At 71.3% G+C, this 54,932-nt stretch carries 55 protein-coding genes (1 of these 55 running past the window's edge); 23 read left to right on the top strand and 32 right to left on the bottom strand.

The window, feature by feature from the left end; genetic code table 11:
* A protein-coding gene (locus ACIG5F_RS43690) for an oxidoreductase (protein WP_396526135.1) crosses the window boundary here: on the top strand, positions 1 to 467 show its 3' portion. 376 nt of this gene lie to the left of the window's left edge; the window shows 467 of its 843 coding nt (coding positions 377–843); its start codon lies off the left edge, out of view; it ends in the stop codon at positions 465 to 467.
* On the opposite strand, the gene ACIG5F_RS43685 is transcribed toward ACIG5F_RS43690, so the two are convergent.
* From ACIG5F_RS43685 to ACIG5F_RS43670, 4 genes are all read right to left on the bottom strand, one after another.
* Entirely contained in the window at positions 461 to 1,936 is a 1,476-nt protein-coding gene (locus tag ACIG5F_RS43685; protein ID WP_396526134.1) for an APC family permease, read from the bottom strand. The genes ACIG5F_RS43690 and ACIG5F_RS43685 overlap by 7 nt on opposite strands.
* Before the next feature lie 17 nt (positions 1,937 to 1,953).
* Positions 1,954 to 3,330, bottom strand: coding sequence for an aspartate aminotransferase family protein (locus ACIG5F_RS43680; protein WP_396526158.1), 1,377 nt, complete (start codon positions 3,328 to 3,330; stop codon positions 1,954 to 1,956).
* Positions 3,331 to 3,417: 87 nt separating this feature from the next.
* On the bottom strand, positions 3,418 to 3,879 hold the full coding sequence (locus ACIG5F_RS43675) for an Lrp/AsnC family transcriptional regulator (protein WP_396526133.1): 462 nt from the start codon (positions 3,877 to 3,879) through the stop codon (positions 3,418 to 3,420).
* A gap of 7 nt (positions 3,880 to 3,886) precedes the next feature.
* Positions 3,887 to 5,317, bottom strand: a complete 1,431-nt coding sequence (locus ACIG5F_RS43670) for an APC family permease (protein ID WP_396526132.1) — start codon at positions 5,315 to 5,317, stop codon at positions 3,887 to 3,889.
* A 198-nt stretch (positions 5,318 to 5,515) separates the two neighbouring features.
* Here ACIG5F_RS43670 and ACIG5F_RS43665 point away from each other — a divergent pair, with 198 nt between their 5' ends.
* Positions 5,516 to 6,928 carry an aminobutyraldehyde dehydrogenase gene (locus ACIG5F_RS43665; protein ID WP_396526157.1) on the top strand — a complete coding sequence of 471 codons (1,413 nt, stop codon included), beginning with the start codon at positions 5,516 to 5,518 and terminating at the stop codon, positions 6,926 to 6,928.
* Here ACIG5F_RS43665 and ACIG5F_RS43660 read toward each other — a convergent pair.
* Positions 6,912 to 7,391 carry a MarR family winged helix-turn-helix transcriptional regulator gene (locus ACIG5F_RS43660; protein ID WP_396526131.1) on the bottom strand — a complete coding sequence of 160 codons (480 nt, stop codon included), beginning with the start codon at positions 7,389 to 7,391 and terminating at the stop codon, positions 6,912 to 6,914. The genes ACIG5F_RS43665 and ACIG5F_RS43660 overlap by 17 nt on opposite strands.
* 79 nt (positions 7,392 to 7,470) lie before the next feature.
* Here ACIG5F_RS43660 and ACIG5F_RS43655 point away from each other — a divergent pair, with 79 nt between their 5' ends.
* Positions 7,471 to 8,421, top strand: coding sequence for a 4,5-dihydroxyphthalate decarboxylase (locus tag ACIG5F_RS43655; protein ID WP_396526130.1), 951 nt, complete (start codon positions 7,471 to 7,473; stop codon positions 8,419 to 8,421).
* A 3-nt stretch (positions 8,422 to 8,424) separates the two neighbouring features.
* On the opposite strand, the gene ACIG5F_RS43650 is transcribed toward ACIG5F_RS43655, so the two are convergent.
* A complete protein-coding gene (locus ACIG5F_RS43650) occupies positions 8,425 to 9,126 on the bottom strand; it encodes a BTAD domain-containing putative transcriptional regulator (protein ID WP_396526129.1) in 702 nt (233 codons plus the stop codon).
* A gap of 575 nt (positions 9,127 to 9,701) precedes the next feature.
* Between ACIG5F_RS43650 and ACIG5F_RS43645 the strand changes: the two genes are divergently transcribed.
* Genes ACIG5F_RS43645 through ACIG5F_RS43635 form a run of 3 tightly spaced genes read left to right on the top strand, consistent with a single transcriptional unit; the run spans position 9,702 to position 12,535 of the window.
* Entirely contained in the window at positions 9,702 to 10,274 is a 573-nt protein-coding gene (locus ACIG5F_RS43645) for a response regulator transcription factor (RefSeq protein ID WP_396526128.1), read from the top strand.
* A 49-nt stretch (positions 10,275 to 10,323) separates the two neighbouring features.
* On the top strand, positions 10,324 to 10,935 hold the full coding sequence (locus ACIG5F_RS43640; protein ID WP_396526127.1) for a TetR/AcrR family transcriptional regulator: 612 nt from the start codon (positions 10,324 to 10,326) through the stop codon (positions 10,933 to 10,935).
* Positions 10,919 to 12,535, top strand: a complete 1,617-nt coding sequence (locus ACIG5F_RS43635; RefSeq protein WP_396526126.1) for an acyl-CoA dehydrogenase family protein — start codon at positions 10,919 to 10,921, stop codon at positions 12,533 to 12,535. The genes ACIG5F_RS43640 and ACIG5F_RS43635 overlap by 17 nt, the downstream gene beginning before the upstream one ends.
* Here ACIG5F_RS43635 and ACIG5F_RS43630 read toward each other — a convergent pair.
* The 4 genes from ACIG5F_RS43630 to ACIG5F_RS43615 all read right to left on the bottom strand — a co-directional run bounded on the left by ACIG5F_RS43630 (position 12,507) and on the right by ACIG5F_RS43615 (position 15,646).
* On the bottom strand, positions 12,507 to 13,691 hold the full coding sequence (locus tag ACIG5F_RS43630; protein ID WP_396526125.1) for an MAB_1171c family putative transporter: 1,185 nt from the start codon (positions 13,689 to 13,691) through the stop codon (positions 12,507 to 12,509). The two genes, ACIG5F_RS43635 and ACIG5F_RS43630, sit on opposite strands and share 29 nt — an antisense overlap.
* Positions 13,684 to 14,199, bottom strand: coding sequence for a hypothetical protein (locus ACIG5F_RS43625; RefSeq protein WP_396526124.1), 516 nt, complete (start codon positions 14,197 to 14,199; stop codon positions 13,684 to 13,686). The genes ACIG5F_RS43630 and ACIG5F_RS43625 overlap by 8 nt, the downstream gene beginning before the upstream one ends.
* Positions 14,200 to 14,211: 12 nt before the next feature.
* Complete coding sequence (locus tag ACIG5F_RS43620; RefSeq protein ID WP_396526123.1) at positions 14,212 to 14,643, bottom strand: XRE family transcriptional regulator; 432 nt, start codon at positions 14,641 to 14,643, stop codon at positions 14,212 to 14,214.
* 382 nt (positions 14,644 to 15,025) lie between these two features.
* Positions 15,026 to 15,646 carry a GntR family transcriptional regulator gene (locus ACIG5F_RS43615; protein WP_396526122.1) on the bottom strand — a complete coding sequence of 207 codons (621 nt, stop codon included), beginning with the start codon at positions 15,644 to 15,646 and terminating at the stop codon, positions 15,026 to 15,028.
* A gap of 41 nt (positions 15,647 to 15,687) precedes the next feature.
* Here ACIG5F_RS43615 and ACIG5F_RS43610 point away from each other — a divergent pair, with 41 nt between their 5' ends.
* Entirely contained in the window at positions 15,688 to 16,485 is a 798-nt protein-coding gene (locus ACIG5F_RS43610) for a carbon-nitrogen hydrolase family protein (protein ID WP_396526121.1), read from the top strand.
* On the opposite strand, the gene ACIG5F_RS43605 is transcribed toward ACIG5F_RS43610, so the two are convergent.
* The 4 genes from ACIG5F_RS43605 to gltB form a co-directional block, all read right to left on the bottom strand.
* Positions 16,478 to 16,873 carry a pyridoxamine 5'-phosphate oxidase family protein gene (locus ACIG5F_RS43605; RefSeq protein ID WP_396526120.1) on the bottom strand — a complete coding sequence of 132 codons (396 nt, stop codon included), beginning with the start codon at positions 16,871 to 16,873 and terminating at the stop codon, positions 16,478 to 16,480. The two genes, ACIG5F_RS43610 and ACIG5F_RS43605, sit on opposite strands and share 8 nt — an antisense overlap.
* Before the next feature lie 29 nt (positions 16,874 to 16,902).
* On the bottom strand, positions 16,903 to 17,097 hold the full coding sequence (locus tag ACIG5F_RS43600; RefSeq protein WP_396526119.1) for a hypothetical protein: 195 nt from the start codon (positions 17,095 to 17,097) through the stop codon (positions 16,903 to 16,905).
* A 248-nt stretch (positions 17,098 to 17,345) separates the two neighbouring features.
* A complete protein-coding gene (locus ACIG5F_RS43595) occupies positions 17,346 to 18,785 on the bottom strand; it encodes a glutamate synthase subunit beta (RefSeq protein WP_396526118.1) in 1,440 nt (479 codons plus the stop codon).
* Positions 18,778 to 23,277 (bottom strand): glutamate synthase large subunit, encoded by a 4,500-nt coding sequence (gene gltB / locus ACIG5F_RS43590; protein WP_396526117.1) that lies wholly within the window; start codon positions 23,275 to 23,277, stop codon positions 18,778 to 18,780. The genes ACIG5F_RS43595 and gltB overlap by 8 nt, the downstream gene beginning before the upstream one ends.
* A 321-nt stretch (positions 23,278 to 23,598) precedes the next feature.
* Between gltB and ACIG5F_RS43585 the strand changes: the two genes are divergently transcribed.
* Both ACIG5F_RS43585 and ACIG5F_RS43580 read left to right on the top strand, forming a co-directional pair.
* Positions 23,599 to 24,825, top strand: a complete 1,227-nt coding sequence (locus tag ACIG5F_RS43585) for a serine hydrolase domain-containing protein (protein WP_396526156.1) — start codon at positions 23,599 to 23,601, stop codon at positions 24,823 to 24,825.
* A gap of 172 nt (positions 24,826 to 24,997) precedes the next feature.
* On the top strand, positions 24,998 to 26,032 hold the full coding sequence (locus ACIG5F_RS43580) for an alcohol dehydrogenase catalytic domain-containing protein (protein WP_396526116.1): 1,035 nt from the start codon (positions 24,998 to 25,000) through the stop codon (positions 26,030 to 26,032).
* Here the strand turns inward: ACIG5F_RS43580 and ACIG5F_RS43575 are convergent.
* From ACIG5F_RS43575 to ACIG5F_RS43555, 5 genes are all read right to left on the bottom strand, one after another.
* Positions 26,022 to 26,891 (bottom strand): acyl-CoA desaturase, encoded by an 870-nt coding sequence (locus ACIG5F_RS43575; protein WP_396526155.1) that lies wholly within the window; start codon positions 26,889 to 26,891, stop codon positions 26,022 to 26,024. The genes ACIG5F_RS43580 and ACIG5F_RS43575 overlap by 11 nt on opposite strands.
* 104 nt (positions 26,892 to 26,995) lie before the next feature.
* Entirely contained in the window at positions 26,996 to 27,436 is a 441-nt protein-coding gene (locus ACIG5F_RS43570) for a MarR family winged helix-turn-helix transcriptional regulator (RefSeq protein ID WP_396526115.1), read from the bottom strand.
* A 10-nt stretch (positions 27,437 to 27,446) separates the two neighbouring features.
* Positions 27,447 to 27,815 carry a nuclear transport factor 2 family protein gene (locus tag ACIG5F_RS43565; protein ID WP_396526114.1) on the bottom strand — a complete coding sequence of 123 codons (369 nt, stop codon included), beginning with the start codon at positions 27,813 to 27,815 and terminating at the stop codon, positions 27,447 to 27,449.
* The gene (locus tag ACIG5F_RS43560; RefSeq protein ID WP_396526113.1) at positions 27,812 to 28,651 is read right to left on the bottom strand and encodes an NAD(P)H-binding protein; all 840 of its coding nucleotides are present in this window, start codon (positions 28,649 to 28,651) and stop codon (positions 27,812 to 27,814) included. Before ACIG5F_RS43560 ends, ACIG5F_RS43565 begins: the two co-directional genes overlap by 4 nt.
* 196 nt (positions 28,652 to 28,847) lie before the next feature.
* Complete coding sequence (locus tag ACIG5F_RS43555) at positions 28,848 to 29,612, bottom strand: crotonase/enoyl-CoA hydratase family protein (protein ID WP_396526112.1); 765 nt, start codon at positions 29,610 to 29,612, stop codon at positions 28,848 to 28,850.
* Positions 29,613 to 29,720: 108 nt separating this feature from the next.
* On the opposite strand from ACIG5F_RS43555, the gene ACIG5F_RS43550 reads away from it, so the two are divergent.
* The gene (locus tag ACIG5F_RS43550; RefSeq protein ID WP_396526154.1) at positions 29,721 to 30,587 is read left to right on the top strand and encodes a MurR/RpiR family transcriptional regulator; all 867 of its coding nucleotides are present in this window, start codon (positions 29,721 to 29,723) and stop codon (positions 30,585 to 30,587) included.
* A gap of 122 nt (positions 30,588 to 30,709) precedes the next feature.
* Entirely contained in the window at positions 30,710 to 31,015 is a 306-nt protein-coding gene (locus tag ACIG5F_RS43545; RefSeq protein ID WP_396526111.1) for a hypothetical protein, read from the top strand.
* Positions 31,016 to 31,231: 216 nt separating this feature from the next.
* Here the strand turns inward: ACIG5F_RS43545 and ACIG5F_RS43540 are convergent, their stop codons facing one another.
* Positions 31,232 to 31,636, bottom strand: a complete 405-nt coding sequence (locus ACIG5F_RS43540; protein ID WP_396526110.1) for a VOC family protein — start codon at positions 31,634 to 31,636, stop codon at positions 31,232 to 31,234.
* An 84-nt stretch (positions 31,637 to 31,720) separates the two neighbouring features.
* Here ACIG5F_RS43540 and ACIG5F_RS43535 point away from each other — a divergent pair, with 84 nt between their 5' ends.
* Positions 31,721 to 32,677, top strand: coding sequence for a helix-turn-helix transcriptional regulator (locus ACIG5F_RS43535; protein WP_396526109.1), 957 nt, complete (start codon positions 31,721 to 31,723; stop codon positions 32,675 to 32,677).
* Here the strand turns inward: ACIG5F_RS43535 and ACIG5F_RS43530 are convergent, their stop codons facing one another.
* The 3 genes from ACIG5F_RS43530 to ACIG5F_RS43520 form a co-directional block, all read right to left on the bottom strand.
* On the bottom strand, positions 32,678 to 35,593 hold the full coding sequence (locus ACIG5F_RS43530) for an ATP-binding protein (RefSeq protein WP_396526108.1): 2,916 nt from the start codon (positions 35,591 to 35,593) through the stop codon (positions 32,678 to 32,680).
* Between the two features lie 140 nt (positions 35,594 to 35,733).
* Positions 35,734 to 35,940, bottom strand: coding sequence for a hypothetical protein (locus ACIG5F_RS43525; protein ID WP_396526107.1), 207 nt, complete (start codon positions 35,938 to 35,940; stop codon positions 35,734 to 35,736).
* 33 nt (positions 35,941 to 35,973) lie between these two features.
* On the bottom strand, positions 35,974 to 39,003 hold the full coding sequence (locus tag ACIG5F_RS43520; RefSeq protein ID WP_396526106.1) for a type 2 lanthipeptide synthetase LanM family protein: 3,030 nt from the start codon (positions 39,001 to 39,003) through the stop codon (positions 35,974 to 35,976).
* Positions 39,004 to 39,152: 149 nt separating this feature from the next.
* Here ACIG5F_RS43520 and ACIG5F_RS43515 point away from each other — a divergent pair, with 149 nt between their 5' ends.
* Complete coding sequence (locus ACIG5F_RS43515; protein WP_396526105.1) at positions 39,153 to 39,518, top strand: hypothetical protein; 366 nt, start codon at positions 39,153 to 39,155, stop codon at positions 39,516 to 39,518.
* On the opposite strand, the gene ACIG5F_RS43510 is transcribed toward ACIG5F_RS43515, so the two are convergent.
* The gene (locus ACIG5F_RS43510; RefSeq protein WP_396526104.1) at positions 39,515 to 40,393 is read right to left on the bottom strand and encodes a hypothetical protein; all 879 of its coding nucleotides are present in this window, start codon (positions 40,391 to 40,393) and stop codon (positions 39,515 to 39,517) included. The genes ACIG5F_RS43515 and ACIG5F_RS43510 overlap by 4 nt on opposite strands.
* A 136-nt stretch (positions 40,394 to 40,529) precedes the next feature.
* On the opposite strand from ACIG5F_RS43510, the gene ACIG5F_RS43505 reads away from it, so the two are divergent.
* The 3 genes from ACIG5F_RS43505 to ACIG5F_RS43495 all read left to right on the top strand — a co-directional run bounded on the left by ACIG5F_RS43505 (position 40,530) and on the right by ACIG5F_RS43495 (position 42,481).
* A complete protein-coding gene (locus tag ACIG5F_RS43505) occupies positions 40,530 to 41,015 on the top strand; it encodes a hypothetical protein (protein ID WP_396526103.1) in 486 nt (161 codons plus the stop codon).
* Positions 41,016 to 41,132: 117 nt separating this feature from the next.
* Positions 41,133 to 42,263, top strand: coding sequence for an anion permease (locus ACIG5F_RS43500; protein ID WP_396526102.1), 1,131 nt, complete (start codon positions 41,133 to 41,135; stop codon positions 42,261 to 42,263).
* 14 nt (positions 42,264 to 42,277) lie between these two features.
* The gene (locus ACIG5F_RS43495; RefSeq protein WP_396526101.1) at positions 42,278 to 42,481 is read left to right on the top strand and encodes a hypothetical protein; all 204 of its coding nucleotides are present in this window, start codon (positions 42,278 to 42,280) and stop codon (positions 42,479 to 42,481) included.
* A 44-nt stretch (positions 42,482 to 42,525) separates the two neighbouring features.
* On the opposite strand, the gene ACIG5F_RS43490 is transcribed toward ACIG5F_RS43495, so the two are convergent.
* Complete coding sequence (locus ACIG5F_RS43490) at positions 42,526 to 44,016, bottom strand: glycoside hydrolase family 76 protein (RefSeq protein ID WP_396526100.1); 1,491 nt, start codon at positions 44,014 to 44,016, stop codon at positions 42,526 to 42,528.
* A gap of 111 nt (positions 44,017 to 44,127) precedes the next feature.
* Here ACIG5F_RS43490 and ACIG5F_RS43485 point away from each other — a divergent pair, with 111 nt between their 5' ends.
* The gene (locus ACIG5F_RS43485; RefSeq protein WP_396526099.1) at positions 44,128 to 44,622 is read left to right on the top strand and encodes a histidine phosphatase family protein; all 495 of its coding nucleotides are present in this window, start codon (positions 44,128 to 44,130) and stop codon (positions 44,620 to 44,622) included.
* Positions 44,622 to 45,113: a GNAT family N-acetyltransferase gene (locus ACIG5F_RS43480; RefSeq protein WP_396526098.1), complete on the top strand. Its 492-nt coding sequence runs from the start codon at positions 44,622 to 44,624 to the stop codon at positions 45,111 to 45,113. Before ACIG5F_RS43485 ends, ACIG5F_RS43480 begins: the two co-directional genes overlap by 1 nt.
* Here the strand turns inward: ACIG5F_RS43480 and ACIG5F_RS43475 are convergent.
* On the bottom strand, positions 45,064 to 46,230 hold the full coding sequence (locus tag ACIG5F_RS43475) for an alpha/beta hydrolase fold domain-containing protein (RefSeq protein ID WP_396526097.1): 1,167 nt from the start codon (positions 46,228 to 46,230) through the stop codon (positions 45,064 to 45,066). The genes ACIG5F_RS43480 and ACIG5F_RS43475 overlap by 50 nt on opposite strands.
* A gap of 90 nt (positions 46,231 to 46,320) precedes the next feature.
* Between ACIG5F_RS43475 and ACIG5F_RS43470 the strand changes: the two genes are divergently transcribed.
* Entirely contained in the window at positions 46,321 to 46,767 is a 447-nt protein-coding gene (locus ACIG5F_RS43470; protein ID WP_396526096.1) for a molybdopterin-binding protein, read from the top strand.
* Here the strand turns inward: ACIG5F_RS43470 and ACIG5F_RS43465 are convergent.
* On the bottom strand, positions 46,761 to 47,711 hold the full coding sequence (locus tag ACIG5F_RS43465) for an NADP-dependent oxidoreductase (RefSeq protein WP_396526095.1): 951 nt from the start codon (positions 47,709 to 47,711) through the stop codon (positions 46,761 to 46,763). The two genes, ACIG5F_RS43470 and ACIG5F_RS43465, sit on opposite strands and share 7 nt — an antisense overlap.
* Positions 47,712 to 47,785: 74 nt before the next feature.
* Between ACIG5F_RS43465 and ACIG5F_RS43460 the strand changes: the two genes are divergently transcribed.
* Positions 47,786 to 48,526, top strand: coding sequence for a sulfite exporter TauE/SafE family protein (locus tag ACIG5F_RS43460; RefSeq protein ID WP_396526094.1), 741 nt, complete (start codon positions 47,786 to 47,788; stop codon positions 48,524 to 48,526).
* 117 nt (positions 48,527 to 48,643) lie between these two features.
* On the opposite strand, the gene ACIG5F_RS43455 is transcribed toward ACIG5F_RS43460, so the two are convergent.
* Entirely contained in the window at positions 48,644 to 50,029 is a 1,386-nt protein-coding gene (locus tag ACIG5F_RS43455; protein ID WP_396526093.1) for a hypothetical protein, read from the bottom strand.
* A gap of 129 nt (positions 50,030 to 50,158) precedes the next feature.
* On the opposite strand from ACIG5F_RS43455, the gene ACIG5F_RS43450 reads away from it, so the two are divergent.
* Positions 50,159 to 50,815 carry an HAD family hydrolase gene (locus ACIG5F_RS43450; RefSeq protein ID WP_396526092.1) on the top strand — a complete coding sequence of 219 codons (657 nt, stop codon included), beginning with the start codon at positions 50,159 to 50,161 and terminating at the stop codon, positions 50,813 to 50,815.
* A gap of 55 nt (positions 50,816 to 50,870) precedes the next feature.
* Positions 50,871 to 51,596: a hypothetical protein gene (locus ACIG5F_RS43445; protein WP_396526091.1), complete on the top strand. Its 726-nt coding sequence runs from the start codon at positions 50,871 to 50,873 to the stop codon at positions 51,594 to 51,596.
* A gap of 62 nt (positions 51,597 to 51,658) precedes the next feature.
* On the opposite strand, the gene ACIG5F_RS43440 is transcribed toward ACIG5F_RS43445, so the two are convergent.
* From ACIG5F_RS43440 to ACIG5F_RS43430, 3 genes are all read right to left on the bottom strand, one after another.
* Positions 51,659 to 51,943: a zf-TFIIB domain-containing protein gene (locus tag ACIG5F_RS43440; RefSeq protein WP_396526090.1), complete on the bottom strand. Its 285-nt coding sequence runs from the start codon at positions 51,941 to 51,943 to the stop codon at positions 51,659 to 51,661.
* Positions 51,940 to 52,713: a phosphotransferase family protein gene (locus ACIG5F_RS43435; RefSeq protein ID WP_396526089.1), complete on the bottom strand. Its 774-nt coding sequence runs from the start codon at positions 52,711 to 52,713 to the stop codon at positions 51,940 to 51,942. Before ACIG5F_RS43435 ends, ACIG5F_RS43440 begins: the two co-directional genes overlap by 4 nt.
* A gap of 70 nt (positions 52,714 to 52,783) precedes the next feature.
* The gene (locus ACIG5F_RS43430) at positions 52,784 to 53,554 is read right to left on the bottom strand and encodes an enoyl-CoA hydratase/isomerase family protein (protein WP_396526153.1); all 771 of its coding nucleotides are present in this window, start codon (positions 53,552 to 53,554) and stop codon (positions 52,784 to 52,786) included.
* Positions 53,555 to 53,624: 70 nt separating this feature from the next.
* Between ACIG5F_RS43430 and ACIG5F_RS43425 the strand changes: the two genes are divergently transcribed.
* Positions 53,625 to 53,984, top strand: a complete 360-nt coding sequence (locus ACIG5F_RS43425; protein WP_396526088.1) for a hypothetical protein — start codon at positions 53,625 to 53,627, stop codon at positions 53,982 to 53,984.
* 186 nt (positions 53,985 to 54,170) lie between these two features.
* Here ACIG5F_RS43425 and ACIG5F_RS43420 read toward each other — a convergent pair.
* Positions 54,171 to 54,932, bottom strand: a 762-nt coding sequence (locus ACIG5F_RS43420; RefSeq protein WP_396526087.1) for a transposase, incomplete at its 5' end; no start/stop codon positions are given.

The following is a 54,932-nucleotide window of genomic DNA, read 5'->3' as shown; positions in this document are numbered from 1 at the left end:
ACATGCGGGCCCGCCGGCAGGGGCGCATCGTGCAGATGTCCTCGGTCGGCGGCGTGGTCGGCAATCCCGGCCACGCCATCTACGCCACGTCCAAGTTCGCGCTGGAGGGCATGTCCGAGGCCCTGGCCGGCGAGGTCGCGCCGCTGGGCATCCGCGTCCTGATCGTCGAGCCGGGGCCGTTCCGCACCGAGTTCGCCGGCCGGTCCATGGCCTTCGCCGAGCCCATCGACGACTACCGGGACACGCCCGCCGGCACGCTGCGCACCCGTTTCCGGGAGCAGGACGGCCGCCAGCCCAACGATCCGGCCCAGGCCGCGGCGATCATCGTCGACCTCGCCAACGACGACAGCGCGCCGCTGCGCATCCCGCTCGGCCCCGAGGCCGTCGGCCGGATCCGGGAGAAACTCCAGCGCCAGCTGGACGATCTGGCGCGGTGGGAGTCCGTCGCGGTCGACACCCGCTACTGAGCGACCGCGGCCGGCTCCTCCTCGGTGCGTTCCTGGGCGTCGTCGAGCACGATGCGGCCGAGCACGGCGTAGGTGTCGGGGCGGAAACGCTTGAGCGCCAAGGCGCCGAGGATGCCGATGACGAACAGGCCGGCGACGATCCAGGGAATGGCGTGGAAGAACGGGGTGGAGGCGGCCGCGCCGGCGGCGGCGCCGAGGTTGTCCACGAGCAGCCAGACCACGGCGATCATGCCGATGCCGCCGAGCAGGGGAGCGGTGAAGGTCTTGAACCAGTGCCGGGATTCCTTGTGGTTGCGGGCGAAGTAGCCGATCACCGCGAACGAGCACAGGGTCTGCACGATCAGGATGGCCATGGTGCCGAGAATGGCCATCAGGGTGTAGAGGCTCAGGTACGGGTCCTGCCCGGCCAGGCTGAACAGCGCCACGATCACCACGGCGATGGCGGTCTGGGTGAAGGAGGCGACGAACGGCGAGCCGTGCCGGGGGTGGGTGCGGCCCAGCCGTTTCCAGATCAGGCCCTCGCGCCCGATGGCGTACATGTACCGGGCGGCGCACTGGTGGAAGGCCATGCCGCAGGCGAAGGAGCCGGTGATCAGCAGCCACTGGAACAGCAGCACGGCCCAGTGTCCGACGAAGGTCTCGGTGGGGCCGAAGAAGAATCCCAGCGGATCGGACGCGGCGACCTGGACCGAGCGGGCCAGGCCGTTGCCGGCGATGGCCATCCAGGACACGAAGATGTAGAAGATCCCGACGCCGACCACCGAGATCAGGGTGGCCCGCGGAATGGTCTTCTTCGGCTCCCGCGACTCCTCGCCGTACATCGCGGTCGACTCGAAGCCCACCCACGACCAGAAGGCGAAGAACAGCCCCAGGCCGGCGGCGGGGCCGCCGAAGGCGTTGAGCGGATTGACGGGAGACAGGGGGATCCCGTCGGGGCCGCCGCCCCGCACCAGCACCGCCACGGCCATCAGGAACAGCATGCTGACCTCGGCCACCAGCATCACGCCGAGCAGCCGCGAGGTCAGGTGGATGTCGAAGTACGACAGGATCGCGGTGGCGGCCAACATGATCGCGGCGAACAGCTGCCACGGCAGGTGCACGCCGAACTGGGCCAGCACGGTGGTCTGGGCGAAGTAGGCGAAGATGCCGACGATGGAGGCCTCGAACACGATGTAGGCCAACACCGCCAGCAGTCCGCTGGCCAGCCCGACCACCCGGCCGAGGCCCTGCGACACGAAGCCGTAGAACGCGCCGGTGGCGGTGATGTGCTTGGTCATCGCCACGTAGCCGACGGAGAACACCGTCAGCACCACCGTGGCGAACAGGTAGCCGGCCGGGGCGCCGGTTCCGTTGCCGAAACCGACGGCGACCGGGACGTTGCCGGTCATCGCGGTGATCGGGGCGGCCGTGGCGATCGCCATGAACACCACCCCGACCACACCCACCGAGTTGGCGCGCAGGCGATCCATCAGTGCGGGCAGCCCCTTCAGAGGAGTTGGTAGGCCTTCTCGAGGGATACTCGCAGGATCTGCTCCATCTCGTCGAAGTGCGACTGGTCACAGACCAGCGGCGGCGACAGCTGCACGACCGGCTCGGCCCGGTCGTCGGCCCGGCAGTACAGGCCGTTGTCGAACAGCGCGGTGGACAGGTAGCCGCGCAGCACCCGCTCCGACTCGTCGGGGGTGAAGGTGAGCTTGGTGTCCTTGTCCTTGACCAGTTCGATGCCGTAGAAGAAGCCGGCCCCGCGCACGTCGCCGACGATCGGCAGGTCCCGCAGCTTGTCCAAAGTGGACCGGAACGCCGCCTCGTTGTCCTGCACGTGCTGGTAGATGCCCTCGTTCTCGATGATGTCCAGGTTGGCCATCGCCACCGCGCAGGACACCGGGTGCCCGCCGTAGGTGGAGCCGTGCATGAAGATGTTGTGGCCCTGCAGGAACGGCTCCATCAGCCGGTCGCTGGCCAGCACCGCGCCCAGCGGGGCGTAGCCGGAGGTCAGGCCCTTGGCCACGGTGATCATGTCGGGCTGGTAGCCGTAGCGGCGGGCCCCGAAGTCGTGGCCCAGCCGGCCGAACGCGCAGATCACCTCGTCGGACACGAGTAACACGTCGTAGGTGTCGCAGATCTCCCGGACCCGCTGCCAGTAGCCGGGCGGCGGCGGGAAGCAGCCGCCGGTGTTCTGCAGCGGCTCCAGGAACACCGCGGCCACGGTGTCCGCGCCCTCCATCAGGATGGCCTGCTCGATCTGGTCGGCCGCCCACCGGCCGAAGGCGACCAGGTCGTCGCCGTGCTCGGGGGCGCGGTAGAAGTTGGTGTTGGGCACCTTGATCGCGCTGGGCACCAGCGGCTCGAAGTCGGCCTTGGCCCCGGGGATGCCGGTGATCGACAGCGCCCCCTGCGAGGTGCCGTGGTAGGCCATCGACCGGCTGATCACCTTGTGCTTGGTGGGCTTGCCGGTGAGCTTGAAGTACTGCTTGGCCAGCTTCCAGGCCGTCTCAACGGACTCGCCGCCGCTGACCGTGAAGAACACGCGGTTGAGGTCGCCGGGCGCGGCGGCGGCCAGCCGCTCGCCCAGCCGCACGGCGGCCGGGTGGGCGGCCGACCAGAGCGGGAAGTAGGCCAGCTTGCGGGTCTGCTCGGCGGCGGCCTGGGCCAGCTCCTCGCGGCCGTGGCCGACCTGCACGGCGAACAGGCCGGCCAGGCCGTCGAGGTAGCGCTTGCCGTTGGTGTCGTAGACGTAGACGCCCTCGCCGCGCTCGATGACCGGGATGTCGGTCTCGGTGTAGGCGGAGTGGCGGGCGAAGTGCAGCCACAGGTGGTCCCGGGCCGAGGCGGGGAGGTCGGCGCTCCCAGGGCTGGCGGTCATGGCGTCCTCACCGATTTCGTCGTCCAAGCGTCTCTTGACTACGTTTATCGCACATCGGTGAGGTCAATACAAGGGATTCCGCAGGGCTTAGCGGGTGCCCCACTGGTAGGACTGCTTGTGTAGCCGCAGGTAGGGCATGGTTTCCACGTCCCGCACGCCCTCGACGGTGCGGATCCGGTTGGACATCAGGTCCAGCAGGTCGGCGTCGTCCTCGCAGACGGCCTCGCACAGGATGTCGAAGCGGCCGGCGCAGACCACCACGTAGTCGATCTCCGGCATGGCCGAGAGCGCCTCGGCCACCGGCTCGATCGGGCCGCTCACCTTCAGCCCGAGCATGGCCTGCCGGAACAGCCCCACCTGCATGGGATCGGTGACCGCGACGATCTGCATCACGCCGGTCTGCACCAGCTTGGCCACCCGCTGCCGGACCGCCGCCTCGGACAGGCCCACGGCCTTGCCGATCGCCGCGTACGGCCGCCGGCCGTCCTCCTGGAGCTGTTCGATGATCAGTTTCGACGCCTCGTCGAGAGGCTCCGTGTTCCTGCGCACCGGCGCATCATCGCAGGTCTCCGCCCGTCGGCACGGCAGCGGTGACCGTGTCCGCCACGGCGTCGACGCGCCGGAAGTAGGCCGAACCCTTGCGCCAGGCGACAATCATCGGCGCCACGCCCACCGCGAGCAGGCCCAACCCGATCCCGTTGACCACCGCGTCGTTGGAGCCGATGGCCTCCACGAACATCCACAGCAGGAACGCGGCCCCCAGTCCCGGCCACAGCCCGATCAGCACGAAGTTGCGCACGCTGGTGAACAGCTCGGCCCGGTGCGACACGACCACCGCGAGGCCGGCCAGGCCGTAGTAGAAGGCGATCTGCAACCCGATCGCGCTGATCGCGGCGGACAGGATCTCGCCAACCGAGCCGAGGAAGTTGGCCGCCACGAACATGATCACCGACACCACCGCGACCGTGATGGTGGCCAGGGTCGGCGTGCGCCAGCGGCGGTGGGTGCGGCCGAACGCGCGCGGCAGCGTGCCGTCCCGGCCCATCGCGAACATCGTGCGCGTGACCTGGATCAGCGTGGTCTCCAGGGTGGCGATGGTGGACAGCACCACCGCGATGGACAGGATCTTGCCGCCGGGGCCGGGCCAGATGGCCTGGCCGAGCAGGTCCAGCAGGTTGCCGCTGCTGCCGCCGATGGTGTCGGCCGACAGCAGCAGGTTGACCAGCACGGTGAAGCACAGGAACAGGCCGAACACGATCACCACGCCGACGATGCCGCCCAGGCCGGCGGCCCGGCGCGCGGACTTCGTCTCCTCGTTGAGATTGGCCGAGACGTCCCAGCCCCAGTAGTAGAAGGCGGCCACCAGCGCCGCCCCGGCGAAGCCGCCCATGCCGTCGAAGTGCGAGAAACCCAGCCAGGACCAGTCGAAGTGCTCGACGGCGATGCTCGGCGCGCGCACCAGGCCGACCACCAGGAACACCACCAGGATGGCCACCTCGATGCCGGACATGATCCACTGTGCCCGGGCCGTGACGTGCGCGCCGAGATAGACCACCAGCGCCATGGCCACGAACCAGACCGCGCCGACCACCGTCACCAGTGGCGTGTCGGCGGCCAGGTCCGGGTCGAACAGGGACAGCGTGAGCGAGCCGGCCGGGATCGCGCCGGCGACCATGAACAGCGTGGCCGAGACGATCAGCGCCCAGCCCGACAGGTAGCCCAGGAACGGGTGTAAGGCGCGGCCGACCCAGGCGTAGCTGGCGCCGGCGTTGACCTCGGTGCGGCCCAGGTGGCTGAACGCCCAGGCGATGCCGAGCATCGGGATCCCGCACCAGAGCAGCGCCGCCGGACTGCCCAGCCCCGCGACCGCGACCAGGGCCGCGGTGCTCGCGCCGATCGAGTAGGCGGGCGCGCTGCCCGCGACGGCCATCATGGCGGTGTCGGCCGCCCCGAGCACGTTGGCCCGGAGCGTGTGCTGCTCTGACATCGGCGCCTCCACAGGGTTGACGGGTGACAGCGGCCACACCCGTGCGGTGTAGTGAAGGCGCTCCTCCGTGCGAAGTCAATGGCTGGATCGACTGAAACGGTAACTTAATCGCCCGGTTGCAATCGATACCGTCGCGCGGGAGCATGGTTTACGACTAAATCCGTGTCCGGAAGGATCCGTTCGGTGGCCGAGAAGACTGTGTTCAGCAACCTCGTCAACGGCGAGCGCGTCGGCGCGGCCGACGGTCGCACCCTAGACGTCGTCGACCCGGTGACCGGCGAGGCGTACGCGACCTCGCCGCTGTCCGGCCCGGCCGACGTGGACGCGGCGGTCGCCGCCGCCAGCGCCGCCTTCGAGTCGTGGCGCGACACCACCCCGGCCCAGCGGCAGCTGGCGCTGCTCAAGATCGCCGACGCCATCGAGGCGCGGGCCGAGGAATTCGTGCGCGTCGAGTCGGCCGACACCGGCAAGCCGCTGGCCGTCACCGAGACCGACGAGATCCCGCCGTGCGTCGACCAACTGCGCTTCTTCGCCGGCGCGGCGCGGGTGCTGGAGGGGCGGTCGGCGGGGGAGTACATGGCCGGGCACACCTCGTACGTGCGGCGGGAGCCGGTCGGGGTGTGCGCACAGGTGACGCCGTGGAACTACCCGCTGATGATGGCGGTCTGGAAGATCGCCCCGGCCTTGGCGGCCGGCAACACCGTGGTGCTCAAGCCGTCCGACACCACGCCGGCGTCGACGACCCTGCTGGCCGAGGTGTGCGCCGAGTTCCTGCCGGCCGGCGTGCTCAACGTCGTCTGCGGCGACCGGGACACCGGCCGGGCCCTGGTGGCGCACGACCGTCCGGACATGGTGTCGATCACCGGCTCGGTGCGGGCCGGCATGGAGGTCGCCGCGGCGGCCGCCCAGGACCTCAAGCGGACCCACCTGGAGCTGGGCGGCAAGGCCCCGGTCGTGGTGTTCGAGGACGCCGACCTCGCCGCGGCCGCCGCCGGCATCGCCGCCGCCGGGTACTTCAACGCCGGGCAGGACTGCACCGCCGCCACCCGGGTCATCGTCGCCTCCTCGGTGTACGAGGAGTTCTCGGCTCTGCTGGCCGCCGAGGCCCAGGGCACCCGGACCGGCGCGCCCGGCGAGGACGTCTTCTACGGGCCGCTGAACAACGCCTCGCAGCTGGCCCGGGTCGCCGGCTTCATCGAGCGGCTGCCCTCGCACGCCGCCGTGCTGGCCGGCGGGTCGACCGTCGGCGACCGGGGCTACTTCTACGCCCCCACCGTGGTTTCCGGGCTGCGCCAGGACGACGAGATCATCCAGAACGAGGTGTTCGGCCCGGTGATCACCGTGCAGTCCTTCGCCGACGAGGCCGACGCGGTGGCGATGGCCAACGGCGTCAAGTACGGCCTGGCCTCCAGCGTCTGGACCCGCGACCACGGCCGGGCCATGCGGCTGGCCAAGCGCCTCGACTTCGGCTGCGTGTGGATCAACACCCACATCCCCATCGTCGCCGAGATGCCGCACGGCGGCTTCAAGCACTCCGGCCACGGCAAGGACCTGTCCCTGTACGGCCTGGAGGACTACACCCGCATCAAGCACGTCATGTCCGCGTTCTGACCGCCCCGTCCAGGGCGACCAGGGCCTCCAGGAGGTCGCCGCCGGGGAGGCCCTGGTCGCCGAACAGGCGGCGCTGCACGTCGATCACCAGCGGCAGCGCCTCGCGCAGCACCGCCAGGCCGGCGGCGGTGACCGTCAGGCACTTGGCCCGCACGTCGGCGGGGTTGGTCGTCCGCCGGACAAAACCCTTGGCCTCCAACGCTTTCAGCATATGCGAGAGCTGCATCGGCTGGATGTCGCCGTGCTCGGCCAGGGTGGCCTGGGCGACGGGCTCGCCGGACCGGCCGAGCCAGGCGGCCATGGTCAGCGTCATGAACTGGAGCTGGGTCAGGTCCAGCGGGGCCAGCGCGCGGTCGGCCTCCCGCTGGTAGCGGTGCACCAGCCGCCACAACACGAAGCCGACCGCGTTCTCCGGCGCGCCGAGCGACACCTCGGCGAACAGCTTCTCGGCCTCGATGCTCATGCCACCGGATCGTACCGGCCCTTGCGTTCCCCCTCGGCCGATACTAAAGTCATTTAGTATGAATCTGACCATCGGATGTATGGAGTACGACCGCACCCGCGCGCTGTTCGACGGCAGCGTGCGGATCGACGGCGTCGACGCCACGTTCGACAGCGGGCGACTGGCCTCGGACGTGTTCGAGCGCATGGTTCGGGACCGGGCTTTCGACGTCGCCGAACTGGGTCTGACCTTCTATCTGCGCACCCTGGAGCTACCTAATCCGCCGTTCGTCGCGATTCCGGTGTTCCCGGCCCGGCAGTTCCGGCACGCCGCCATCTTCGTCAACGCCGCCAGCGGCATCGAACGCCCGCGGGACCTCGTCGGAAAGACCATCGGCGAATTCGGCACCTACGGCCACGATGTCGGCGTGGAAGCCAAGGGCGTGCTGGCCGACGACTACGGCGTCACGCCCGACAAGTGCCGCTGGGTCATCGGCGGCGCCGACCTCCCCATGGCCCCCTTCGACTTCGTGCCGCTCATCCACCCCGCCGACGTCGACGTCGCACCCGCCCCGGCCGGCCGGGGACTCAGCGCCATGCTCGAATCCGGCGAGATCGACGCCCTCATCTCCGCCCGCGTTCCCCAGTGCGTCGTCGACGGCTCGCCCGCCGTGCGACGGCTGTTCCCCGATTACGAAGCGGTGGAGCGTGACTACTATTCCCGAACCGGCGTCTACCCCATCATGCACGTCCTGGTCGTGCGCCGGGATCTGTCGGCCGATGTCGTGCAGGCGGTCTATCGGGCGTTCACCGAGGCCAAGGATCTCGCCCTGGAACGCTATCGGCGCGGCAGCCTCGGCCAGCACATGGAAATGATGGTCCCGTGGTTCACGCCGCTCTGGGACCGCAACCATTTCCCGGACGAATTCTGGGCCTACGGAATCGAACCCAACCGCGCCGCCATCGACAGCTTTCTCCGGCACTTCCACGAACAGGGCCTGTCGCGGCGGCGGTTCGCCGTCGACGAGATCTTCGCCGACGGCGACTGGTAGGCCTCAGCCCGCCGCGGCCGCCACCGTCTCCTGGATGAGGCCGCGGATCATGGGCGACGGGGCCACGCCGAGCTCCTGAGCCAGCAGGCGACGATAGTTCTGGTACGTGGACAGCGCCTCCGCGACGTTGCCCTCGGCCAGATGCACCTCGATCGCCAGCCGGTACGGACTCTCCCGCAGCGGATCGGCCCGGACCGCCGCCAGCGCCGCCTCAAGGGCGTCGCCCGGCCGGCCCGCCGCCAGACACGCCGCCGCGAAGCCCTCCACCGTGTGCAGATACAGCTGGCGCAGGCGTTCCCGCTCCACCAGCACCCACTCGTCATACCAGCCCGGCAGCAGCTCGTGCGGGCCGAGCAGCAGACTCGTCGGCAGGTCCGCGCTGCCCAGCCGGGCCTGCGCCGACATCGCCACCAGCTCGCTCACGTCCAGCCGCAGCCCCGGATCCAGGCTGATCGCGTCCGCAGCCACCCGCACCGTCGGCACCGGCAGCTGCTGCAACCGCCACAACGCCGTGCGCAGGCTCGCCGCCGCCCGCTCCTCCCTGCCCTCCGGCCACAACAGACCCACCGCCGTGTTCCGGTTCGTGTCCCGCCTCAGAGCCACCAACGCCAACAGCCGCTGCTGCGCCCTCGGCACCACCAGCTCACGGCCGCCCGCCGACAACACGAAGCCGTCAAGCAGGGACAGGCTTGCGGTGGTGGACATGGAGCACTCCCGAGAGGTCAGCCGTTCTACGCCGTCATGGTCACGCATACCCACAAGAGCCACTGCTGCATACGGCCGATACCACCCGAAGGGGCAGTGCATATGGCGCCGCCTCCGGCGTCGCGGCTCGGCTGTGCTTGTGCCGCGCGTTCCGCGCGGGGCTCGGCCGCTCGTGACCGCTGCCTTCCCTGGCCGGATTTAACCCGCCGCATCGGCTCGGGTGGGTGGTTGCGTCAGGTGGCGGCGGGTGAAATCCGGCGACGGTCCAGGCAGCGGCGCGGCCGAGCGCTCTCCTGGGTTGGCGGTGGCCGGTGGTCGTCGAAGCGGCAAGGTGGTTGCCGAAGGGGCGGTCCCGGGCAACTCAGAGTATGCGTACATGAGAAAAGAAAGGGGGTGATGATCTGATCCGGTGATGGGGGTGAATTCTGGGATCACCCGGGGTGATCGAGTCTGACGGGTAGGTCACGCCAGGTATCGCAATTGGCGCAGCGCGTGAGAGTATCCGGCTCATGTACCGCCGTCGCCCTGTGCTGATCGTGGGATTTAGCCCACTCACCCGAATCGGATTGGCGCGAGTGCTCGCTCGACTTCCCGATGTGGGGGCGATCAGCGCGGCGGCGTCGCCGGCGGCGGCAGTCCGATTCGCCCGTCGCACCATGACCGGCATGGCCGTGGTGGACCAGGCGGCCGATCCCGGCTTCACCCTCGTGCGGTCGCTGAGCAGCGGGTACACCCCGTGCCCGGTGGCGGTGCTGCTCACCCCGTCGGCCCACGCCGACGAGGACGCCAGATTCGCCTTCGGCCAGGGCGCGCAGGCGGTGGCCCTGGCCACGGCCTCGGCCAGCTATCTGCACCAGGTGCTGGCCGGCGTTTACATCGGTGTCCCGATACAGTCGAAGGGCGAACCGTCCAACGCCGAGCAGAAACGCGGCCACGCCCTGTCCCAACGGGAAACGGAAATCCTCGCCCTGATCGCCGAGGGCATGAGCAGCAAGCTGATCGCGGAACGACTCGTGGTGTCGGTGGAAACGGTCCGCTCGCACGCCAAGAACATCATCCGCAAGCTGGAGGCGAACGGCCGCGCCGAGGCCGTTTCCATCGCCTATCGCACCGGCATTCTCGATTCAGACGCCCTGCCGCTGGCCTGAGCGGGCCGTCCGCTGGCACCAAGCACTGAACCATGGTTCACTGCTTGGCATGCCGTATCGACGCACACCCCGGGTGCAGGCCCGGCTGGACGCCCAGCGCGAGGCGCTGGTGGCGGCGGCGGTGGCGCTGCTCGCCGAGCAGGGCTACGCGGGGTGCTCGGTGGCGGCGGTGGCGTCGCGGGCGGGCGTGTCGACCGGCAGCGTGTACCGGTACTTCCCGGGCAAGGCGGAGCTGGTGGTGGAGGTGTTCCGCAACCTGGTCGGCCGGGAGGTGCAGGCGGTCGAGGACGCGGCGGCGAGCCCTGGGGACCTGATCGACCGGGTGGTGGCCATCGTGGAGACCTTCGCCAACCGGGCGCTGAAGTCGCCGACCCTGGCCTACGCGCTGCTGGCCGAGCCGGTGGACCCGCCAGTGGAGGCCGAGCGCCTGGTGTTCCGACGGGTGTTCCAGGAGGCCTTCGCCACCCACGTCACCGAGGCCATCAAGGCCGGCGCGCTGCCGCCGCAGGACGCCAAGATCACCGCAGCGGCGCTGGTGGGGGCGGTCGCGGAGGTGCTGGTCGGCCCGCTGTCCGCCGGTGTCGCGAGCGCCGACACGGTGCCGAGTCTGGTCCGATTCACCCTTCGTGCCCTGGGAGCCGACGATGCCGCCCACTCATGAGGTCACCAACCAGGTCCCGCCGCTGACCGGCCACGACGTCGCGGCGCACCCGTCGTTGATCAAATGCCTGCGGCGCGAGGGCGCGGGGTGGGCCGAGCCGGAGCTGCACGAGCTGGGCCGGCTCGCGGGCAGCGCGCAGGCCCAGGAGTGGGGCCGGGGCGCCAACGCGAACCCGCCGGCGCTGCGCACGCACGACCGCTACGGCAACCGGATCGACGAGGTGGACTTCCACCCGTACTGGCACGAGCTGATGACCGTGGGCGTCGAGCACGGCCTGCAGGGCGCGGCCTGGCGGGAAGAACGCTCCGGCGCACACGTGGCCCGCGCGGCGAAGTTCTTCGTGTGGAGCCAGGTCGAGGCCGGCCACACCTGCCCGCTGGCCATGACGTACGCGGCGATTCCCGCGCTGCGGCACAACAAGGAGCTCGCCGACCGGTACGAACCGTTGCTGGCGGCCAAGATCTACGACTACGGCCTGCGCGAGCCGGGCACGAAGCGCGGCCTGATCGCCGGCATGTCGATGACCGAGAAGCAGGGCGGCTCGGACGTCCGCGCCAACACGACCACCGCCACGCCCGGCGGCAACGGGGAATACGTCATCCGCGGCCACAAGTGGTTCACATCCGCCCCGATGTCGGACATGTTCCTCACCTTGGCCCAGGCCCCGGGCGGCCTGTCCTGCTTCCTGCTGCCCCGGATCCTGCCCGACGGCGCCCGCAACCGGATCCACCTCCAGCGGCTGAAGGACAAGCTGGGCAACAAGTCCAACGCCTCGGCCGAGCTGGAGTACGACGACGCCGTCGGCTGGCTGGTCGGCGAGGAGGGCCGGGGCGTGCCGACCATCATCGAGATGGTCAACAACACCCGGCTGGACTGCGTGATCGGCAGCGCCGCCCTGATGCGGGCCGGTGTCGCGCAGGCGGTGCACCACGCCAGTCACCGCACGGCGTTCGGTCGGCTGCTGGTGGACCAGCCGCTGATGTCCAATGTGTTGGCGGACTTGGTGGTTGAGTCCGAGGCGGCGCTGGCGGTGATGTTCCGCCTGGCCGGCGCGACCGACCGTGACGAGACGGCCTTCCGCCGCCTGGCGCTGGCGGTGACCAAGTACTGGGTGTGCAAGCGGGCCCCGATGCACGCCGCCGAGGCGCTGGAATGCCTGGGCGGCAACGGTTACGTCGAGGAATCGGGGATGCCCCTGCTGTACCGGGAGGCGCCGCTGCCCTCGATCTGGGAGGGCTCCGGCAACGTGGCGGCGCTGGACGCGCTGCGGGCCATGGGCCGCCAACCCGAGTCGGTGCAGGCGTATTTCGCCGAGGTGGAGCTGGCCGCCGGTGCGGACGCCCGGCTGGACCGCTCGGTGGAGTTGCTGCGCAAGGAACTCAGCGACCTCGACAACATCGAGTTCCGGGCTCGCCGCGTGGTCGAGCAGATGGCCTTGGTGTTGCAGGGATCGCTGCTGGTCCGGCACGGGGACCCGGCGGTCGCCGACGCGTTCTGCGCCTCCCGCCTTGGCGAGGACTGGGGCATCGCCCTGGGCACGCTTCCGTCCGGTGTGGACAGTCGTGCCATCGTCACGAGCGCGTGGACGGGACTCCGCTGAGCTCGGCGGCCATTCGGGCCCGAACGGACGCGACGGCCTTGGAGCGGGCGAAGGCCCGCGACACCTGGGCCAGCCACCGGGTTTCGGCCGCCACGCTGGGATCCACCCGGTGCGGGGCCTGATCACCGGCCGGGTAGCCGACGCCCGCGTCGTGGGCCAGCACGGCGGCGGCGATGGTCGCCGCCTCGATGGTCGCCTCGCGTCGGGACGGCCGCGCGGCTGTGGCGGCCTCGGCCGCCCACTCCCGCACCGACGGGTGGATGTGCCCGCGCAGCGCCAACTGCGCGTCCCGGATCTCGATGACGTGCCGGTACAGCGCGAACTCCACGCCGCCCTGCTGCCGGGCGACGGTGCTCAGCGCGATGGCCGGCATCGCCGCGTGCATCGCCTGCCACAGCGGGCGCAGCTGCACGTAGCGCCACTGCGCGCCGAGCCACCGCACGGGCGGGCTGAGATACGGCCCCCACGCGGTCAGCGTCGCCCCGGCCGCCGACACGAGCACGCAGCTGGCCGCCAGCGCCGCCGACACCCCGTCCTCGGTGGTGGTGTTCTGGTGCTGGGACAGGGCGATCCAGATGTCGTCGAACTGCCAGGCCGTCCACGGCACGCCGATCAGCGCGCCGGCGATGATCAGCCGCAGCCCGGTGCGCAGCAGGCTCGGCGGGACCAGCCGGGCCGACCGGGCGATCAGGGCGGCGAAGGTCAGCAGGCCCCACACCTCGTAGACGATCAGCACCACGTTGTAGGCCACGAAAACCGGCACCCCGTCGGGCGTGAACGTCACGACGTCGGTCGAGGCCTGGTGCGCGCCGGAGAAGAAGAACAGGACCGCGGCCAGCGTCATCGCCGTGGCGGTGGCCAGCCGGTGCACCCGGCGGCGCACCGCGTCCCGCCGCACCGTGTCGGCGAACTGCACCAGGAAGCCCAGCGCCGCCATCTTCAGCTCGTCGCTGACCAGGCCGGCGATGGCCGGCAGCGGGCCGGTCACGTCCAGGGTCATCCAGGCGTCCAGGCCGAGCGCGCCGGCGATGCACACCGCGAAGCCGGCGACGTGCGGCATGCCCCGGGCCCGCTGGTCGGAACTGGCCAGCCGCACCTTGTAGCAGATCACCACGATGGCGACCAGACAGCCGAGATAGGCCAGGATCTCAATCATCGCGCCGCCGCGTGCCGAACAGCCGGTCCAGCTGGACGACCTCGTCCGGGGCCTGGGCCGACGGCGTGCGCGGCAGCCGGGCCACCCGCTGGGCGATCAGCGAGGCCAGCAGCTCGGCCTCCTGCTCCTCGTCACGGGTGTAGACGGTGCGGCCGAGCACGCGCCGCACCAGCTCGGGGGAGAGGTTGGGCATCAGGGCCTTGGTCGCGGCGGCGTCGATCTCGCCGCTGCCGGTGTGCCCGCACAGCAGGTGCGCGACCTCGTGCAGCAGGATGTGCTGCTGGTGCAGCTCGGTCGTGTCGGCCGGGTAGAGGATGTAGTCGGCCCGGTCGGTGGTCATCAGCAGCCCGCACGGCGCGCCCGCGCCGGCGGCGGCCGGCATCAGCTCGATCGGACGGCCGCGGTGCTCGGCCACCGCCGCGACGAAGGTGTCCGTGCGGAACGGGGCGGGCACCGGCACCGACTCGGCCAGTTCCCGGCAGCGTCGCCACAGCCGTTTGTCCTGCACCATCACTCCCGGTCAGCGGGAATCGCCGTCGCGGATCGCCTCCCTGCGGGCGATCGCGTCGATCATGTCACTGATGGTGTCGAGTCCGGCGGGGGAAAGCGTTACTGCTCTCAGGGCAACGTTGCGTACTCCGGCGTCCCGAAGGGCGCCAAGCAGCTCCAGCTCCTCGGCGATCTTGGCGCTCTGCTCGTCGTCGAAGAAGTACGCGGGGGAGACCTGGAAGAACTGGGCCAGCGCCTCCAGATGCCGCTTGGTGGGGTTGTCCCGACGGCCGGTGCGCAGCTGCCACAGGTACGTGGTCGAGAAGCTCTCCCCGGTGGCCTCGCGGCAGGCCTTGGCCACCTCGTCGTGGCTGTACTGCTCGCGGTTGGGCTTGCGGACCACCTGGAACAGCTTGTCGATCTTCGCAGCGAGTGACGTCGGCTCGGGATCGGGCGCCGGCACCGTCCACCTCCCTCAGCACGGATGAAGCCGTCCTGCCTAGGTATTCATCACAGTTTACAGGGCCTGGCCCGCCCCGACGCGCGCCGTCGGCGAGGCTACGCCGGGTGGCGACCCCCGCGCAGCGCCGGGTAGAACGCCCAAAACGCCCACGGCCCGAGGGGTGCGGCCCTGCTACCCAGGCCTTTCTTCTCGGCGTTTATGTCGATCACCGTCCTCGGCGCTCTCGATCAATTCGGTGAGCTGTCCCATGGATGCGCCGATCAGCATGGGGACCCTTGGTCCGAACCGGTCGGTGTCCACCCCGGACCCCTCCATCCCGCGCGTGCGGCGTGCACATGAGACGGACTGTCGATGGATCCTCGGGTTGTGTCAACGGGTTATGTCAGCGGATGGCCAGCAGCGCGCGCAGCGTCGCGTCCAGGTGGGCGGTGATCGCCTCGCGGGCCGGGCCGGGCTCGCCGGCGGCCAGCGCCGCCACGATCGCCTCGTGCTCGGTCAGGACGGCGTCCCGCCGGTGGGCCCCGCCCTGCAACGCCACCAGCCCGGAGACGACCTGTCGGGCCCGCAACGTCTCGTAGGTGCGGGTCAGCGTCTCGTTGCCGGCGGCGCGGATCAGGATGGTGTGGAAGCGGGTGTCGGCCTCGATGAAAGTCCGGTCATCTTTGCCCTTCTGGTCAGCCAGCGCGGCGCGCAGCTCCTCGATCGGCGCCGCGCCGGCGGCCAGCGCTCGTTCGGCCGCGAACCGTTCCAGCACACCTCTGAGCTCCAGCAGCTCGCGCAGCTCGCCCGCGGTCAGCTCCGGGATGTACGCGCCGCGCTTGGGCACCAGCCGCACCAGCTCCTCGGCCGACAGCATCAGCAGCGCCTCGCGGATCGGCGTGCGGGACACCCCGATGCGGTCGGCGATGTCCTGCTCGTTGAGGAAGGTGCCCTGCGCCGCCGGATCGGACAGCACGGTGTGGCGCAGGTAGTCGTAGGCGCGGTCCCGGCCGGAGAGAGACATCGGACCCCTTTTTCGTATACAGGGGGTATACACTAGCACCCGTGCGTATCGCGCTGAGCCAGTTCGTGTCCGACACCGACCCCGAGGCCAACCTCGCGACCATCGGCGAGCAGACCGCCGAGGCCGCCCGCCTGGGCGCGCGGATCGTGGTGTTCCCCGAGGCCGCCATGGCCCGCTTCGGCATCCCGCTCGGTCCGGTGGCGCAGCCGCTGGACGGGCCGTGGGCCGGCGCCGTGCGGGACATCGCCAAGCAGCACGACGTGCTGGTGGTGGCCGGCATGTTCACGCCGTCCGCGGACGGGCGGGTGCGCAACACCCTGCTGGTCACCGGGGCCGGTGTGGACGAGCACTACGACAAGATCCACCTGTTCGACGCCTTCGGCTTCGCCGAGTCGGCCACCGTCGCGCCCGGCGACCGCAGCCTGACCCTGTTGGTCGACGGCGTCGGCGTCGGCGTCGCCACGTGCTACGACCTCCGCTTTCCCCAACTGTTCCAGAAGCTGGCCCGCTCGGGCGCGTCGGTCATTCTCGTGCCGGCCTCGTGGGGTTCCGGTCCGGGCAAGCGTGAGCAGTGGGAACTGCTGGTGCGGGCCCGCGCGCTCGACTCCACCAGCTGGCTCGCCGCCTGCGGCCAGGCCGATCCGTCGTCGGTGGGTGTGGACACCAAGCCCGGCGTGCCGACCGGCATCGGCTACAGCGCCGTGGTCTCCCCGCTGGGCGAGATCCGGGCCCAGGCCCTCGACCGGCCGGAGCTGCTCGTCGTGGACATCGATCCGTCCGAAGTGGACGATGCTCGGGCCAAGGTTCCGGTGCTGGCCAACGCCCGAGACTTCAGCTGACGTTGCCGAGGACCCTGGTGACGGCGATCTCGATGAGGACCCGGTTCGGGTTCACCCGGGGTTGGCGGTAGCGCTCGGCGTAGCGGCGGACGGCGTCGGCGATGGCCTGCGGGTCCTCATGGAGGGTGGCGACACCCTCCACAGTGGACCAGCGGCGGCCGTCGACCTGGCAGGCGGCTGCGTTGAGCTTTCCGGCGGCGCGGAGCTGGCGGGCCTTGGCCGAGGAGCCGTCGGTGATGACGCGGGCGATGCCGGCGTCGAGGTCGAGGGTGACGCCGACGGGGACGACGTGCGGCGTGCCGTCGGGGCGAACGGTGGTGAGGGTGCACAGGCGCCGCTCCCGCCAGAACTCGGCGAAAGCGGCGCCCTTGGTGCTCAGGTCGGACACCCCGTGAGGGTATCAACCGGTGTGGACGGTCAGCGGCGGCGCGACCGCCAGGCCGGGCGACGCCACGAGGGGCGGTTGGTGCCGATGCCGGCCAGGTGCAGGGCCACGCACAGCAGGCCGGCGGTGACCAGGTTGGTCGGCGTGAGCACCGCACCCAGCGTGATGCCGGCCAGGTCGATGATCAACGCCAGGGCGAACAGTACCGCCGCGATCACGGCAACCATGACTGAGCTCCTCCCATCGGCCCCAGGAACCCGGGAATACCCGGGGCCACACCGGAGAAATCGGTCCGTTCGGAGCAATCAGCGCCGCACGAGGTGGCCGAGGTCGCCCTGCCGCAGGCGGAGGCCCTCCTCGCGCCGGCCGACGATCACGCGCGGGGTGCTGGTCCCCGCCAGTCCCGCCCACAGTCACACCGAACTGACGAATCCGTTTCATCGGTTCGGTGTGACGCTGAGCGGGACTCGCGGGGTCAGGCGATGGAGCGGTCGGTGGGGAGGATGGGGGAGGGGAGGACGGTGCGGCCGGTGAGATAGGAGTCGACCGCGGCGGCGGCGGAGCGGCCTTCGGCGATGGCCCAGACGATGAGGGACTGGCCGCGGCCCATGTCGCCGGCGGCGAAGACGCCGTCGACGCTGGTGGCGTAGGAGTGGTCCCGGGCGACGTTGCCGCGAGGGTCCAGCGCCACACCGAGGTCGGTGACCAGGCCCTCCTGCTGCGGACCGAGGAAACCCATGGCCAGCAAGGCAAGCTGGCATTCCAGCTCCCGCTCGGTGCCCTCGACGGGCACGAAGCGGCCGTCCCGCAGCTCCACCTCGACCAGCTTCAGACCCTGGAGGTTGCCGTCGGCGTCGCCGAGGAACTCCACAGTGGACACGGAGTAGAGCCGCGAGCCGCCCTCCTCGTGGGCCGACGTGACCCGGTACAGCATGGGATAGGTCGGCCACGGGTGCTGCGGGGCCCGCGTCTGCGGCGGCTGGGGCATGATCTCCAGCTGTGTGACGGAAGCAGCGCCCTGGCGGTGAGCGGTGCCGAGGCAGTCGGCGCCGGTGTCGCCGCCGCCGATCACCACGACATGCTTGCCGGCGGCGTTGATCGGCGAGTGCGCGTACGCCTTGTTGGCCGGCGGCAGGTACTCCATGGCCTGATACACGCCGGTGAACTGCCGCCCGGGCACGGGCAGATCCCGCCACGCGGTCGCGCCGCCGGCCAGAACCACTGCGTCATAACCGGAACGCAGCTCGTCGACCGTGACGTCCACGCCGACGTTGACGCCGGTGCGGAACTGGGTGCCCTCGGCCCGCATCTGGTCGAGCCGCCGGTCCAGCCGCCACTTCTCCATCTTGAACTCGGGAATCCCATACCGCAGCAGGCCGCCGACCGCATCGGCCCGCTCGTACACGACGACGTCGTGCCCGACCCGGGTCAGCTGCTGCGCGGCGGCCAGCCCGGACGGGCCGGAGCCGATCACCGCGACCTTCTTGCCGGTCAGGGAAGCCGGCGGCTGGGGCGTCACCCAGCCCTCGTCCCAGGCCCGGTCGATGATCTCGATCTCGACCCGCTTGATGCTGACCGGATCGGAGTTGATGCCGAGCACGCACGCCGCCTCGCACGGCGCGGGGCACAACGTCCCGGTGAACTCCGGGAAGTTGTTGGTGGCGTGCAGCCTCTCGATCGCGTCGCGCCAGTCCTGCCGCCACACCAACGTGTTCCACTCGGGGATCAGGTTGCCCAGCGGACAACCCTGGTGGCAGAACGGGATTCCGCAGTCCATGCACCGGCCGGCCTGCTTCTCCAGCCGGTGGTGCTCGAACTCCTCGTACACCTCGCGCCAGTCCCGAAGGCGCAGGTCCACCGGACGGTGGCTGGCGTTCTCCCGAGGCGTGGTGAGAAAACCCTTGGGGTCAGCCATGAGCGGCCTCCATGATCGCGGTGTCCACGTCCCGGCCGTCGGCCTCGGCGCTGGCCCGCGCGGCCAGCACCCGCTTGTAGTCCTTGGGCATCACCTTGGTGAACCGGCCCACGGCCAGCTCCCAGTCGGCCAGCAGCCCGTCGGCCACCGCCGACTCGGTCTCCCGGCGGTGCCGGTAGATCACGTCGTGCAGGAACTCCTGGTCGGCGCCGGTCAGCTCGTCCAGGTCGACCATCTCCTGGTTGACCCGCACCGGATTCAGGTCCAGCACGTAGGCCACGCCGCCGGACATGCCGGCCGCGAAGTTGCGGCCGGTGGCGCCGAGGATCACCGCGCGACCGCCGGTCATGTACTCGCAGCCGTGGTCGCCGACGCCCTCGACGACGGCCAGCGCGCCGGAGTTGCGCACGCAGAACCGCTCGCCGACCTTGCCCCGCAGGAACAGCTCGCCGCCGGTGGCGCCGTAGGCGATCACGTTGCCGGCGATGATGTTCTGCTCGGCCACCAGCGGCGCGGACGGGTCCGGCCGCAGCGTCACGCGCCCGCCGGACAGTCCCTTGCCGAGGTAGTCGTTGGCGTCGCCGACCAGCCGCAGGGTGATGCCGCTGGGCAGGAACGCCCCGAAGGACTGGCCGGCCGTGCCGGTGAAGGTCACGTCGATGGTGTCGTCCGGCAGGCCCTCGCCGCCCCAGCGCTTGGTCAGCTCCGAGCCCAGCATGGTGCCGACCGTGCGGTTCACGTTGCGCACCGGCAGCTCCAGCCGCACGCGGTCGCCGGCGCTCAGCGCGCCCTCGGCCAGCTGGATCAGCGTGTTGTCCAACGCCTTCTCCAGGCCGTGGTCCTGCGTCGTGGTGTTGTGCCGGGCCGCGCGGGGAGCCAGCTCGGGCACGTGGAAGATCGGCGTCAGGTCCAGCCCGGCCGCCTTCCAGTGCTCGACCGCCGCGGCGGTGTCCAGCAGCTCGGCGTGCCCGACGGCCTCCTCGACCGACCGGAAACCCAGCTGCGCCAACAGCTCCCGGACCTCCTGGGCGATGAACTCGAAGAAGTTCACCACGTACTCGGCCTTGCCGCTGAACTTCTCGCGCAGCACCGGGTTCTGCGTGGCCACGCCGACCGGGCAGGTGTCCAGGTGGCACACCCGCATCATCACGCAGCCCGACACCACCAGCGGCGCGGTGGCGAAGCCGAACTCCTCCGCGCCCAGCAGCGCGGCGATGATCACGTCCCGGCCGGTCTTGAGCTGGCCGTCGGTCTGCACCACGATCCGGTCCCGCAACCGGTTGGCCAGCAACGTCTGCTGGGTTTCGGCCAGGCCCAGCTCCCACGGCGCGCCGGCGTGCTTGATCGACGACAGCGGCGAGGCGCCGGTGCCGCCGTCGTGCCCGGAGATCAGCACGACATCGGCGTGGGCCTTGGACACGCCGGCCGCGACCGTGCCCACGCCGACCTCGGACACCAGCTTCACGTGGATGCGGGCGGCCGGGTTGGCGTTCTTCAGGTCGTGGATCAGCTGGGCCAGGTCCTCGATGGAGTAGATGTCGTGGTGCGGCGGCGGGGAGATGAGCCCGACGCCGGGCGTGGAGTGCCGGGTCTTGGCGATCCACGGGTAGACCTTGTTGCCGGGCAGCTGCCCGCCCTCGCCGGGCTTGGCCCCCTGGGCCATCTTGATCTGGATGTCCTGCGCCGAGACCAGGTACTCGCTGGTCACCCCGAACCGGCCGCTGGCCACCTGCTTGATCGCCGAGCAGCGCTGCGGGTCGTCCAGCCGGTCCTCGTCCTCGCCGCCCTCGCCGGTGTTGGACTTGGCCCCCAACCGGTTCATGGCGATGGCCAGCGTCTCGTGCATCTCGCGCGAGATCGAGCCGTAGGAGATCGCGCCGGTGGCGAACCGCTTGACGATCTCGGAGACCGGCTCGACCTCCTCGATCGGCACCGCCGGCCGCACCCCGTCGCGGAACGTGAACAGCCCGCGCAGCGTCATCAGCCGCTCGGCCTGGTCGTCGACCGCCTTGGTGTACTCCTTGAAGATCTCGTACCTGCGGGTGCGGGTGGAGTGCTGGAGCTTGAACACCGTGGTCGGGTTGAACAGGTGGGCCTCGCCCTCGCGACGCCACTGGTACTCGCCGCCCACCTCCAGCTCCCGGTGGCTGGCGTGCACGCCGTCGGCCGGGAACGCCTTGCGGTGGCGCAGCGCCACTTCCTCGGCGATCTCGTCGAAGCCGACGCCGCCCAGCCGGGACGTGGTGCCGGTGAAGCACTCGTCGACGACCTCCGCGCCGATACCGATGGCCTCGAAGATCTGCGCGCCGGTGTAGGAGGCGACCGTGGACACGCCCATCTTGGACATGGTCTTGCGCACGCCCTTGCCCAGCGCCTTGATCAGGTTGCTGGTGGCCTTCTGCGGCTGCACGTCGGGAAGTTCCTCGACGGTGGCCATGGCCAGGTACGGGTTGACCGCGGCCGCCCCGTAGCCGATGAGCAGCGCGATGTGGTGCACCTCGCGGGCGTCGCCGGCCTCCACCACGAGGCCGACCTTGGTGCGCGTCTTCTCCCGTACGAGATGGTGGTGCACGGCCCCGACCAGCAGCAGCGACGGGATCGGGGCGTAGCGGGCGTCGGCGCCGCGATCGGACAGCACGATCAGCCGTGCGCCGTCGTCGATCGCCTCCGACACCTCGGTGCGGATCTCGTCCAGCCGGGCCCGCAGCGCGGCCCCGCCGCCGTCCACCCGGTACCGGCCGAGCACGGTGACCGCCTGGAAGCCGGGCATGTCGCCGTCGTCGTTGATGTGCACCAGCTTGGCCAGCTCGTCGTTGTCCAGCACCGGGAACTCCAGCGAGATCCGGCGGCAGGACGCGGGCGCGGCCTCCAGCAGGTTGGTCTCCGGGCCGACGGTCGCGGTCAGGGAGGTGACCAGCTCCTCCCGGATCGCGTCCAGCGGCGGGTTGGTGACCTGCGCGAACAGCTGCGTGAAGTAGTCGAACAGGCTGCGGGAGCGGTCCGAGAGCACGGCGAACGGGGCGTCGTTGCCCATCGAGCCGATCGGCTCGGCCCCGGTCAGCGCCATCGGCCGCAGCAGGATCTGCAACTCCTCCTCGGAGTAGCCGAAGACCTGCTGGCGGGTGACCAGCGCGGCGTGCTTGGGCATCTCCCGGTCGCGGGCCGGCAGCTCGGCCAGCCGCACCACGCCGGCGTCCACCCAGTCCTGGTACGGGTGCTCGGCGGCCAGCGCCGACTTGATCTCCTCGTCGTCCACGATGCGGCCGGCGGCGGTGTCCACCAGGAACATCCGGCCCGGCTCAAGCCGGCCCTTGCGGACCACCGAGGCCGGGTCGATCTCCAGCACGCCGGCCTCGCTGCCCAACACCACCAGGCCGTCGTCGGTGACCCAGTACCGGGCCGGCCGCAGGCCGTTGCGGTCCAGCACCGCGCCGATCAGGCTGCCGTCGGTGAACGACACCAGCGCCGGGCCGTCCCACGGCTCCATCAGGGCCGAGTGGAACTCGTAGAAGGCGCGGCGGGCCGGATCCATCTCGGTGTGGTTCTCCCACGCCTCGGGGATCATCATCAGCACCGCGTGCGGCAGCGACCGCCCGCCCAGGTGCAGCAGCTCCAGCACCTCGTCGAACGACGCCGAGTCGCTGGCCCCGCGGGTGATCACCGGGAACAGCCGCTCCAGCTCGCCCGGGATCAGCTCCGAGGCCAGCATGGCCTCGCGGGCGTCCATCCAGTTCCGGTTGCCGCGCAACGTGTTGATCTCGCCGTTGTGCGCGATGTACCGGTACGGGTGGGCCAGCGGCCACGACGGGAAGGTGTTGGTGGAGAAGCGGCTGTGCACCAGGCCGATGGCGCTGGTGACCCGCTCGTCGACGAGGTCGGGGAAGAACCGGGCCAGCTGCGGCTCGGTGAGCATGCCCTTGTACACCAGGGTGCGGCCGGACAGGCTCGGGAAGTACACGTCGGCGTCGTGCTCGGCGCGCTTGCGGACGCAGAAGGCGATCCGCTCCAGCGCGAGGCCGTGGACCGCGTCGTCCACCGGGGCGAGGAACAGCTGGGCGAAGTGCGGCATCGTGGTGGCCGCCGTCGGGCCGACGTGCTCGGTGTCGACGGGCACATCCCGCCAGCCCAGCACTCTGGTGCCCTCCTGCGCGGCGATGCGCTCAACGGCGGCGACCGCGGCCGCTCGTTCGGCGGTGTCGACCGGCAGGAAAGCCGTGCCGACCAGGTAGCCGCCGGCCGCCGGCAACGGCAGGTCGGTCACCTCGCGGAAGAAACCGTCCGGCACCTGGATCAGGATGCCGGCGCCGTCGCCGGTCTCCGGCTCGGCGCCACGGGCGCCGCGGTGTTCCAGGTTGTGCAGGGCGGTCAACGCCTTGTGCACGATGTCGTGACTTCGGCGGCCGGCGAGATCGGCCACGAAGGCCACGCCGCACGCGTCGTGCTCGAACTGCTCGTCGTACAGGCCCCCGACTTGGGGGTGGTGGTGGATCACGGCTGTACGGCCCTCCCGTGGTGGGACGCCCTGTCGCGGGGGCGTGCGTCTGACGCGGGGGTGCTCGAAATGGCCCGGGAACGGGCTTGTAAAATGACACGCACGACGCTGTGCGCCGACCTGTGGCCCTCATGAGGCAGGTCGAAGCGGTCCCCGGGGTGGTCGGGGGTCTTGTGACGATAATGTGAACACGGGGTTATCCGCACTACCCGTGTTCCACACCACAGCAACTTGCATCTCAATTGTTGCGCAGAGAGCCGCATTTCGCCTGGTCGGCGGTACCGGGGGCTAGGCTTGTTGATCTCAGCATCCGGGAGGTCACTGGTGTCCATCAAGATCACTTCAGGCCCGGCCGAGGTCGGATTCGCCGCCGACCGGCTGGCGCGCATCGACCGCCGCTTCGACCGCTACGTCGACGAGGGCAGGCTGCCTGGCTATCTCGCGGTCGTCACCCGGCGCGGCGAGGTCGTGCACGTCGGCCTGGGCGGGCAGCGCGACCTGGAGGCGGCCGCCCCGGTCACGCCGGACACCCGCTGGCGCATCTACTCCATGACCAAGCCGGTCACCTCGGTCGCCGCCATGATCCTGTTCGAGCGGGGCGAGTTCGAGCTGACCGACCCGATCTCCCGCTGGCTGCCCGAGTTCGCCGCGCCGCGGGTGTACGTCAAGGGGGCGGCGACCGCGCCCGGCACCGTGCCGGCGGTCGAGCCGATCCGGGTCTGGCACCTGCTCACCCACACCGCCGGCCTGACCTACGGCTTCCACCACGCGCACGCCGTGGACGAGATCTACCGTCGCAACGGCTACGAGTGGGGCTTCCCCAAGGGCGTGGACCTGGCCGGCACCGTCGAGGCCTACGCCTCCATGCCGCTGGTGCACCAGCCCGGGGCCGAGTGGAACTACTCCGTGGCCACCGATGTGCTGGGGCGGCTGGTCGAGGTCGTCTCCGGGCAGACGCTGGACGCCTTCCTGGCCGAGCACGTGTTCGGGCCGTTGGGCATGGCGGACACCGGTTTCTGGACCGACAGCCCCGAACTGGCCGCCCTCTACAGCCCCGAGCCGGGCACGGGACGGTTGCTGCGCAACGACGTCATGGGCGCGGCGGCGTCCAAGCCGCCGGCTGTGCTGTCCGGCGGCGGCGGGCTCGTGTCGACCGCGGGCGATTACCACCGGTTTACGCAGATGTTGCTGCGGCGCGGGGAACTCGACGGCGTGCGGCTGCTCGCGCCGCGGACCGTCGACCTGATGGCCAGCAACCACCTGCCCGGCAACGCCGACCTGGAGGCCTTCGGCCGCCCGCTGTTCTCGGAGACGTCCTACCAGGGCGTGGGTTTCGGGCTCGGCTTCTCGGTGGAGATGAACCCGGTGGCCGGCAAGTCCCTGGCCGCGGTGGGGGAGTTCGCCTGGGGCGGCGCGGCCAGCACCGCGTTCTGGGTGGACCCGGCCAACGAGCTGACCGCCATGTTCTTCACCCAGCTCCTCCCCTCCAGCACCTACCCGCTGCGCCCCCAGTTCCGCACCCTCACCTACCAGTCCCTCGTCTCCTGAACCCCCGTGAGTCCCGCTCGGCGTCACACCGAATGTGTGAAACGGATTCAGCGGTTCGGTAGGTCCGTGAGCGGGGCTCGCGGGGGCTGGAGCTGGTCCTGCTCCAGGTCGGAAGGGCCGTGGGTTGGGTAAGGTCATTCGAGTTCCCGAACTTTTCCAGCATGGGGTGACGATGCGAGCGACCTTGATCTACGGGAAGGGCGACATCCGCGTCGAGGAGGTGCCGGACCCGCAAATCCAGCAGGCGACCGACGTCCTGGTGCGGGTGACCCGGTCCTGCGTGTGCGGCAGCGACCTGTGGCCGTACCAGAGCGCGCCGGAGGTCGAGGGCGGCCGGCGGATCGGCCACGAGTTCATCGGCGTGGTCGAGGAGACCGGCGGCGACGTGGCGACGCTGGCCAAGGGCGACGTGGTGGTGGCCCCGTTCCTGTACTGCGACAACACGTGCGACTACTGCCAGGCCGGCCTGAACACGTCGTGCCGCAACGGCGGCGGCTGGGGCTTCGGCGGCGTGGACGGCGGCCAGGGCGAGTGGGTGCGGGTGCCGCAGGCCGACGGCACGCTGGTGAAGCTGCCGGTCGGCGAGGACGACGAGCTGATGCCCTCGCTGCTGACGCTGTCCGACGTGTTCAGCACCGGCCACCACGCGGCCCGCACCGCGCGGGTGGAGAAGGGCAGCACGGTCATCGTGATCGGTGACGGCGCGGTCGGCCTGTCCGCGGTGCTGGCCTCCAAGCGGCTGGGCGCCGAGCAGATCGTGCTGCTGGGCCGGCACCAGGCCCGCACCGACCTGGGCCGCGACTTCGGCGCCACCGACGTGGTGCCCGAGCGCGGCGAGGAGGCCATCGCCAAGGCCAAGGAGCTGACCAACGGCGACGGCGCGCCGCACGTGCTGGAGTGCGTGGGCACCCTCGGCGCGTACGAGACGGCCATGGGCGTGGTCCGGCCCGGCGGCGCAGTCAGCCGCGTCGGCGTGCCGCAGTACACCGACGGGCCGGTGGGCCGGAGCATGTTCATACGCAACGTCACCCTCACCGGCGGCGTCGCCCCGGCCCGGGCCTACATCGACGAGCTGCTGCCGGACGTGCTGTCCGGGGCGATCCAGCCGGGCCGGGTGTTCGACCGGACCATGCCGCTGACCGAGATCCCCGAGGCCTACCGGGCGATGAACGACCGCGAGGCGCTCAAGGTCCTGATCAAGCCCTGAGTCGGTTGAGACGGCGGGGGCTGGGCCAGCGCACGTCGTGCACCCAGCCCAGCCGCTCGAAGATCCAGATCAGCCGGGCCGACACGTCGACCTGGCCCGGCAGCACCCCGTGCCGCGCCGAGGTCGGGTCGGCGTGGTGCAGGTTGTGCCAGGACTCGCCCATGCTCAGGACGGCCAGAGGCCAGAAGTTGGCCGACTTGTCGCGGGCGGCGAAGGGCCGCTCGCCGATCAGGTGGCAGATGGAGTTCACCGACCACGTCACGTGGTGCAGGAACGCCACCCGGACCACCCCGGCCCAGAAGAAGCCGGTCAGCGCGCCCCACCACGACCAGGTGACCAGGCCGCCGACCACCGCCGGCAGCAGCAGCGTGGCCAGGGTCAGCGGGCCGAACAGGCGATGCACCAGCCGCATGTCCGGGTCGGCGTCCATGTCCGGCGCGAACCGCTGACGGTTGGTCAGGTCCCGGTCGAAGATCCAGCCCATGTGGGCGTGCCAGAAGCCGCGCAGCAGCGCCGCCGGCGACGTGCCGAACGTCCACGGGGAGTGCGGATCGCCGTCGCGGTCGGAGAAGGCGTGGTGCCGGCGGTGGTCGGCGACCCAGTGCAGGATCGGACCCTGCACCGAGAGGCTGCCGGCCACCGCCAGCGCGATCCGCATCGCCCGGCCGGCCTTGAACGCGCCGTGGGTGAAGTAGCGGTGGAACCCGACGGTCACGCCGAGGCAGCTGACCGTGTAGAAGAACGCCGCCGAGATGAGGTCGGCCCAGCCGACTCCCCATCCCCACAGCAGTGGGATCGCGGCGATCAGGGCGATGGCCGGCACGATCGCGAAGATGTACACGGCCACCTGCGCCGGCATCGTGCGTCGGCCGTCGTGCAGCGTGGCCATCCCACGGGTGTCCTTGGCGTTCGCCAGGGTCGTCATGCCGCCGAGAGTGGGTGCTGCGAGTGAAGTCCCGATGTCTAGTGGCTGGCCGCGTGCTGCACGTTTGCCACCAGCATCGCCAACGTGTCGCCCAGTTCGGCGAGGCGCTCCGGCGGGATGCCGGCCCGCAGCCGCTCGTCGAACTCGGTGGCCGCCACCCGCAGCCGGTGGAAGGCCCGCTCGCCTTCCTCGGTCAGCTCGATCTGGTGCACCCGCCGGTTGGCCGGATCCCGCCTGCGGGTCAGCAGGCCGTCGCGCTCCATGCCGGACAGGTGGTGGGTCATCGTGGCCTCCCGCAGCTCCAGCGCCTCGGCCAGATCCCGCTGGGTGGCGCCCGGGTTGACCTTGAGCTGTAGCAGCACCAGCCACACCGACTGGGATCCGCCGGCCGCGGCCAGCGCGTCCTCGAACGCCCGGTTCAGCGTGCGCGCGACGCGGGAGACCGCGAGTCCTACCGGTGGCTGCTGTGGACGGCCCATGCCGGTGAGCTTATGCGGGGCGGCCGATGGGGCTGAGCTGCGTGCCGGCCAGCCGCCAGCCCTCGTCCGTGCGCACCCAGACGTGGGTGGCGCGGAACCGGCCGTTGGACGGCGTGCCCCGGTAGGCCGCCTGCTGCTCGTGGACGCCGATCACCAGCGTCGTGTCGCCGATCTCGCGGACCTGGAGGTCGTGCCAGTCCAGTTCGGACGTCGTCAGGTCGCCGCTGCGGTAGCGGTCCAGCCACTGCTGCTTGTCCAGCACGAAGCCGAACGGGCCGACCAGCGTGAAGTCCTCGACCGCCATCGTGTCCAGTGTGGACACGTCGCCGGCGATCTCCGCCCGCGCCCAGCGGGTTTCCAGCTCCTGGATCGTGCTCATGACTCCTCCTTGAAGTGTTTTTCGGCCCATGTGCGGAAAGTTGTCGCCTCGCGGCCCAGAACCTGGGCCACGGTCGGGGAGATCTCCGCGCCGTAGTCGCCGCTCAGCACGTGCTCGATCATCTTCGTGGCCAGCTCGCGATCCATGCCGCCGCGCACCATGCCGTCGATCGTCTGTTCCGTGGTCGGCTCCACGAGAGTGAGCCGGCGGCCCAGGATCTCTCCGACCATCGCCAGTTCCTGTTCCGGCGTAAGGACTTCCGGCCCCGACAGCTCCAGGGTCGTCGGCAGGGCGGTGGTGAACGCCTCGACCGCCACCGCCGCGATGTCCTCCGGCGCGATCGCCGACGTCGGCCGCTTGGCCAACGGGACGTGGACGATGTCGCCTCGGCGCAGCATGTGCTTCCACGCCAACGTGTTCGACATGAACCGGCCCGGTCGCAGCAGCGTGTGAACGATGCCGCTGCCCGTCACCGCCGCCTCGTCCTCGCGGTGCCAGGCCGCCACCAGGTCGTGTCCGCGCTCGCCGCCGCCGGCGACCGACAGCTTCACCAGGTGCTCGACCTTCGCCTTCCGCGCCGCCGCCACCTGCGCCACCGTGTGCAGGTTCGGGCTGCCCGTCGGCTGCGCCGTCATCAGGAACGCCTGGTCGATGCCCTCGAACGCCTTCGCCAGGCTTGCCGGCTCGTCGCAGTCGCCTCTGACGACCTCGACCCCGGCCGGGAAGTTCGCCGCCTCCGGCCGCCGCGTCATGGCCCGGACCGGCCGGCCGAGCTCCACCAGCCGCGCCACCACCTCGGCCCCCACGTGCCCCGTCGCCCCCGTCACCAGAATCATGCCGTGAACCTTAGATCTCTAACTCTTAGATGTCAAAGTATCTCTGGCATCTTGCCCTACGTGAGTGGCTCATTTCGCTTCAGGGCGCACCTGAGCCACTCACGTGCGGCGAGGGGGATTCACGTGAGTGGGTCAGGTGGCTCCGGGGGCGAAATGAGCCACTCACGTGAAGGCAAAGCGGAGGGGTGGGCTCCGGTTAGCGGCCGGTCCAGCGGGGCGGGCGCTTCTCGGCGAAGGCCTGGGCGCCTTCGCGGGCGTCGGCGGAGGAGAACACCGGGCCGGTGACGGCCTGCTGGCGGTCCCAGGCCTCGGCGGCGGACCAGTCGGCCGACTCGACGATGACCTTCTTCGTCGCCCGCACGGCAAGGGGGCCGTTGGCGGCGATCTCGGCCGCCAGCTCCCTGGCCACGGTCAGCGCCTGGCCCGGCTCGGCCAGGCGGTTGACGAAGCCGAAGTGGTGGCCGCGGGCGGCGTCCAGGAAGTTGCCGGTCAGGGCCAGTTCCATGGCCACGTGGTAGGGCAGCCGGACCGGCAGTCGCAGCACGCCGCCGCCGGCGGCGACGAGGCCGCGCTTGACCTCGGGGATGCCGAACTGGGCGTTCGACGCGGCCACCACCAGGTCGCAGGCCAGGGCGATCTCCAGCCCGCCGGCCAGGGCGTAGCCCTCGACGGCGGCGATCAGCGGCTTGAGCGGCGGCCGCTGGGTGATGCCGGCGAAGCCGCGGCCCTCCAGCGCCGGGAACTCGCCCCGCACGAACGCCTTGAGGTCCATGCCGGCGCAGAACGTGCCGCCGGCCCCGGTGACGATGCCGACCACGAGGTCGTCCCGGCTGTCCAGCTCGTCGACGGCGGCGGCGAGGCCCTCGGCGACGGCCCGGTCGACGGCGTTGCGCGCGGCCGGGCGGTTGATGGTGATGACGGCGACGCCGTCGCTGAATTCGGTCTGCACCACGTCGGACATGATCTCCACCCTACGGCGGCGAAGAATTTATCTCTGTTCACGGCTTGACGTGGCGGTAAACGGAGAATAATTTCAGCTTTGCAGGCCGGGGAGGGGTGCCAGGTGGGGATGCCGCGGCAGCGGGACGGGTCGACGGTCGAGCGGATCAGGGAGCTGTTGCCGGGCATGCCGGCGGCCCAGCGGACGCTCGCGGAACTCATCCTGGTGGATCCAGCGGGGGTCGCCAGGACGACGATCCTGGACCTGTCCGAACGCTGCGGTGTCTCCACCGGAAGCATCACCCGGCTCTGCCGGGCGCTGGGCCTGAGCGGCTACGCCGCGCTGCGCATCGCATTGGCCTCCGACCCCAACGGCCCCCGCCGCGGCACCTGGGACGGCGAGGTCGGCATCAACGCCGACGACGGCATCGACCACGTGGCCGAGGTGGTGGCCTGCGGCATCGGCCGGATCGTCGCCGAGGCCATCGCCCACCTCGACCTGACCGACGTGGAGCGGGCGGCCAAGCTGGCCGGCTCGGCCGGCCGCGTGCTCGTCTCCGGCATCGGCGGCAGCGCCACCGTGGCCTCCGAACTCCAGCAACGCCTCTACCGCATCGGCATCCCGACCTGGGACTGGGCCGACCCGCACGTCGCGCTCACCGGCATCGCCCTCACCCAGCCCGGCGACGTGCTGTTCCTCTTCTCGCACAGCGGGCGCACCGAGGAGATCGTCGCGATGGCCACCGAGGCCCGCCGACGCCCGGTGACCACCGTCGCCGTCACCAACGACCCGAGCTCGCCGCTGGCCGAGCTGGCCGACATCGCGCTGGTCACCGGCGTCTCCCAGCTGGGCTTCTCGCACGAGGCCGCGTTAGCCCGGCATGCCCAGCTCGCGGTGGTGGACCTGATCTACATCACCGTCGCCCGCACCGCGCTGGACCGCACCACCCAGGCCATGGAGGTGACGGCGGAGGCGGTCCGCAGCCGCCGGCGCTGACGCATTGCGCGGTTCGGCCGCGTCGGCACACTTTGGCGCGATGAGCGGCTCGCCGCCCGCGGGTCCGGCCGAAGTCCTGTCGACCTCGGCCGGCCGCGCTGGCGAGCCAGGGCCGGGGGCTGATGGCCTCCGCGCTGACCTTGGCCGCCGGCGGCGTCCCCCGGAGTGAGGTCCTTACGCGGCAACGGGTCCAGGCCTTTTTGCGGACCCATCACGGTGACCCGGCGCTGACCGTCGAGGACGTCGCCCAGGCCTTCCTGATCTCCAAGCGGATGCTGTGCCGGCTGTTCGACGGCGCCCCGGACGGGGTGCTCTCGCTGCTGCGGCGAATCCGGGCGGAGCGGTGCACGACACCAGGCTGTCCGCTACTGGACGCCTGCGCCCGGGAGCCCGAACTGAGCAGCCCCCGAATCAATCCAACCAGGTGAACCTGGCAGTGTCGGCTGACCAGCGGTGATCAGGCATTGCCAGGTTCGTGTGCTTGGCTTAACAACGGGGGCTGCTCAGTTCGAAGATCGACTCGGACCGGCAGCGGTCCCGGTGGGGAACTGCCGACCGGTGTGCCGCATCGGATGGGCTGTGGGGCCCGGCGAGAACTGGTGATCGGCCTGGTTGCAGCCGGTGGGCGGGGCGCCGAGAAGGGGTCACACTTGGTGGGAGAGCCGGGCCTGGGCGTCGGCCGTGACCGGGGTGAAGAAGTTGACCAGGTTGCCGTCGGGGTCGCGGAAGAGCAGGGAGCGGTTGCCCCAGGGCATTGTGGTGGGCGGCTGGACGATCTCGGGGGCGAGGGTGGTCAGCCGGGCGTGCTCGGCGTCGACGTCGGAGACGCGGAACTCGATGATCGCGGAGCGGTTGGCAGCGGGCACGGCGGCGGAGGGGGAGAACAGGGCCATGGTCTGGGCGCCGCCGATGGCCAAGGTGCAGGAAGCAGTGACGAGTTCGGCGAACTGGTCGGTGGCCCAGCGGGCGGGGATGCCGGTGGCCTGTTCGTAGAACGTGACGAGGCGGGCGACGTCGTCGGTGATGAGGCGGACGGAGGCGAACAGCATGGCGGGGTCCCTTCCTGTCGTGGATGCGGACCACGCTAGGGGCGATAGTGGACAGGATTCGCCCGCTATTGGCACGATGCCGGTGTGACGCGGCCGATAGCCCGGGTGCTGGCCCTGCTGGAGATCCTTCAGGGCGGGGGAACGCGGACGGTGGCGGAGCTGGCCGAGCGGCTGGGCGTGGACGAGCGGACGGTGCGGCGGTACGTCGACCACCTGCTCGATCTGGAGATACCGGTGCGGTCGGTTCGCGGCCGGTACGGCGGGTATCGGCTGGAGCCGGGGTATCGGATGCCGCCGCTGATGCTGACGGGGGAGGAGGCCCTGGCGGTGTTGCTCGGCCTGGTGGCGGGGCGGCGGGCGGGGCTGGTCGCGACCACGGCGGCGGAGACCGCGGTGGGGAAGGTGCGGCGGGTGCTGCCGGAGAACCTGGGGCGGCAGCTGGACGCGTTGCTGGAGGTCGCGGACTTCACCGCGCCGGTACGGGCGACGCTGACGGCGGAGGCCGAGGTCCTGCTGGAGGTTGCCGAAGCGGCAAGGGATCGGCGGCCGGTCGAGCTGGCTTACCGGGCCGGGCACGGGGGTGAGAGCGAGCGGGTGGTCCACCCGTACGGGATCGTGGCGCACTCGGGCCGGTGGTATGTGACCGGCCACGATTCCAGCAGCGGCGAGGTGCGGACGTTCCGCGTCGACCGGATCACGGCGGTCCGGAAGCGAGATGGAACCTTTGACGTGCCAACGGGTTTCGTTCCCGTGCCGCACGTCATGACGGCGTTGGCCGAAGCGCCGCGTGAGCACGACGTGTCGGTGCGCATCGACGGCACGCCGGAGCAGATCCGGCCGACTTTGCCGCCCTCGGTGGCGGTTCTGACCGAGATCGACGGAACGTCCTGGACGCGGGCCAGGATCAGGGCCGAGCGCCTGGACTGGATACCGTCGCTGCTCGCGGCCCTCGACCGATCGTTTGTGATCGAACGACCGGAGGAGCTTCGGGATCTGGTGCTGGCACTGGCGAATCGGCTGGCCAGCAACGCCGAGGCCTGACTACGGGGCGAGAATGGCGTTGGCGTAGGTGGTGAGGGCCTCGCGGTCGGGCTGCTGGGTCTTGGCGATGAGGCTGGCCACGTGCTTCTCCACGGTGCGAGGAGAAATGTGCAGCCGGGTGGCGATGGCCTTGTTGCCGAGGCGGTCGACGAGCAGCCGGAAGACGTCGTACTCCCGCACGGTGACGCCGAGGGAGCGCAGGGCGGTGGGGACCTGGTCGGCGCCGAGGCGGCGCTGCTGGACGGAGACGCCGACCTGGCGGAGCAGGGCCCGGCAGGCGCTGGCGGGACCGGTGATGCCGTTGTGGTGGAAGTACTCCTCGGCCCGGCGCAGCCAGGCGACGGGATCGCCCCAGTGGTCGGCATGGGCGGACTCGGCGACCAGCCGAAGGCCGAGGTGCCGGGCCAGCGGGAAGGCGGCGCCGGCCTGCTGGGCCCGGGCCATGGCCTCGGCGGCCTGGGCGCCGTCGCCGTCACGGCCGTGCAGGACGGCGGCGGCGAGCTGGGTGAAGTGGTGGTTCCAGCGCATGCGGCCGGCGGGGGAGTCGGCGATCTCCCGGTAGTGCGACCAGTCGTGGCGGCCGTCGACGACGCCGAGCAGGAGGTCGAGACCGTGCCGGCCGGCGAGGTGGAAGGTGGTGGGGGTGGCGGCCTCGTAGGCCAGGGTCTCGGCCAGCTCCTGAAGGGCCAGCGGGCGATTCTCCTCCAGCAGGGCGCAGAAAACCCGGGCCAGGCCGACGGCGAGGGGCGCCTCCTGGGACTTCTCCCCGCCCCACCGCCGGAACTCGGCCAGCGCCTCGTCCATCTCCCGCCGCCGGCCCTGGTGCCCGGCCAGGGCGGCCTTGGCCATCATGATGTACCGGACCATGGACCCGAGCTGGAGCCGGACGACGGACTCGGCGCAGGCCTCGATCCGCTCGGCGGCCAGGCCGAAATCGCCGCCCAGCACGGTGTCCAGGGCGATGATGGCGTCGGCGCTGTAGGCCATGGTGATCGCGCCGATGCGCAGCGCCTCGTCGCGGGCCCGCTCCAGGCTGAGGGTGTCCGAAGTGGACAGCCAGTCGATGCCGGCCAGCCGCATCACGGCGTAGGCCCGTTGCAGCGGAAGCTGGTGCTGCTCGCCGAGCTGCCGGGCCCGCTCCAGGCACTCGACGGCCCGCGCGATGTCGTGCTCACGGGTGATGATGCCCAGCAGCTCCCACGCCTCGCAGGCCACCACGGGCTGCTCGGACCGCTCGGCGGCGGCCACGGCCCGAAACGCCAGCTCCTCGGCCCGGGTCAGGCGATCGGGCCGGGGCATGTCCAGTTCCATGTACGCGGCAACGACATCGACCCGGGCGCCGTCCTCATCGGACGGATCGGGCCCGAGCAGAGCGCGGGCGGCGGCGACCTGCTCGGCCCCGTCGGCCGAGCGCCCGGCCAGGTAGGCGACCTTGGCCAGCCGGGTGTGCAGGGCGGCCCGCCGCCGCGCGTCCAGTCCGTCGCCGTCGAGGTCGGAGAGCTTGCCGGCCAGCTGGAAGGCCCGGTCGAAATGCCCGGCCTCGGCCAGCGCCGGCAGCAGCGACTCCAGGATGTCGGCCCGGATGCCGGCGTCCAGCCGCCGGGTCAGCAGCCGATTCGCCTTGTCCAGCAACGTGATCGCCGACCCGGCGGCGCCGTCGCGCAGCGCCCGCCGGCCGGCCTCGGCGAACAGCCGCCCGGCGGCGGCCTCCTCGCCGGCGTCCAGACGCAGCGACGCGACCAGCTGGCACCAGTGACCCGGCAGCTCGGGATGCAGCTCCAGCACGGCATCCGCGGCCTTGGACGACAGCTCGGCCCGATCCAGGGGGGCGAGCTGGCTCAGCAAGGCCTCGGCGGTCAGCGGATGTCGGAAGGCGTACCAGTCCGGGGCCGGCTCGTCCGGCGTGACGAGTTGGGCGGCGACGCCGGCGTGCAGGTGGGACAGCAGCCCCCGGTCGTCGATGTCGGCGACCTCGCGCACCACCGACAGCGGAAACCGGTGCCCCAGCACGGCGGCCACCGACAGGACCATTCGTCCTTGCGGCCCAAGGCGATCCGTGCGGTTGGCGATGCTGCGCGCCACCGCCGCCGGCACCTCGGTGCGCAGCGGCCCGACCACCTGCCAGCCCTCCCCGCTGGGCACCAGCAGGCCGCTGCTCACCATGCTGTGCAACAGTTCCTCGACGATGAACGGGTTGCCGGCGCTGTCCGCCCACAGCCGCTGCACCACGTCGTCGACGACCTCGGACGGGGGAATCTCCAGGCAGGAAGCGGCCATCACGCGCACCTGGGCGCGATCCAGCCGGCTCAGCTCCAGCAGCCGTCCGGTCCGCCGCCGCTCGCCGGCCCGGGCCAGGTCCAGGGCCGCGCCGGGCTCGTTGCGGATGGTGGCCAGCAGCATCACCGGCTGGAGATCGAGATTGTCGGTCAGGTACTCCACCACGGCCAGCGTCTCGGCGTCGGCGTCGTGCAGATCCTCCAGCACCACAAGGCATCCGCGGTCCCGGCCGGCCACCGCCAGCAGCCGCAGCACCGCCTCGGCCAGCACCACCAGCGACACCGGCTCGGCCGGCGCGCTGCCGCCCCACTCCGGGATCAGCCGCCCCAGCGCCGGCCGGTACGGCCCCAGCTCACCGTCCTCAAAGGACTCACCGCCGCGGAACAGCGACAGCAGGGCCTCGGCCAGCGGCCGGAACGGCACCATCGGCCCGATCGCGCTGCCCCGCCCCCGCAGCACCCGCATGCCGGCGTCGAACGCCCGGCCCGCGACCATCGCGGCCAGCCGTGACTTGCCGATGCCGGCCTCGCCGACCAGGTGCGCCGACCCGCCCCGGCCGGCCCTCGCACCGGACAGCGCCCGCGTCAGCTCGACCAGCTCGGCATCCCGGCCGACCAGGAGCGGCGCGCGGGTCTGCATGGTCGAAGACCCTATGCCGGGACGCTCGGAATTCCATGGGAACCGCGCGGGAGTGGCCGAATACCGGGGTGGTCTGCCCCTAGGGGTCGGCCGGTTCCCCCATCCGGGCACACCGGCTGGGGGAACCGGCCGACACTCGGTCAGAGGTGCTGACCGGGCCCGCTGACCGTGGTGGACTGAAGGGCGGTGACCGCCAAGAAGGCGCTCATCCCCAACGTCAGGCCGGCCAGCGCCCGCGCTCGCGCCCCCGCGCGCGTCCTGCCGTCCACCACGATCTCCCCCGCCGGGTGCTCGCCACTGGCGGTGGCGGACTCGACGCTCTCCTCGGGTCTGTCGATCTCCTTCATCTGCATGACTCCCCTCAGTGGCACAACGGAAATTCAGTGGGACGCCGGGTCGAGCAGCAGCACCGACGGCACCCGGCCCGGCAGGCCCAGCCGCAGCAGGCCGTAGCCTATGCCGGCCAGCCCGCTGAGCAGTCCGGGCGTGGGCACCTCGCCGGGCGTGCCGCAGCGCGCCCCGTACTGGTCGAGCGAGCCGAGCACAAGACCGGCGCGGCGGACGACGGCCGTGGCGGCCCGCTCGTCGCCGGCCCGGCCCAGCACCGTGAGCGCCTCCATCGCGCCCAGCTCACCGTGGCACAGACTCAGGTCCCGCAGCGGCGGATTCGCGGCCATGGCGTCCACCCAGCCGGGGAGGCCTTGGCCCGTCCGGTCGATGCGCGCCAACACCGCCCCCGGAATGCCGGCACACCAACCGAAATCCCCCGAGACGAGCGGGTCGCCGGCCGCCGCCAGGTACTGCGCGCCGGCCGCCTCGTGCCGGTCGCTGCCGATCGCCGCGGCCAACCGCAGCAGCGCCCACCCCACCCCGGCCGGCCCGCGGGCGAAGCCGACCGCGTCGGTGGTGGCGTGCCGGCCGGTGGCCAGCCGGTCGGCGTAGCGGATGGCCAGCGAGCCGGCGGTGGCCAGGCCGGTCTCGGCGTGCACGGCCAGCATCGCCGCCAGCCCGCCGGCCAGGCCGCCGGCGACGTCGGCCGGCTCCCCGCCGGCCTCGGTCTCCAGCGCCGAGGCCAGCCGCACCGCCCGGGCCAGCCACCCCAGCACCTCCGCGTCCCCGCCGAGCAGCCGGTGCAGCCGGGCCAGCGCGTAACAGATGCCGCCGAGGCCGTGGAAGCCGCCGGATCCCACGGCCATGGCCAGGCCCAGGTCGTCGCCCAACGCGTCGAGCAGCCGCGGGATCGGCCGGATCGCCCGCCGCGCCAGGTCCCCGTAGCGGGGCGCGCCGGTCAACTCGGCCAGCTGGGCCAGGAACAGCGCCAACCCGGTGTAGCCGTTGGCCAGGCCGGCGCCCATCGGCAGCACGGTCCACTGCCGCTCGTCCACCAGCTCCAGACCCAGCCAGTTGCTCCGGTCCTGGCCCGGCACCGCCCGGCCGACGAGCTCGTCGGCGATGCCGCACGCCGCCGCCAGCAGCCGCTGCGCGTCCGGCACGACCGCGGCCACCGTCCCGGGCAGGACGGCCCCGGCCCGGTGCGTGACCGGCTGCGGCCGGGTCGCGAACGAGGCCCGGATCAGCCATTCCTGGTTGTGCCGGTCCACCTCGCCCATGCCGGCCAGCTTCGCCTCCACGGCGGCCAGGCCGGATTCCGCGAGCAGTCCGGGCAGCCGCACCCCGTCGGCCGACCAGACGTCCCGGGTCCCCACCCGGGTGGTGAACATCGGCACGTCGCCGGCCCACAGGTCGGCGATCTCGTGCGGCACCAGGCGCCGACGCGTCGGATCGTCCAGCGAGTCCGTCCACAGCAGGTCGAACACGCTGTCGCGGTCCAGGGCGTCCCGCAGGACGTCCGGATGCGTCGACTCGTCCAGCAGCGTGGCGTAGAGCTGGGTCGGGCGGGCCACGAAGCGCACCTCGTCCTCGACGCACGTCCGCAGCAGGCCCACCAGCTCGGCCCGGTGCTCGACGATCGCGTCGTAGCCCGCCTGGAACCCGGTCAGCAACGCCGCCTGGTAGTCCCGCGGCTCGGCCTCCCGCCGACCGAGCCGCGGCCGGTTCCGCCCGCCCCGCACCGCCACCGGCCGGCGCACCAGTCGCATCGAGTCGGTGCCGGCGCCGTCCCATCCCACCCCATCGGTCGGGAAGACGCCCTGGTCACCCCCCATGCCGGAGATGTCGAGCGAACCGTTCTCGCCCAGCATCACCTGCGGCAGCAGGGCCGTGCGGAACACCGAGCGCAGCAGCTCCCGGGCGGCCGGGTCGGGGCCGGCCGCGCTGTCCACCCGGATCGTCGGGTGGCACAGGGTCTCCACGTCCACCAGCACCGGCTGGTCGCCGTGGGCGATCAGGTTCTCGTAGTGCATGTCGCTGCCGTCGACCGCGTACAACAGCGCCAGCAGCGCGCCCTGGCGACGGTAGAACCGGCTCAGCCCGGTCATCTCGTCGCACGGCGCCTCGGTCACGAACTCCTGCCAGCCGTAGCCGTCCCGGCGCACCAGCGTGACCCGGCACAGGTCCAGGCCCGGCACCCGGCGGTTGAGCCAGTCCAGCATCTCGTTGAAATGGGCGTGCAGGTCCAGCGGCCGCGGCTTGTAGACCACGGTGCGGCCGTCGGCGAAGGTCAGCAGGGCCACCGACCGGCCGTGCTGGTGGGCGTCGCCCTCGGTCGAGTCGATCTTGGCCAGCGCGCCCGGGTCGCGGCCGTCCAACAGCGTCTCGACGATGGCGTCCCGGTCGGCGGCCAGCCGTTCCAGCAGTTCCAGGTGGGCCAGCACGGCCTGCTGGCACGCCTGGGCCAGCAACCGGGCCAGCACCGGGTACTCGGCGAACAGCGCGTCCAGGTCGGGCCGGACGGCGAACTCCGCGAACCGCTCCTGCGGGGTGCGGCCGGCCAGCCGACCCCGGGTCCGGGCCAGGTTGAGCTCCAACACCAGCGTCCGGGCGGCCAACCGGGCCAGCCGGCGGCCGAGCCGGTGCGTGAACCCCGCCGTGACCTCCGGGCCCGCCGCCCCGGCGACCGCGTGCTCGGCCACCGACACCAGCGGCCGCAGACCCGCCGCCAGCACGCCGATCCAGTCGTCGCCGAACGCCTTGCGACGGCCGCTGGGCGTGGTCAGCGCCGAGTCCACGAAATCGGCCCAGCCCGGCCGGGCCACCCGCCGCGCCAGCGCGTCCGGGGCCTCGGCCAGCAGGCCCGTCAACAGCTTCTCGTCCAGCCCGGCGGCGGCCAGCCGCCGCTCGAACCAGTCCGGGGCCAGCTCCTCGTGCGTGCGCCGCCACCGCTCCAGCCGCTCCAGCGCGTTCGCGCTGCCCAGGAGTTGCTGCGACGTGCCGTGCCGCTGGGCTGTCCTGGGTAGCCGCTCGTGCAGAGTCAGCCCCCCGGTCCACCAGAACGTCGCCGACTTGGTCACGGCAGGAACCGTGCCACCGCGGCGCACCCAGCCACATGGGGGCAGGGCCCCCATATTTCGGCCCGATCCGTCACACCTTGGAGTGGCAGCGCGGGCGGAGAGCCCCGCGGAAGCGCGAAGATGGGCCAAACGGAGCAGTGGGAGGACACGTGATCCGGGCTGGCATCGTCGCGCTCACGGTAGCGGCACTGGCGGCGGCCGGCGCCCCGGCGGCGTTGGCCGGGGCGCGCGGCTGCAATCACCGCACGTGCATCGACGTCGACGGCAGCGGGCTGCACGTCAACCACATCGGGGCCTCCACCACGTGGAACGGCGACTTCACCGGGCACTTCCACATCTGGGGCGGAGGCATCGACCGCAACAGCGCGACCGGCTTCTGGGGCTACCACCAGCTGTTCAGGGTCGAGGTCAACCGGGACCTGCCCAATCGCGCGGTGGTCTGCGCGGAGGGCTGGGAGCATGCCGGCGGTCGGCTGAACTCGATGGGCCGGGCCTGCGAAGAGATCCAGTTCTAGGCGTTCTGGGCCCCGTTGTAGACCTGCCAGGCGGCGTCCCGGTAGTAGGCGAAGTAGGAGTCGCCCCAGCTGCCGAAGAAGCTGCCGGTCTGCATGGCCGACCCGTCGCCCTGGTAGTTGACGATGAACGCGCCGCCGCTGGCCCCGCCGGACAGGCCGATGCAGTTGGGGATCTGCACGCCGCCCTGCGGCCCGTCGTAGGGCTGCCCCTCGCACCAGACGGCGTAGTCCTTGTCGGCCGGGATGCCGATGCCGTGCGCGTAGTTGTTGCTGGGCTGGTTGAACCCGATGCCGGAGCTGCCGATCGCGTCCTGCACGTGCCGGTTGCCGGCGCCGCCGGTGCTCAGCACGATGAAGGCGTTGTCGCCGCCGGGGCTGGTGTCGTCGATCCGCCAGCCCATCGAGCGCCAGTTCCACCAGCCGTAGGGGGCGTTGCCCTGGCTGTAGGAGGGCGCGAAGCGGAAGTTGTTGTAGGTCTGGCCGGTGCTGATGTCCATCACGCAGTGCCGGGCGGTGGCGATCACGTCCCGGTTGTTGCTGGTCACGACGTTGGCCGTGCACAGGTAGTCGCCCTTGCCCGGCACGGTGAACACCAGCCGGCCGATGGTCGACCAGACGCTGCTCATCGGTCGCAAGCCGGACGGCGCCGTGCTGTGGACGAACCTCGGCTCGCCCACTTGTCGCTGCCCAGTGGTCTGCGCGGCCGCCGGAGCCGGCATCGGTTTGGCGGCGGCCAAGCGCTGCGGAGTCCAGTAGGAATCCAGCGCCGCGGCCGACTGCGTGTTCGTGGCGGTGGCCGTGGCGGCATGCGCGGGCACGGCCACCGGCAGTAGGGACAGGGCGGCGGCAAGCAGAACAGCGGCGGTTCTTGGCACGATGTCAACCCCGTTCGTCGCGGCGGCGCAATCGTGGCGGCCGGACCATGGTGCCAGACCAATCGGCGTAATCGTTGCGGCACAGGGGATTCCTGTCCGGTAACGGACACGTCGGGCCGGCGATATGCCACCCGTGGTGTTGCGACGTGCCTCTGAGCTCGGTGACCGGCTGCTGGAGCTGTCGCGGTTCAAGTACCCGGCCGACACCACCGCCCTGGAGCACGGGGCCCGGCTGGCCGGCTATCTCGAGGACGACGAGATCCTGCTGGAGGTGGCGCACGCCCGCCGGTCCTTCGGCACGACCGTCGCGTGTGGACTGGTGTTGACCGGGCAGCGCTTCATCTTCATGCCCGAGACCCGGCACCTCGGCGAGGTCCGCAAGATCCTGCCCGGCAGCGGCGGCGCGTTCGGCCTGCCGCTGTCCGGGGTGACGGCGGTGCGCGCCGCCGGGCAGCCGAAGGAGACCGACTGGCTGGAGGACCTGTTCACCCACCAGTCCTCGCACGCCGGCCTGGTGATCGCCGCCCGCGGCCTCGACGACCTGGTCTTCGACTCCGTGGTCCCGGTGGACGGCCCGGGCCGGATCGTGGACCGGCTGCGGGACATGGGCATCCGCGGCTGAGCCGCCCGTAGCGGGGTCGATGTCGTTCGGGTCAGTTCGACTGTGGCCTGATGGGGTTCACCTGCCGTTCGCCTGCGCCGTTTACCTTGCGGTCCTCCGATGCGGCAGGAGGCGCGGATGGATCTCTCGCTCCTGGTCGTCGTGGTCATCGTGACCGCGCTGGCCTTCGACTTCACCAACGGCTTCCACGACACGGCCAACGCCATGGCCACCTCGATCGCCACCGGGGCGCTCAGCCCCCGGGTCGCGGTCGGCGTCTCGGCCGTGTTCAACCTCGCCGGCGCGTTCCTGTCGGTGCAGGTGGCCAAGACCATCTCCAGCGGCATCGTGGACGAAACCAAGATCAACAGCGCCATCATCTTCGGCGGGCTGGTCGGGGCGATCGTCTGGAACCTGCTGACCTGGCTGCTGGGGCTGCCCTCCAGCTCGTCGCACGCGCTGTTCGGCGGCCTGATCGGGGCCACCTGGATCGCCGCCGGCTCCGACGCGGTGCACTTCGGCACCGTGGTGGAGAAGGTGATCGTGCCGGCGCTGGCCTCGCCGATCATCGCCGGCGTGGTGGCCACACTGGCCACCTGGGCCGCCTACAAGATCACCGAGAGGGCCGACAAGACGGGACGGGCCAAGGGCTTCAAGGCCGGCCAGATCCTCTCGGCCTCGATGGTCTCGCTGGCCCACGGCACCAACGACGCGCAGAAGACGATGGGCGTGATCACCCTGACCCTGATCGCCGCCGGCACGCTGCCGGCCGGCGCCAACCCCCCGCTGCTGGTCATCCTGGGCTCCGGCCTGGCCATCTCGCTGGGCACCTTCCTCGGCGGCTGGCGCATCATCCGCACCCTGGGCAAGGGCCTGACCGAGATCGAGACCCCGCAGGGCTTCGCCGCCGAGGCCAGCGCCACCGCCACCATCCTGGCCTCCACCCAGGTCGGCTTCGCGCTGTCCACCACGCACGTGGCCACCGGCGCGATCGTCGGCTCCGGCGTGGGCAAGCGGCTGTCCGAGGTCCGCTGGGGCGTCGCCGGCCGGATGGCCCTGGCCTGGCTGTTCACCCTACCGGCCGCGGCGATCGTCGGCGCCGTCGCCGGCGAGACCGCCTCGCTGGGCAACGTCGGCACCGTCATCGTGGCGCTGGCCGCGGTGGTCGTGGCCGTCGGCGCCTACCTGCTGTCCCGTCGGCAGCCGGTGTCCGCCGGCAACGTCAACGAGATGCCGTCCACCACCGCCCCGGCGACCGCGTCGGCCTGATCAGGGAGAACTCCATGACCATCAACTGGGGTGGGCTGGGCGAGGTCTTCGTCGTGTCCATCGTGGCCGCGGTGCTGTTCGTCAGCCTGTTCTCGGTCGGCATCGGCGCGTGGACCCGGCGCGGCGAGGCCGTGCTGAACAACGTGCTGGCGATCGTGAGTTTCGCGCTGTGCGCGGCGATTGTCGGATACGGCATCTTCGCCATCGCCCACAAGTGAGCCGAGCGCTGTGGCCCCCATTGGCGAAGGGGGCCACAGCAGTGTCAGCTGTTCATCAGGTCCACCGCACTCTGCTGGCGGGCCGCGTCAGATTGGTCGAACGGCCCCGACCACACCAGGCCGTACTGGTCGAACCCGTTGCGATCGGTGGCGTACGCCGAATCGGCCTGGCGTTTCAGATACGCGCTGTACGGATGGCCGGGCAGCGCCGCGTTCAGCGCCGACAGGTCCCGGGCGTAGACGCCCTTGAACGTCGGGCCGTCCGCCCCGCCGCCGCCGGGCCGGTCGCCCGGGTCGTGCAGGATTCCGTTGGGGTTGAGGGAAACGCTGGTCGTCGAGGTATCGGCCAGGGTTCGGGCCTGGTCGAGGTACGCGGTGTCGCCCGTGGCCCGGTAGAGCTCGGTCAGCGCGGCCAGCGGCACGCCCTGGTTGTAGGTCCAGGTCGGCTGGTTGTTGTTGACGCAGGTGCTGGTCAGGCCGTCGTTGACCAGGTTCTGGGCGTTGATCATCCCGCTGTCGCGGAACCAGGTCCACCCCGCCCGGGCCCGTTGCAGGTACTTGGTGTCGCCGGGAATCCGGTTGTGCAGCGCGGCGTTCAGCTGGATGTAGAGCGCGGTGGGGATGGCGTTCTTGTACGTCCGGGCGTCGCTCCACCACACCCCGCCGCCGCAGGTGGAATCCCAGTAGGCCTGCACGTGGTCGGCGTCGAAGCGGGCCGTGGTCAGGTAGCGGGTGTCGCCGGTCAGGTCGTAGGCCGCGACCCAGGCCAGGCCCCACCATTCGGTGTCGTCGTTGTAGGCGTTGGTGAAGTTGCCGCCCTGGGCGTTGAGGTTCTTGTCGTACGTGCGCGCGACGGCGTAGGCGTAGCTGCCCATGCCGGAGGCCCGGATGTTGCCGATGATCGCGGTCAGCGCGTTGGCCGAGTTCCACCAGCCGGTCGTGTCGAACAGGCCGGTGGTGGTGTTGTAGTCCTCCATCAACGCGGTCGCGGCGGCGGTGCGCCGGTCGTAGGAGTTCCACGTCGTGCGGCGCCAGTCGGTGCAGGTGATCGTCGTGGCGCCGGCCGGCAGCGCGCAGGCCCGTAGCAGGCCGACGCCGGTGGTGTTCCAGTCGTCGACGTTGAACATCAGCGTGCGCCAGCCGGGATAGCCGGCCGGCGTGCGGGTGTCGCCGATCTTGGAGCCCGCGGCCCAGCTGCGGCCGGCGTCGAAGGAGCGGTCCAGCCACAGCTCGTCGCCGGGGGCGCTGTTGGTGATCGCGCCCCAGCCCATGTCGTCGCCGTCGTCGAGATACAGCGCGAGTTGTCGGCTGCCGGCGGGCGTGGCCGTGCCCAGTCGGACCTGCGGGGCCAGCGCGGGATCGCGGCCGTCGCAGTACTTGTCGCAGACGGTCGCCATCGGCTTCACGGCGTTGCCGGTCGACGGGGGAGGGGCGTCGGTGGTCGGCGCCGGCGTCGGCGGCGCCCCGGTCGAGGCGGCGGCGGCCGGGGCGAGCACAACCATGAGGGCAACTGCGCAGAACACGGCTCTGAGCATGGAACCTCCCGGGTAGCAGGGTTTTCCGGTCGGAAACGTGCTGGTGAGAGCGCTCTCGAACGCGAATGTAAGGTCCATGTGAGTTAGGCGTCAACGATTACGCTTTCACAGATGCGACTGCTGCTCGTCCGGCACGCCGAATCCCTGGCCATCGCCGACAATCTGACCGTCGGCAACGACAACTGCCCCGGCCTCACCCCGCGCGGTTTCGAACAGGCCCGTGAGCTGGGGCGACGCCTCGGTGTTCGGCCCGATGTGCTGGTGCACAGCCCGGTCACGCGGGCCCGACAGACGGCCGAGGAGCTGATCGCGGCGCTGCGGCCGCCCCGCGTCGAGATCGATCGCGACCTGGCCGAAGTGGACATCGACGAGCCATGGGACGGATTTCTGTCTCGAGTGGACAAGGTGGTGACCACCTGGCCGGAGAAGTACACCGGGCAGACGGTCATGGCGGTGACCCACGCCGGCTTCATGGTGTGGGTGTTCATGACCCTGTTCGGCGTGCCGCGGCCGGGTACCGGCACGCGGGTCGACTTCGATTTCGCCGCGGTGACCGAATGGCAATTCAGTGGCGGCTGGCGGCTGGTTTCCCTCAACCTGACCTGATGGAGACCGAACGCCTGCTGCTGCGCCCGGCCGGACCGTCCGATGTGGACGATCTGCGGGCGCTGGACGCCGACCCCGAGGTGATGCGCTTCCTCGGCACGGACGGGGCGGACTCGACGGCGCTGATCGGGCGGCCCGGGTACTGGGTGGGGATCGAGCGTGCCACCGGCGACTTCGTGGGCTGGTTCGGGCTGGGCGAGGAGCTCGGCTACCGGATCCGCCGCGACAAGTGGGGCCGCGGCTACGCCACCGAGGGAGCGAAGGCCGTGCTGGACAAGGCCTTCGCCGAGGGCCGGCAGCGGGTCAGCGCCCAGACCATGGCCGTCAACACGGGATCACGCCGGGTGCTGGAGAAACTCGGCCTGCGGCACGTGCGAACGTTCCATGTGGACTGGGAGAACCCGCTGCCGGGCTCGGAACACGGTGAAGTCGAGTACGAGATCAGTGTTTGGCCAGGTGGGACAGGAACTGCTCCACCGCGTGGGCGGTAGCCAGCGCGCGGGCGCTGGGCAGCGAGTCGAAGGCGTGGTGGGCATACGGCAGCTCGGCGTAGCCGATCGGCGCGCCGAGCTCCCGCGCCCGGGTGGCGAACTCGCGGGCCTGGTTGACCGAGACGACCTCGTCCCGGTTGCCGTGCACGACCAGCAGCGGCGGCGAATCCGGGGTTATGCGGTGGATCGGGGAGGCCGGCGCGACATCCGGCTGGTTGTCGATCATCGCCTTGCGGACGTGGTCGCGCAGGCCGGTGCTGCCGTCCTCGTTGAGCGCGTCCAGGTCGTACACGCCGTACAGCGGCGCGCCGGCCTGGATGGACGTGTCGGCGTCCTCGAAACCGGGCTGGAAGGCGGGATCGTTGCCGGTCACGGCGGCCAGCGCGGCCAGGTGCCCGCCGGCCGAGCCGCCGGTGATGGCGATGAACGACGGGTCGCCGCCGTAGCGCTCGATGTTGGCCCGGACCCAGGCGATGGCCCGCTTCACGTCCACGATCTGCGCCGGCCAGCGGTTCTTCGGCCCCAAACGGTAGTCGACGGCCACGCACACCCAGCCCTGCTCGGTCATGTGGGCCAGCAGCGGCAGGTTCTGCGTCCGGCGGTCGCCCGAGGTCCACGCCCCGCCGTGCACCTGGATCAGCACCGGGGCGTTGGTCACGCCGGCCTTGTGCCACACGTCCAGGGCCTGGCCCTGGCCGTAGCGGATGCCGTCGGCGACAAGGAACTCCGTGCGTCGGAACTTGCCCGGCAGCAGCGGCGTCGGGGCGTTCAACGTCACCGTGCCACGGCCGAGGACCTCGTCCAGCGCGCCTTGGAGCGGCCGGCTCGCGTCGGCCGCCGGCCGCTGCAACGCCGCCAGGCCCACCGCCGCGCCCGCCGACACCGCCAGCGCCGCCGCACCGATCTTGCTGCGGCCCGCGCCCAGCGCCGCCGCCAGGCCCGTGGCCCCCAGCTGCGCCGCGGCCGCCGGCACCGACAGCTCCGTGCCGACCACCCCGGCCGCCATGCCCACCAGGTGCCAGGGGGAACGCCGCCAGGGCGTCCGCCTCGCGAACACGTTCAACGCCACTCCGCCGACGCCGGCGGCCACCGCCAGGGCGATCCCCGTCTTCTTCACGCTCACTCAACGAAGCGAGGCCGGGTGAACGCTGCTACTGAGGAGTGAAACCGATCACACATCCGCATATGCGGCTCTATCCTGGCTGCTGTGACGCCGCTGCGGCCCGATGAGCTGGTCATCACCGGCGAGGTCGCCACGCCGGGCACGGTGTGGTGCACCTCGGCGCTGCACGCCCGCGCCTGTCGGCCCCTCGCCGTCGACTACGTCACCCGCCGGCGCACCGAGCGCCATGAGGTCCGCGGCGTCACCCTCTACGAGGCTCTCACCGCCGCCGGCCTCGCCCTCGACCCCGCGCGCAAGATGGACCACCTCAGCCTCGCCGTCCTCGCCGAAGGCGCCGACGGCTACGGCGTGCTCGTCTCGTACGCCGAGATGCACCCCGAGTTCGGCGACTGCGGCGCGTTGCTGGCCACCTGGCACAACGGCCAGCTCCTGGCCCGCCCCACCCTCGTCATGCCCGCCGACCGCCGCGCCAGCCGCTTCGTCCGCCAGGTCCACCGACTCCACGTGGTCCACCCGGTCGCGGTTCAGTAGGCGGTGAAGTCCAACACCAGCCGCCCTCGCACGCCACCCGCGGCCAACCGCCGGTGGGCCTCGGCCGCCTGGTCGGCCGGCAGCACGTCGGCCACTCGCAGCGTGAGTTCGCCGGCCTCGGCCTGGTCCCGAAGCCGGCGCAGGCGAGCATGGTCGGTGGCCACCGTGCTGACCCAGACCTGATGCACGTGGATGCCGCGGCCGGCCGGGCCGTCCCAGCCCCGGATGACCGCCAGCCCGCCGCTGTCGCGGATGGCCGGGACCACCAGCTCGTGCAGGACCGCCCCGTCCAGCACGGCATCCACCCCGTCCGGCTCGAGTGCGCGGAACCGGTCGGCGACGTCGTCGCCCCGCCTGACCACCTCGTCCGCCCCGAGGTCGCGCACCAGCTGCTCGTCGGCCGCCGAGGCGTCCGCCAGCACTAGCAGGCCGTCGCTCTTGGCCAGCTGCACCGCGTAGCCGCCGAAGGTCCCGGCCGCCCCGGTCACCGCCACCGTGCCGCCGGCCGGCACCGCCAGCAGATCCAGGCCGAGCCGGGCCGTGAGGGCGTTCATCAGCAGCGTCGAGGCGTGTGAGAAGTCCACAGTGGACGGAATCGGCACCACCGACTCGGCCGGCGCCACGATCAGGTCGGCGTAGGCCCCGCCGCGCGGGCCGTAGGGGAGGACGATCGCCATTACCGCGTCTCCCGGCCGCAGCGAGGTGTCGGTGTCCGGCCCGATCGCGTCCACCACTCCCGCAGCGTCCATGCCCGGCACGTACGGCCCCGGCCGACCCTCGAACCGTGCGCTCGTCGCCCCCGACCGCAGCAGGGTGTCGGTCGGATTCACCGCCGCCGCGTGCACCCGGATCCGCACCTGTCCGGGACCGGGCACTGGATCCGGCAGCTCCACCGCCCGCAGCACCTCAGGTCCCCCGAACTCCGTCAACCCGATCGCCCGCATGCCCCGCCTCCTTGTACGTCTCCCATCGAACTAATATCGACTTTACAAGATCGGCGGGCGGTAGGGTCTCGGCCATGGGGTCGGGGGCGTTTTTTCTGGTCGCCGCGGGGATTGTCGCCGGAACCGTCGGGTCGGCCGGGGCGATCGCCTCGTTGATCTCCTATCCGGCGCTGCTGGCCTTCGGGTTGCCGGCGGTGTCGGCGACCATCGCGAACTCGGTGGCGGCGGTGGCGATCGGGGTCGGGTCGGCGCCGGCGTCACGGCCGGAGCTCAAGGGATCGGGCCGCCAACTGTGGCGGCTGGGCCTGCTGGCCGGGGTCGGCGGGGCGGCGGGGGCGGCATTGCTGCTCGTCACCCCGAATGGCGTTTTCGAGTGGATTGTGCCGTTTCTGATCGCGGCCAGCGCTTTCCTGCTGCTTCTGCAGCCGAGGCTTTCGGCCCGGCGCCGGATCTCGCCGCCGCTGCTGACGTTCGGGCTGTTCGTGGTGGCCGGCTACAACGGATATTTCGGCCCCGGCTCGGGAATCATGATGCTGACGGTGCTGGCCTTCACCTTCGACGGCGATCTGCCGCGGGCGAACGCCGTCAAGAACGTGCTGCTGGCCGCCGGGGAAGTGGTGGTGGCGATCGGCTTCATCGTGTTCAGCACGGTTCCGTGGGCCGCGGTGATCCCGCTGGCCGTCGGCTTCCTCGTCGGCGGGGCCATCGGGCCGTGGGTGGTGCGCCGGCTGCCCGTGGCCAAGCTGCGAACGCTGATCGCCGCCGCCGGCTTCGCCCTGGCCGCCTGGCTGCTGTACGTCGCGGCCAAGGGCTGAGCGAAGGGACCCTTCCTCTCGCTCAACGTCAGGAAGGGGCCCTTCATGACGTTCAACGCCAGGAAGGGCCCCTTCACTGCGTCCAGCGCCAGGAACGGGCCTGGCTTTCGAGAGGGGTCAGGAGGCGGTGAGGGCGGTGTCGTCGAGGACGAAGGTGGTCTGCTTCTCGTAGTCCTCGGCCCCGGTGAACTTGAGGGTCACGGACTGGCCGGCGTAGGCGGACAGGTCGACGCTGCGCTGGACGTAGCCGGAGGCGGCGTCGAGGTTGGAGTAGGTGGCCACGGTGGTGGAGCCGACGGCCACGCTGAAGGTGTCGTACTTGGCGGTGGTCGTGGTCTCGGCGGTGGCCACGTGCAGCCAGAACGTCAGGCTGGCCGAGCAGCCGGCGGGCACGGACACGGTCTGGCTCAAGGTGTTCGTGGTGGTGACGCCGGTGCCGTCGAAGGTCGCGGCACGGGTGCCGGCGTGCGGGGTCTGGCCGGTGCCGACGGTGGCGTCACCGGTCCAGGACGTGGCGCCGCTCTCGAAGCCGGGGTTGGCCAGCAGCTGCCCGGGCGTGGCGCAGTTGGCGCCGCCACCGCCGGTGGAGGAGCCCTGGGCCAGCCACGCGGTGGCGTTGAGGGCCAGGGCGGCGTTGTTGGCGGTGGAGTCGGTCCAGCCGTTGTAGAGGGTCTTGCCGGACTCGCCGGTGCCGTCGTCGACCGGTGAGCTGTCGTCCCAGATCGCCACCCGGCCGTTGCCGAAGGTGCTGGTGACGAAGGTGGCGTTGGTGTTGCCGGGCGACGAGGTGCTCAGGAACAGCAGGCCCTTGACGTTCGGGTTGTCGGCCGGCTTGAGCGTGAAGGTGGTGCCGTTGGCGATCAGGCTGTGCTTGACCGCGCCGAACGAGCCGTTGAGCACCGGGTTGGTCGAGTCGGTGATGGCCACCGGGTGGTCGGTGCTGATGTTCTTCAGGTCGACCGAGAAGCCGAACGGGTCGGTGTTGTCGACGCCGTTGTTGGTCAGGAGGTCGTTGATGATCTTCGGCGAGTCCCAGCCGTCGTTGTTGCGGTCGCTGCCGGTGTGGTCGGAGATCAGGAACAGCCCGCCGCCGTTCTGCACGAAGGTCAGCAGCGCCTTCTTCTCCGCCGCCGAGAGCTGGATGTTGGGCTCGGGCAGCACGAACTCGTCGAAGTTCTTCAGGTCCAGCGCGGCGGACGTGCCGTAGGTGATCGTGTTGCCGGCCGGCAGCGTGTCCAGGGTGTACTGGCCCGTCTTCTGCAGCGCGATGCCCCACGAGGACAGCGCCCCGGTCCAGTCCTTGTCGCTGCTGGGCGACGCGTTCTGCTTGAGCGGGTCGGGCTGGCTGGTGCTGATGATCCAGTCGGCGTTGCCGGCGGTTTCCGCCTTGGTGGCGTCGAACAGGACACGGTGCGTGGTGGCGGCGTGTGAGACCGCGGCGAGGCCGGGTAGGACGGCCGCGGTCAGGGCGGCGGCGATCGCCGCCGCGGGGAGCGGGCGCATGGGCGCGTACCTCCGGTGCAGGGTTCGGGGTTGTCGCCGCACGAGGATCTCCCGCCGCCGCAGCCGGATCAACGATTCAATGTTGACTTCATCGAGACGTCACCGGCCGGCCCCGTTAGCCTCCACAGCGTGGACGCGGTTGTTTTTGATCTCGACGGTGTGCTGGTCGACTCCGAGCGGACCTGGGACGAGGTGCGCCGGTCGGTGACGGCCGAGCACGGCGGCACCTGGGACGGGGAGAACACCACCCGGGCGCTGATGGGCATGAGCACGCCGGAGTGGGCGGAGTACCTGGCTACGGCACGTGGCGTGCGGCTGCCGCCCGACAAGATCGCCCAACTGGTGGTCGACGGCATGGTCGCCCGCTACGCGCAGGGCCCGCCGCTGCTGCCCGGCGCGGTCGAGGCGGTGCGCGCGGCGGCCCGGCGGTGCCCGGTGGCGATCGCCAGTTCCTCGCCGCCGGCGTTGATCGCCGAAGTGCTCGAGGTCACCGGTCTCGGCGACGTCGTCGAGGTCGCCCTGTCCAGTGAGCTGACCGGGGCCGGCAAGCCCGCGCCGGACGTGTATCTGGCCGCTGCCAAGGATTTGGGCGTCGATCCGACCCGCTGCGTGGCCCTTGAGGACTCGACCAACGGGATACGCTCGGCGCTCAACGCCGGCATGATCGTGGTGGCCGTGCCCAACGAGCACTTCCCGCCGGATCCGGCGGTGCTGGCCCGGGCGGCGAAAGTGATCACCGGGGTGCGCGAGCTGCCGGGCATTCTTGATCTTTTGTCAGCGTGGTGACAATGAGACTGTTGGCCTATCCCGATTCCTCGCGCCGAGGCCCTATTCTGGCCGCTTGCGGAAGTTGACCCTGCGTGAGCACGCCATCATGGAGCTCGACCGGGTCGTCGCCTGGCTGGAGACCGGCGCGGTCGACAGCATGCGGGCGTTCGGCTCCGGGGACGAGCGTGACTGGATGCTGCGCATGTGCGCCGCCCTGCTCGCGCTGCTGCACGAGCACGAGGTCGACGAGCACGGCCGCTGCACCCGCTGCCGCGAGCCGCGCCGCGTGCTGCCCGGCGGCCGGCGGCCGTCCTCGTGTGCCGTGCTGGACCACGTGATCGCCGCCTTCGGCGACTCCGTCGAATCGGTGTGGACCCGGGTGCTCGCCTCGCTCGGCGCCGACATGACCGAGGACGAGGTCCGGGCCTGGCTGGTCAGCACGGTCAAGCCCGCCGACGAACCCCTCCCGCTGTTCAACGTGGACGTCATCGGCGGCTACGGCTTCGGCGCCGCCGAGTTCAACCTGGAGCAGCTCGGCTCCCTGCCCGAGCCGCCGCCCGAGCAGGAGCGGACCGACCCCATCTCCGGTTGGTTCCACCGGCCCTACCTCTACGACGACGACCTCACCGAGCCCGGCTCCGTGCTGCGCGCCGTCAGCCAGTACCGCCAGCAGGCCAAGGTCTGGCGCACCCCGGAGGAACTGGCCTGCGAGTCCGACACCGTCGTCCTGCCCCGCCTGGAGTTCGCCGACACCGTCCCCCTGCACCTGCCCTCGTTCGGCCCGATAGTCCGGGCGTGAGCCGGCTGCCGCCAGGGGTCTGGCGGCCGGGGCGGGACGGGGGTCCGCCCCGGCCGGCGCGATCAGGAGGAGAACAGGAAGCGGCCGAAGCCGCCCTTGCGCTGGCGGCGGTCGCCCCAGGCGGGGCCGCCCTGCTGGTAGCCGCCGTGGCCGCCGTGGTGGCCGCCGCCGTACTCGGGGGCGTAGCGCGGCTGGTGTTGCTGTTGGGACCACTGGGCTTCGGCGCGGGTCAGGGCCTCGAGCTCGCCGTGGTCAAGGAAGATGCCGCGGCAGGTGTCGCACTGCTCGATGTGCACGCCGTTGCGCTCGTAGCTGCGCATCGAACCGGGGCACTTGGGGCAGTTCATCTGGTCTCCTCACATCGGGTCATCCGGCGGCACGCGGCGAGCACGGCCCGGTCCACGTCGTCCATCGGTCGGTCGGCGGTCAGCGCGGTGGCGGCGGTGTAGACCACGAAGGCGCGGGCCACCGCGTCCACGCAGGGCCACACGTCGCCGGTCCGCGGCACGGCGGGACCACGCGCGGCGCGGTAGCCGGCCAGGAACTTCTCCCAGCCCCGCTGGGCGATCACGCCGACGGCGTAGCCGGCGGCGATGCGCCCGAAGTCCCACAGCGGGTTCCCGAGGCCCAGATCGTCCACGTCGATCAGCTGCCACCGGCCCCGGTAGCGCACGAGCTGGCCGAGGTGCCAGTCGCCGTGCACGAGGTGATAGCCCGGCTCCAGCGCCGACACGGTCCGCCACGCGGACAGAACCGTTGCGGCGTCGGGACTTTCCGGCAGCAGGGCGATGGCCCGGGCCAGCCGGGCCGGCGTGCCGGCGACCGGGATGGCGCCGAGCCGGGACGGGTCGACCCGGTGCAGCCGGGCCAGCAGCCCGCCGGCCTCGGCCCACGGGGCGGTGTCCGGATCGTCGGTGACCGGGTCGCCCAGCGGCCACACGCTGACCCACCGGTCGCCGACCGCGGTCGGCGCGGATTCCTTGGGAGGCAACAGGATTCCCCGCAGATCCGGATGTGCGGCCAGGCGTATCCGGTTGGCGAGCGCGCGGCCGTCGACGCCGTGGTGGTGCGCCTTGACGACCTCGTCGACGGTGCTGACGACAACCCCGGACCCCATCTCCCACCTCCTCCGCTCACCAACACAAGGTAAACGGTCGGTAATGGACGATGAGTTCCCGGGGAACCTGTCAATGACCTGAGAAAGTGGCCTTGCCCGGCCCGTCGGTTAGGAACGAGCGCACCGCCGAGCGCAGGTCCTCGGTGTCGAACAGCTCGGCGGCGATGGTCGTGACGTGCGCGTTGGCCTCGGCCACGCCGCCGTGCTCGAAGTGCCGCAGCACCTGCTTGGTGGCGGCGTGGGCCCGGGTCGGCCCGGCCGCCAGCCGCCGCGCGTAGGCCAGCGCCGCCTCGGCGAACCCGTCGTCCGGCAGCACCTTGTTGACCACGTTCCAGCGCTCCAGGGTGGCCGCCGAGTAGCGGTCCCCGGTCATCACGAACTCCTTGGCCCGCCCGACGCCGGCCCGCGCGGCCAGCCGCTGGGTGCCGCCCATCGTCGGGGTCAGCCCGATCACGTTCTCCACCAGCCCGAACGAGGACCGCTCGGCCGCCAGCAGCACGTCGCAGGCCACCGCGATCTCGAACGCCCAGGTCAGGCACAGGGCGTGCGCGGCGAACACGGTCGGGAACGGCAGCGCCGCGATCCGGTCGGGAATGGTCAGCATCTCGTCGAACAACACCTTGGCCGCCGCCGCGGTCGGCTGCGCGTCGAAGAGGGCGACGTCCACGCCGCCGCTGACCACCCGGCCCTCGGCCCGGATCAGCAGCGCCCGCGGCTGCTCCCGCTCCACCAGCCCGACCGCCGCCAGCAGTTCCGCCTGCATGGCGGCGGTGTAGAGGTTCAGTGGCGGCGCGTCGACGGTCAGCACGGCCAGGCCGGCGTCCTCCCGGTCCAGTCGCAGCAGCTCCACGGCTCACTCCCGTCCATCGTGATCTTTGCTTTACGCACCCTCTCACGCCCATCATTGCGGGGTGTCCGAGTTAGCGTCGTGGAACGGCGAGCAACCGCAGATCAAGCTGTTGGACCCCGTCCTGTTCGAACAGCTGGGAGCAGGCGGCGGGGCGTACGAGGAACTCCTGCTGGCCGAGTACGGCCGGCCCGGGCAGGTGATCGAACGGGCCGAGGTGCCGCACGGCCTCCTGCACTACATCCAGTTCGACGAGCAGCCGGGCCGACCGGCCTGGACCACTCACCTGATCTTCGCCCGGGCGACCGAGCCCCAGGTCCGCGAGTACCTGGTGACCATCGGCCTGGGCTCGGTGGAGATCCACACCGTCTACGGCGCGACCGAGCGGATCGAGGACGCCCCCGACGAGGTCGACGAGCTCTGACCCGTCGTCATGAAGGGCCCCATACTGACGTTGAACCTGGATCCACCGTTGATCTTTGATGGTGATCTTGGTGGCTGCGGGATGGTCGAATGGCCATGCGGTCCTGACGCAGGCGCGTCAGGACCGCTGGTCTGCCCAGCCTTCCGTGATGGTGCGGGTTGGGTCCGTGGGGACGGTGGTCAGGGCTTAGACCGCCCGCGGTGGGGCGTGGGCGTGGGTGAACGCTCGTTGCCAGGCCTGCTGCCAGGGCCAGTTGCGGGGCAGGTGCAGGGTGATCGTGCGGGCGGTGTGGGAGACCCGGGCCGCGACCGTGATCAACCGTGCGCGCAGGGTCGTGGTGCGGGCCTTGGCGTGGGCCTCGCCGGCCAGGCAGCCGATCGCTCGTTGCAGGTTGTGTGCGAGGGCGGCCAGGGTGAGCCAGGCGGCGTTGGCGGCGAACCGGCCCGAGGGGAAGTGCGTCAGGGCGGAGCCGTTGAGGTCGGCGAAGACCTGTTCGATCGCGCCGGCCCGGCCGCGGTGCTGGGCTTCGACGGTGATCGGGTCGAACGGCGAGTTGGTGAAGATCGCCTGATACCGCCAGGCGGGGAACAGTTCGCCCTGCTCGGTCACGGTCAGGACGCGGTGGCGGCGCACCACCAGGGTGGCGGTGGTGCGGCGGCCGGGGTTCTGGGTGGGGTTGGTGAAGGCGGTGTGGCGGGTGGCGGCGATCTGTGCGGTGTGGATGGTCTGGCCGGTGTCCTGGTCGAGGACGGGGGTGTCGTACTCGATGTGGGTCCAGGCGTCCTGGTCGATCGTGGTGATCGCGCGGGCCAGGGCCCGGCTCCAGCGGGCGGTGATGGAGAACACCGCGCCAGCCTTGGCCAGGGCGGTGATCAGTTTCGCGCTGTAGCAGCCGGAGTCGCCGCGCACGATCACCGTGCCGGTCGCGCCGCAGGTGCGGGCCACGTG

It is taken from the genome of Kutzneria sp. NPDC052558, from assembly GCF_044547355.1.
GTDB lineage: Bacteria > Actinomycetota > Actinomycetes > Mycobacteriales > Pseudonocardiaceae > Kutzneria.
This window is presented reverse-complemented; position numbering and strand designations above follow the sequence as displayed.

What these genes read in the sequence shown, in the direction of transcription:
- ACIG5F_RS43525 (WP_396526107.1), bottom strand. Translation starts at nt 35,940, where the DNA reads ATGAAGGAGATCGACAGACCCGAGGAGAGCGTCGAGTCCGCCACCGCC.
- ACIG5F_RS43495 (WP_396526101.1), top strand. Translation starts at nt 42,278, where the DNA reads ATGACCATCAACTGGGGTGGGCTGGGCGAGGTCTTCGTCGTGTCCATC.
- ACIG5F_RS43465 (WP_396526095.1), bottom strand. Translation starts at nt 47,711, where the DNA reads ATGCGGGCGATCGGGTTGACGGAGTTCGGGGGACCTGAGGTGCTGCGG.
- ACIG5F_RS43635 (WP_396526126.1), top strand. Translation starts at nt 10,919, where the DNA reads ATGCCGCCCACTCATGAGGTCACCAACCAGGTCCCGCCGCTGACCGGC.
- ACIG5F_RS43685 (WP_396526134.1), bottom strand. Translation starts at nt 1,936, where the DNA reads ATGGATCGCCTGCGCGCCAACTCGGTGGGTGTGGTCGGGGTGGTGTTC.
- ACIG5F_RS43490 (WP_396526100.1), bottom strand. Translation starts at nt 44,016, where the DNA reads ATGCTCAGAGCCGTGTTCTGCGCAGTTGCCCTCATGGTTGTGCTCGCC.
- ACIG5F_RS43640 (WP_396526127.1), top strand. Translation starts at nt 10,324, where the DNA reads ATGCCGTATCGACGCACACCCCGGGTGCAGGCCCGGCTGGACGCCCAG.
- ACIG5F_RS43485 (WP_396526099.1), top strand. Translation starts at nt 44,128, where the DNA reads ATGCGACTGCTGCTCGTCCGGCACGCCGAATCCCTGGCCATCGCCGAC.
- ACIG5F_RS43655 (WP_396526130.1), top strand. Translation starts at nt 7,471, where the DNA reads ATGGAGTACGACCGCACCCGCGCGCTGTTCGACGGCAGCGTGCGGATC.
- ACIG5F_RS43595 (WP_396526118.1), bottom strand. Translation starts at nt 18,785, where the DNA reads ATGGCTGACCCCAAGGGTTTTCTCACCACGCCTCGGGAGAACGCCAGC.
- ACIG5F_RS43570 (WP_396526115.1), bottom strand. Translation starts at nt 27,436, where the DNA reads ATGGGCCGTCCACAGCAGCCACCGGTAGGACTCGCGGTCTCCCGCGTC.
- ACIG5F_RS43600 (WP_396526119.1), bottom strand. Translation starts at nt 17,097, where the DNA reads ATGGTTGCCGTGATCGCGGCGGTACTGTTCGCCCTGGCGTTGATCATC.
- ACIG5F_RS43555 (WP_396526112.1), bottom strand. Translation starts at nt 29,612, where the DNA reads ATGTCCGACGTGGTGCAGACCGAATTCAGCGACGGCGTCGCCGTCATC.
- ACIG5F_RS43660 (WP_396526131.1), bottom strand. Translation starts at nt 7,391, where the DNA reads ATGAGCATCGAGGCCGAGAAGCTGTTCGCCGAGGTGTCGCTCGGCGCG.
- ACIG5F_RS43575 (WP_396526155.1), bottom strand. Translation starts at nt 26,891, where the DNA reads ATGCCGGCGCAGGTGGCCGTGTACATCTTCGCGATCGTGCCGGCCATC.
- ACIG5F_RS43615 (WP_396526122.1), bottom strand. Translation starts at nt 15,646, where the DNA reads ATGTCTCTCTCCGGCCGGGACCGCGCCTACGACTACCTGCGCCACACC.
- ACIG5F_RS43500 (WP_396526102.1), top strand. Translation starts at nt 41,133, where the DNA reads ATGGATCTCTCGCTCCTGGTCGTCGTGGTCATCGTGACCGCGCTGGCC.
- ACIG5F_RS43440 (WP_396526090.1), bottom strand. Translation starts at nt 51,943, where the DNA reads ATGAACTGCCCCAAGTGCCCCGGTTCGATGCGCAGCTACGAGCGCAAC.
- ACIG5F_RS43580 (WP_396526116.1), top strand. Translation starts at nt 24,998, where the DNA reads ATGCGAGCGACCTTGATCTACGGGAAGGGCGACATCCGCGTCGAGGAG.
- ACIG5F_RS43630 (WP_396526125.1), bottom strand. Translation starts at nt 13,691, where the DNA reads ATGATTGAGATCCTGGCCTATCTCGGCTGTCTGGTCGCCATCGTGGTG.
- ACIG5F_RS43460 (WP_396526094.1), top strand. Translation starts at nt 47,786, where the DNA reads ATGGGGTCGGGGGCGTTTTTTCTGGTCGCCGCGGGGATTGTCGCCGGA.
- ACIG5F_RS43530 (WP_396526108.1), bottom strand. Translation starts at nt 35,593, where the DNA reads ATGCAGACCCGCGCGCCGCTCCTGGTCGGCCGGGATGCCGAGCTGGTC.
- ACIG5F_RS43650 (WP_396526129.1), bottom strand. Translation starts at nt 9,126, where the DNA reads ATGTCCACCACCGCAAGCCTGTCCCTGCTTGACGGCTTCGTGTTGTCG.
- ACIG5F_RS43680 (WP_396526158.1), bottom strand. Translation starts at nt 3,330, where the DNA reads ATGACCGCCAGCCCTGGGAGCGCCGACCTCCCCGCCTCGGCCCGGGAC.
- ACIG5F_RS43560 (WP_396526113.1), bottom strand. Translation starts at nt 28,651, where the DNA reads ATGATTCTGGTGACGGGGGCGACGGGGCACGTGGGGGCCGAGGTGGTG.
- ACIG5F_RS43545 (WP_396526111.1), top strand. Translation starts at nt 30,710, where the DNA reads ATGGCCTCCGCGCTGACCTTGGCCGCCGGCGGCGTCCCCCGGAGTGAG.
- ACIG5F_RS43435 (WP_396526089.1), bottom strand. Translation starts at nt 52,713, where the DNA reads ATGGGGTCCGGGGTTGTCGTCAGCACCGTCGACGAGGTCGTCAAGGCG.
- ACIG5F_RS43480 (WP_396526098.1), top strand. Translation starts at nt 44,622, where the DNA reads ATGGAGACCGAACGCCTGCTGCTGCGCCCGGCCGGACCGTCCGATGTG.
- ACIG5F_RS43670 (WP_396526132.1), bottom strand. Translation starts at nt 5,317, where the DNA reads ATGTCAGAGCAGCACACGCTCCGGGCCAACGTGCTCGGGGCGGCCGAC.
- ACIG5F_RS43565 (WP_396526114.1), bottom strand. Translation starts at nt 27,815, where the DNA reads ATGAGCACGATCCAGGAGCTGGAAACCCGCTGGGCGCGGGCGGAGATC.
- ACIG5F_RS43540 (WP_396526110.1), bottom strand. Translation starts at nt 31,636, where the DNA reads ATGCTGTTCGCCTCCGTCCGCCTCATCACCGACGACGTCGCCCGCCTC.
- ACIG5F_RS43550 (WP_396526154.1), top strand. Translation starts at nt 29,721, where the DNA reads ATGCCGCGGCAGCGGGACGGGTCGACGGTCGAGCGGATCAGGGAGCTG.
- ACIG5F_RS43455 (WP_396526093.1), bottom strand. Translation starts at nt 50,029, where the DNA reads ATGCGCCCGCTCCCCGCGGCGGCGATCGCCGCCGCCCTGACCGCGGCC.